This is a genomic window from Pedobacter frigidisoli, from assembly GCF_004331675.1.
Taxonomy (GTDB): domain Bacteria; phylum Bacteroidota; class Bacteroidia; order Sphingobacteriales; family Sphingobacteriaceae; genus Pedobacter; species Pedobacter frigidisoli.
In genome coordinates this window covers 1-57,671 of the sequence record NZ_SJSN01000009.1, presented here as the reverse complement: position 1 = coordinate 57,671, position 57,671 = coordinate 1, and the positions used below count along the sequence as shown (strand labels likewise).

The 57,671-nt window shown below is 35.1% G+C and carries 55 protein-coding genes (1 of these 55 running past the window's edge); 22 read left to right on the top strand and 33 right to left on the bottom strand.

What is annotated here, in order from left to right; all coding sequences use genetic code 11:
• Together EZ449_RS12570 and EZ449_RS12565 are read right to left on the bottom strand one after the other, a co-directional pair.
• On the bottom strand, window positions 1-1,266 hold the 5' portion of the coding sequence (locus EZ449_RS12570; protein ID WP_131559266.1) for a DUF5723 family protein. It extends 144 nt beyond the left edge of the window; 1,266 of the gene's 1,410 nt are visible here — the first part of the coding sequence; it begins with the start codon at window positions 1,264-1,266; the stop codon falls past the left edge of the window.
• A 30-nt stretch (window positions 1,267-1,296) separates the two neighbouring features.
• Window positions 1,297-2,865 (bottom strand): hypothetical protein, encoded by a 1,569-nt coding sequence (locus EZ449_RS12565; RefSeq protein WP_131559264.1) that lies wholly within the window; start codon window positions 2,863-2,865, stop codon window positions 1,297-1,299.
• Between the two features lie 89 nt (window positions 2,866-2,954).
• On the opposite strand from EZ449_RS12565, the gene EZ449_RS12560 reads away from it, so the two are divergent.
• The 3 genes from EZ449_RS12560 (at window position 2,955) to EZ449_RS12550 (ending at window position 6,571) form a co-directional block, all read left to right on the top strand.
• Window positions 2,955-3,341 (top strand): DUF423 domain-containing protein, encoded by a 387-nt coding sequence (locus tag EZ449_RS12560; RefSeq protein WP_131559262.1) that lies wholly within the window; start codon window positions 2,955-2,957, stop codon window positions 3,339-3,341.
• Window positions 3,341-5,821, top strand: coding sequence for a replication restart helicase PriA (gene priA / locus EZ449_RS12555; RefSeq protein WP_131559260.1), 2,481 nt, complete (start codon window positions 3,341-3,343; stop codon window positions 5,819-5,821). Before EZ449_RS12560 ends, priA begins: the two co-directional genes overlap by 1 nt.
• 93 nt (window positions 5,822-5,914) lie before the next feature.
• Window positions 5,915-6,571: a protein-L-isoaspartate(D-aspartate) O-methyltransferase gene (locus EZ449_RS12550; RefSeq protein ID WP_131559258.1), complete on the top strand. Its 657-nt coding sequence runs from the start codon at window positions 5,915-5,917 to the stop codon at window positions 6,569-6,571.
• A 68-nt stretch (window positions 6,572-6,639) separates the two neighbouring features.
• On the opposite strand, the gene smpB is transcribed toward EZ449_RS12550, so the two are convergent.
• Entirely contained in the window at window positions 6,640-7,089 is a 450-nt protein-coding gene (gene smpB / locus EZ449_RS12545; protein WP_131559256.1) for an SsrA-binding protein, read from the bottom strand.
• A 219-nt stretch (window positions 7,090-7,308) separates the two neighbouring features.
• Between smpB and EZ449_RS12540 the strand changes: the two genes are divergently transcribed.
• On the top strand, window positions 7,309-7,788 hold the full coding sequence (locus EZ449_RS12540) for a TlpA family protein disulfide reductase (protein ID WP_131559254.1): 480 nt from the start codon (window positions 7,309-7,311) through the stop codon (window positions 7,786-7,788).
• Between the two features lie 3 nt (window positions 7,789-7,791).
• On the opposite strand, the gene EZ449_RS12535 is transcribed toward EZ449_RS12540, so the two are convergent.
• Window positions 7,792-9,654 carry an Nramp family divalent metal transporter gene (locus EZ449_RS12535; RefSeq protein WP_131559252.1) on the bottom strand — a complete coding sequence of 621 codons (1,863 nt, stop codon included), beginning with the start codon at window positions 9,652-9,654 and terminating at the stop codon, window positions 7,792-7,794.
• Window positions 9,641-10,303, bottom strand: a complete 663-nt coding sequence (locus tag EZ449_RS12530) for a metal-dependent transcriptional regulator (RefSeq protein ID WP_131559250.1) — start codon at window positions 10,301-10,303, stop codon at window positions 9,641-9,643. Before EZ449_RS12530 ends, EZ449_RS12535 begins: the two co-directional genes overlap by 14 nt.
• A 126-nt stretch (window positions 10,304-10,429) precedes the next feature.
• Between EZ449_RS12530 and EZ449_RS12525 the strand changes: the two genes are divergently transcribed.
• A complete protein-coding gene (locus tag EZ449_RS12525) occupies window positions 10,430-10,900 on the top strand; it encodes an Lrp/AsnC family transcriptional regulator (protein WP_056850310.1) in 471 nt (156 codons plus the stop codon).
• A 34-nt stretch (window positions 10,901-10,934) separates the two neighbouring features.
• Here the strand turns inward: EZ449_RS12525 and EZ449_RS12520 are convergent, their stop codons facing one another.
• From EZ449_RS12520 to EZ449_RS12510, 3 genes are all read right to left on the bottom strand, one after another.
• On the bottom strand, window positions 10,935-11,627 hold the full coding sequence (locus tag EZ449_RS12520) for an alpha/beta fold hydrolase (protein WP_131559248.1): 693 nt from the start codon (window positions 11,625-11,627) through the stop codon (window positions 10,935-10,937).
• Window positions 11,627-12,307 carry a uracil-DNA glycosylase gene (gene ung / locus EZ449_RS12515; protein WP_131559245.1) on the bottom strand — a complete coding sequence of 227 codons (681 nt, stop codon included), beginning with the start codon at window positions 12,305-12,307 and terminating at the stop codon, window positions 11,627-11,629. The genes EZ449_RS12520 and ung overlap by 1 nt, the downstream gene beginning before the upstream one ends.
• Window positions 12,308-12,380: 73 nt before the next feature.
• Window positions 12,381-12,896, bottom strand: a complete 516-nt coding sequence (locus tag EZ449_RS12510; RefSeq protein WP_131559243.1) for a thioredoxin family protein — start codon at window positions 12,894-12,896, stop codon at window positions 12,381-12,383.
• Between the two features lie 115 nt (window positions 12,897-13,011).
• Here EZ449_RS12510 and EZ449_RS12505 point away from each other — a divergent pair, with 115 nt between their 5' ends.
• Entirely contained in the window at window positions 13,012-13,551 is a 540-nt protein-coding gene (locus EZ449_RS12505; RefSeq protein WP_131559580.1) for a YgaP family membrane protein, read from the top strand.
• A 143-nt stretch (window positions 13,552-13,694) separates the two neighbouring features.
• On the top strand, window positions 13,695-14,249 hold the full coding sequence (locus EZ449_RS12500) for a pyridoxamine 5'-phosphate oxidase family protein (RefSeq protein WP_131559241.1): 555 nt from the start codon (window positions 13,695-13,697) through the stop codon (window positions 14,247-14,249).
• Window positions 14,250-14,278: 29 nt separating this feature from the next.
• Here the strand turns inward: EZ449_RS12500 and EZ449_RS12495 are convergent, their stop codons facing one another.
• The 8 genes from EZ449_RS12495 to EZ449_RS12460 all read right to left on the bottom strand — a co-directional run bounded on the left by EZ449_RS12495 (window position 14,279) and on the right by EZ449_RS12460 (window position 21,463).
• Entirely contained in the window at window positions 14,279-14,491 is a 213-nt protein-coding gene (locus EZ449_RS12495; protein WP_131559239.1) for a hypothetical protein, read from the bottom strand.
• A gap of 127 nt (window positions 14,492-14,618) precedes the next feature.
• Window positions 14,619-16,328 (bottom strand): lysine--tRNA ligase, encoded by a 1,710-nt coding sequence (gene lysS / locus EZ449_RS12490; RefSeq protein WP_131559237.1) that lies wholly within the window; start codon window positions 16,326-16,328, stop codon window positions 14,619-14,621.
• A gap of 63 nt (window positions 16,329-16,391) precedes the next feature.
• Window positions 16,392-16,748, bottom strand: coding sequence for a helix-turn-helix domain-containing protein (locus tag EZ449_RS12485; RefSeq protein ID WP_131559234.1), 357 nt, complete (start codon window positions 16,746-16,748; stop codon window positions 16,392-16,394).
• 4 nt (window positions 16,749-16,752) lie between these two features.
• The gene (locus tag EZ449_RS12480) at window positions 16,753-17,046 is read right to left on the bottom strand and encodes a type II toxin-antitoxin system HigB family toxin (RefSeq protein WP_131559232.1); all 294 of its coding nucleotides are present in this window, start codon (window positions 17,044-17,046) and stop codon (window positions 16,753-16,755) included.
• Window positions 17,047-17,107: 61 nt separating this feature from the next.
• Window positions 17,108-19,024 (bottom strand): AMP-dependent synthetase/ligase, encoded by a 1,917-nt coding sequence (locus tag EZ449_RS12475; RefSeq protein WP_131559230.1) that lies wholly within the window; start codon window positions 19,022-19,024, stop codon window positions 17,108-17,110.
• 303 nt (window positions 19,025-19,327) lie between these two features.
• Complete coding sequence (locus EZ449_RS12470; RefSeq protein WP_131559228.1) at window positions 19,328-19,654, bottom strand: HesB/IscA family protein; 327 nt, start codon at window positions 19,652-19,654, stop codon at window positions 19,328-19,330.
• 87 nt (window positions 19,655-19,741) lie between these two features.
• Window positions 19,742-20,155, bottom strand: a complete 414-nt coding sequence (gene iscU / locus EZ449_RS12465) for a Fe-S cluster assembly scaffold IscU (protein ID WP_131559226.1) — start codon at window positions 20,153-20,155, stop codon at window positions 19,742-19,744.
• 96 nt (window positions 20,156-20,251) lie between these two features.
• A complete protein-coding gene (locus tag EZ449_RS12460; RefSeq protein ID WP_131559224.1) occupies window positions 20,252-21,463 on the bottom strand; it encodes an IscS subfamily cysteine desulfurase in 1,212 nt (403 codons plus the stop codon).
• Between the two features lie 117 nt (window positions 21,464-21,580).
• On the opposite strand from EZ449_RS12460, the gene mce reads away from it, so the two are divergent.
• The 11 genes from mce to EZ449_RS12405 all read left to right on the top strand — a co-directional run bounded on the left by mce (window position 21,581) and on the right by EZ449_RS12405 (window position 31,117).
• On the top strand, window positions 21,581-21,988 hold the full coding sequence (gene mce / locus EZ449_RS12455; RefSeq protein WP_131559222.1) for a methylmalonyl-CoA epimerase: 408 nt from the start codon (window positions 21,581-21,583) through the stop codon (window positions 21,986-21,988).
• Between the two features lie 266 nt (window positions 21,989-22,254).
• The gene (locus EZ449_RS12450) at window positions 22,255-22,533 is read left to right on the top strand and encodes a hypothetical protein (protein ID WP_131559220.1); all 279 of its coding nucleotides are present in this window, start codon (window positions 22,255-22,257) and stop codon (window positions 22,531-22,533) included.
• Window positions 22,534-22,589: 56 nt separating this feature from the next.
• Window positions 22,590-24,341: a tetratricopeptide repeat-containing sensor histidine kinase gene (locus tag EZ449_RS12445; RefSeq protein WP_131559218.1), complete on the top strand. Its 1,752-nt coding sequence runs from the start codon at window positions 22,590-22,592 to the stop codon at window positions 24,339-24,341.
• Between the two features lie 55 nt (window positions 24,342-24,396).
• Entirely contained in the window at window positions 24,397-25,044 is a 648-nt protein-coding gene (locus EZ449_RS12440) for a response regulator transcription factor (protein ID WP_131559216.1), read from the top strand.
• A 167-nt stretch (window positions 25,045-25,211) separates the two neighbouring features.
• On the top strand, window positions 25,212-25,916 hold the full coding sequence (locus tag EZ449_RS12435; protein ID WP_131559214.1) for a hypothetical protein: 705 nt from the start codon (window positions 25,212-25,214) through the stop codon (window positions 25,914-25,916).
• A 247-nt stretch (window positions 25,917-26,163) separates the two neighbouring features.
• Window positions 26,164-26,412, top strand: coding sequence for a type B 50S ribosomal protein L31 (locus EZ449_RS12430; protein ID WP_025142617.1), 249 nt, complete (start codon window positions 26,164-26,166; stop codon window positions 26,410-26,412).
• A 72-nt stretch (window positions 26,413-26,484) separates the two neighbouring features.
• Window positions 26,485-27,651, top strand: a complete 1,167-nt coding sequence (locus EZ449_RS12425) for a putative sugar nucleotidyl transferase (protein WP_131559212.1) — start codon at window positions 26,485-26,487, stop codon at window positions 27,649-27,651.
• 66 nt (window positions 27,652-27,717) lie between these two features.
• Window positions 27,718-28,479, top strand: a complete 762-nt coding sequence (gene tpiA / locus EZ449_RS12420) for a triose-phosphate isomerase (RefSeq protein ID WP_131559210.1) — start codon at window positions 27,718-27,720, stop codon at window positions 28,477-28,479.
• On the top strand, window positions 28,479-29,318 hold the full coding sequence (gene prmA / locus EZ449_RS12415; RefSeq protein ID WP_131559208.1) for a 50S ribosomal protein L11 methyltransferase: 840 nt from the start codon (window positions 28,479-28,481) through the stop codon (window positions 29,316-29,318). The genes tpiA and prmA overlap by 1 nt, the downstream gene beginning before the upstream one ends.
• Before the next feature lie 86 nt (window positions 29,319-29,404).
• Entirely contained in the window at window positions 29,405-30,757 is a 1,353-nt protein-coding gene (locus EZ449_RS12410; RefSeq protein WP_131559206.1) for a UDP-N-acetylmuramate--L-alanine ligase, read from the top strand.
• Window positions 30,758-30,796: 39 nt separating this feature from the next.
• Window positions 30,797-31,117, top strand: coding sequence for a helix-turn-helix domain-containing protein (locus EZ449_RS12405; RefSeq protein ID WP_131559204.1), 321 nt, complete (start codon window positions 30,797-30,799; stop codon window positions 31,115-31,117).
• Window positions 31,118-31,211: 94 nt separating this feature from the next.
• On the opposite strand, the gene EZ449_RS12400 is transcribed toward EZ449_RS12405, so the two are convergent.
• From EZ449_RS12400 to EZ449_RS12380, 5 genes are all read right to left on the bottom strand, one after another.
• Complete coding sequence (locus EZ449_RS12400; RefSeq protein WP_131559202.1) at window positions 31,212-32,339, bottom strand: GNAT family N-acetyltransferase; 1,128 nt, start codon at window positions 32,337-32,339, stop codon at window positions 31,212-31,214.
• Window positions 32,340-32,414: 75 nt separating this feature from the next.
• Window positions 32,415-32,609, bottom strand: coding sequence for a hypothetical protein (locus tag EZ449_RS12395; RefSeq protein ID WP_131559200.1), 195 nt, complete (start codon window positions 32,607-32,609; stop codon window positions 32,415-32,417).
• A gap of 88 nt (window positions 32,610-32,697) precedes the next feature.
• Window positions 32,698-33,264 (bottom strand): SMC-Scp complex subunit ScpB, encoded by a 567-nt coding sequence (gene scpB / locus EZ449_RS12390; RefSeq protein ID WP_131559198.1) that lies wholly within the window; start codon window positions 33,262-33,264, stop codon window positions 32,698-32,700.
• A gap of 251 nt (window positions 33,265-33,515) precedes the next feature.
• Window positions 33,516-36,458, bottom strand: coding sequence for a ligand-binding sensor domain-containing protein (locus EZ449_RS12385; RefSeq protein ID WP_225872305.1), 2,943 nt, complete (start codon window positions 36,456-36,458; stop codon window positions 33,516-33,518).
• A 52-nt stretch (window positions 36,459-36,510) separates the two neighbouring features.
• A complete protein-coding gene (locus EZ449_RS12380) occupies window positions 36,511-37,296 on the bottom strand; it encodes a LytR/AlgR family response regulator transcription factor (protein ID WP_131559194.1) in 786 nt (261 codons plus the stop codon).
• 126 nt (window positions 37,297-37,422) lie between these two features.
• On the opposite strand from EZ449_RS12380, the gene EZ449_RS12375 reads away from it, so the two are divergent.
• The gene (locus tag EZ449_RS12375; RefSeq protein ID WP_131559192.1) at window positions 37,423-38,148 is read left to right on the top strand and encodes a ferritin-like domain-containing protein; all 726 of its coding nucleotides are present in this window, start codon (window positions 37,423-37,425) and stop codon (window positions 38,146-38,148) included.
• An 18-nt stretch (window positions 38,149-38,166) separates the two neighbouring features.
• Window positions 38,167-39,018 carry a ferritin-like domain-containing protein gene (locus EZ449_RS12370; RefSeq protein ID WP_131559190.1) on the top strand — a complete coding sequence of 284 codons (852 nt, stop codon included), beginning with the start codon at window positions 38,167-38,169 and terminating at the stop codon, window positions 39,016-39,018.
• A 525-nt stretch (window positions 39,019-39,543) separates the two neighbouring features.
• On the opposite strand, the gene asnS is transcribed toward EZ449_RS12370, so the two are convergent.
• The 10 genes from asnS to lpdA all read right to left on the bottom strand — a co-directional run bounded on the left by asnS (window position 39,544) and on the right by lpdA (window position 50,977).
• Window positions 39,544-40,992, bottom strand: coding sequence for an asparagine--tRNA ligase (asnS, locus tag EZ449_RS12365; RefSeq protein ID WP_131559187.1), 1,449 nt, complete (start codon window positions 40,990-40,992; stop codon window positions 39,544-39,546).
• 168 nt (window positions 40,993-41,160) lie between these two features.
• Window positions 41,161-42,810 carry a M28 family metallopeptidase gene (locus tag EZ449_RS12360; RefSeq protein ID WP_225872304.1) on the bottom strand — a complete coding sequence of 550 codons (1,650 nt, stop codon included), beginning with the start codon at window positions 42,808-42,810 and terminating at the stop codon, window positions 41,161-41,163.
• Window positions 42,811-42,933: 123 nt separating this feature from the next.
• Window positions 42,934-43,926: a transglutaminase family protein gene (locus tag EZ449_RS12355; RefSeq protein ID WP_131559185.1), complete on the bottom strand. Its 993-nt coding sequence runs from the start codon at window positions 43,924-43,926 to the stop codon at window positions 42,934-42,936.
• 47 nt (window positions 43,927-43,973) lie between these two features.
• Window positions 43,974-44,909 carry an alpha-E domain-containing protein gene (locus EZ449_RS12350; RefSeq protein ID WP_131559183.1) on the bottom strand — a complete coding sequence of 312 codons (936 nt, stop codon included), beginning with the start codon at window positions 44,907-44,909 and terminating at the stop codon, window positions 43,974-43,976.
• A gap of 9 nt (window positions 44,910-44,918) precedes the next feature.
• A complete protein-coding gene (locus EZ449_RS12345; RefSeq protein WP_131559181.1) occupies window positions 44,919-46,367 on the bottom strand; it encodes a circularly permuted type 2 ATP-grasp protein in 1,449 nt (482 codons plus the stop codon).
• 453 nt (window positions 46,368-46,820) lie between these two features.
• Window positions 46,821-47,348: a ferritin gene (locus EZ449_RS12340; RefSeq protein WP_131559179.1), complete on the bottom strand. Its 528-nt coding sequence runs from the start codon at window positions 47,346-47,348 to the stop codon at window positions 46,821-46,823.
• A 273-nt stretch (window positions 47,349-47,621) separates the two neighbouring features.
• Window positions 47,622-47,981, bottom strand: coding sequence for a hypothetical protein (locus tag EZ449_RS12335; RefSeq protein ID WP_131559177.1), 360 nt, complete (start codon window positions 47,979-47,981; stop codon window positions 47,622-47,624).
• 78 nt (window positions 47,982-48,059) lie between these two features.
• On the bottom strand, window positions 48,060-48,614 hold the full coding sequence (locus EZ449_RS12330; RefSeq protein WP_131559175.1) for a GNAT family N-acetyltransferase: 555 nt from the start codon (window positions 48,612-48,614) through the stop codon (window positions 48,060-48,062).
• Window positions 48,614-49,453 carry an MBL fold metallo-hydrolase gene (locus tag EZ449_RS12325; protein WP_131559173.1) on the bottom strand — a complete coding sequence of 280 codons (840 nt, stop codon included), beginning with the start codon at window positions 49,451-49,453 and terminating at the stop codon, window positions 48,614-48,616. Before EZ449_RS12325 ends, EZ449_RS12330 begins: the two co-directional genes overlap by 1 nt.
• A gap of 135 nt (window positions 49,454-49,588) precedes the next feature.
• Window positions 49,589-50,977, bottom strand: coding sequence for a dihydrolipoyl dehydrogenase (gene lpdA, locus EZ449_RS12320; RefSeq protein ID WP_131559171.1), 1,389 nt, complete (start codon window positions 50,975-50,977; stop codon window positions 49,589-49,591).
• Window positions 50,978-51,598: 621 nt separating this feature from the next.
• Between lpdA and EZ449_RS12315 the strand changes: the two genes are divergently transcribed.
• A complete protein-coding gene (locus tag EZ449_RS12315) occupies window positions 51,599-54,955 on the top strand; it encodes a TonB-dependent receptor (protein ID WP_131559169.1) in 3,357 nt (1,118 codons plus the stop codon).
• A gap of 26 nt (window positions 54,956-54,981) precedes the next feature.
• Window positions 54,982-55,569 (top strand): hypothetical protein, encoded by a 588-nt coding sequence (locus EZ449_RS12310; protein ID WP_131559166.1) that lies wholly within the window; start codon window positions 54,982-54,984, stop codon window positions 55,567-55,569.
• A gap of 432 nt (window positions 55,570-56,001) precedes the next feature.
• On the opposite strand, the gene EZ449_RS12305 is transcribed toward EZ449_RS12310, so the two are convergent.
• Together EZ449_RS12305 and EZ449_RS12300 are read right to left on the bottom strand one after the other, a co-directional pair.
• Window positions 56,002-57,183 carry an AIR synthase related protein gene (locus EZ449_RS12305; protein ID WP_131559164.1) on the bottom strand — a complete coding sequence of 394 codons (1,182 nt, stop codon included), beginning with the start codon at window positions 57,181-57,183 and terminating at the stop codon, window positions 56,002-56,004.
• 306 nt (window positions 57,184-57,489) lie between these two features.
• Window positions 57,490-57,671, bottom strand: a 182-nt coding sequence (locus EZ449_RS12300; RefSeq protein WP_165499751.1) for an ATP-binding protein, incomplete at its 5' end; no start/stop codon positions are given.

Here is a 57,671-nt window from a genome sequence, read left to right as displayed (position 1 = left end):
ATTTGGACCAGAACCTACTGCGGCATCATTATTAAGAATCCCCAAACCTTGGAAACTGGTTGCTACCAAATTATCAGTTCCCATAAAAATCTCGAAATTAGGACTTTGATATTTGCCTTGCAAGCCAACCATAAAAACATCATTAAAATTATAGGATGGCGTTACAGCAGCTGAAAGGCCATTGAGAATAAACTCATTTACAACAGCAACATCACCACCTTTGTAAAAAAGACTTTTGGAAATCGCTAATGCAGGTTTATAAAACCCGTACCGTCTTGATGCATAAACATCAATTTTAGCATTGGTTGGAGCTAAGAACTTTTTGCTTTGCTCATTTAACCTAAAAATGTCCTTTATCTGCTCGTTTGTGTTACTTTGATTAAAAGCTAAATCGTCAATTTGTGTTAGTTGATTAACTGTAGTTCTATGCGTATTGCTGCGCCACCAAATGAAACCCAAATCTTTTACATTGGCCATCAAAAACAAACCTTTCTTTGTTGTGTAATTTGTGCCGAAACTTAAAGATAGCCCAGGGTTTTTAAAGGTTGGGATGAGCGTTTTCTTTCTAAGCTCATTTGTACGTGAAAAACTTCCTGAGTAAACACCAGCAAGTCCAATCTGTAAGGCATCAGATTCAGGGTCGAGGTATAAATAAGAATCTGAAACATCTAATTTATTGTAGGCTATTCCACTTAGTAAACTCGCTTTAACGCCGAAAGCTAGGCGTTTATCCCAATTCTCCCTATAAGTGACGCTAAACTGATGATAGGTTTGCTGATAACCCTTAGTATTGAAGATATCATTATATTCTACTCCAGGATTAAACCGTTCATAAGAATCGAAAATAGCCAACGTTTCATTCGTGTAATCGATATGAGAATCTGATCTGATCTGCCAGGCCAAACCAAGTTCTTTTTGGTATTTGTAGGAGATAAACATTCTAAATGTTGCCACATAAATATTGCTATTCTCGTAGAAATGATTAAGCTCTCCATTTCCAATTGGAAGGGATTTAGTATCGTACACTCCTTCTTGAGTTAGTTTTCTAATGGCATATTTTGATGTTCCTTTATTCAAGGAATTAACGCCAAAGTATGGCAAAAAGAAATTTGATGAAAACTTCCTCGAAGAATCTAGTGTAAATGATTTCTGGGATGGATTTTCGAATGCATCAAACATAGTTTTGCTACCAAATAGGGCATATTGTTGTGCATTAACAGATAGGAAGCTGGCCATTGCCAGTAACGCAAGTAAAAGTTTCTTCATGTAAAATAGTTTTCTAGGCTCGTTTTCTTATTAACGGTTGCTTAATGAATCTGGTATTTCTGGCTTTAAATATTTGTTTAAAAGCAAGTTAGTAATGAACTTGTTTTTATCGGTACTCATTTGATAGTAAAAGGTGTCGAAGCTTTTTAAACCACTATCGGCACTTAAATGTTTATAAAATGATGATTGGATAGTACTTCTAAAAATAGAGAAAGAATTTTTGATATTGATGTAATAGCTTACATTAGATTTTGCAGAAAGTTGGTTCATTGCATCCAAATACTGTGGGGTTTGAATTAATAATCTATTGTTTTTATAATTGTTTAAAAATGATTGAATTGTACTCGCATTGTTGGCAACGATCAAGTTATTGTCGATGATGGTGTAATAAGGCCTGCCGAATTTTTTAAATGGCTCCCCGAAGTAAGCGTACAATATATCCGATGATTTAAAAAGTTTGATATCCTCGTTATAATCGGCGCTAACATCAAGCAAAAGCTGCTTCACCTTTTCTCCATTGTTTAATAATATTGCACCAAGTTTTTCTGTAGTACTTAATTGAAATAATATGAACTGATTTTTGGTGTAAACTGGAAATATGGTGTTCAAATCCGTTCGATATTCATTTTTAATATTTTTAACTACTGCACTTATCTTGTTGGTTTCATTCTTTTGTTCTTGCCAGCTTGCCAGTTTTTTGATCCAATTTCTATAATCATCATAAACATACAAGGCATAATTAGCAGTATTATCAGGTAATATATTTTGAATTGAAGTACTTTGTGGTTGCAGATCCTCAAACAACTTTAAATAATTATCTGCCGATTTTAACTCCGTACTGCCGTTAAACAGAATTTTTTCTTTACTGAAATTGTAGTTTAAGGTCGCGAAACTATTTTGCTTGTTCAAAAAAGTGATCTCACCATTTAAATTTCCTGCAACAATATTTTTCAATAGTAATGGCGATTGATTAAAGTTGATGTAGGCATGTAATAAAATACTCTTCGTTAATCTGTTACTTTCTTTAATGTAGGCGGTAAAAGGATTTTCAGTTAGCCGAATGCCAGCATCTTTAATCAATTTTAGGGAGGTAGAAAGGGTTACAACTTGATTTTGGATTCCGATAAAAACAGTTGAGCTATCATTTAAGTTGGTAGTATATAGATTATCCTCAATTTTCCTAATTTGCTTTTTACCTTTTATTTGCTCGTAAAACTGATTGATATTTTTATCAGGTTGAATTTGAACCGTTAATAGGAAATTAAGTGTTTTATTCGAATCAGGCAGAACGCTGATATAGATTTGCTGATCTTGAATGTAGTTGTTTAGAACGTTATCATTAATAAAGCTTTCTTTCAGCTGCTTTAGCAAAACGGTTTTATCTTCACCGAGTACCTGTTGAATAAGATTCTGTCCTGAAATAATCTGGTAAAAACTTTTATCGTTTTGAAATGCAAACACGATTGCCGCATTATTGGTTGCTGATTGCAAAGCCAAATCTTTCGCCTCATTTTCCGTTCCTAACTTAGAAAAATAGTAGTATGCCATAAAGGCAACACTCAAAAATAATACGCTTACTAAAATGATGATCTTTTTCATTTGCTGTGCAACAAATTTAATTTATTACATTGATTAGTGAGAAGTTCTTTACCAATTTATTAATTTAGCGATTGCTTTAAGCGAAAATTATGAATAAACGAATAATTCTTACCGCCTCGTTTTTTGGTGTTGTTGCTGTTTTATTTGGTGCGTTTGGCGCTCATGGCTTAAAGGCCTCAATCGATAGTGCCTCACTAGAAATTTGGCAAAAAGGGGTTGATTATCAGTTCTATCATACATTTGCATTGCTGTACCTTTCTACTTTTGCAAGGTATAGAAACAAGCTCATTAATATTGCTTATTTCTGCTTTACTTTCGGAATTATTCTGTTCTCAGGCTCGTTATATTTACTAGCAACTCGGAGCATTTTAAAATTAGATTTTGTAAATATAATCGGTCCGTTAACCCCAATTGGCGGGCTTCTATTTGTTTTAGGTTGGATAATGCTATTTTTTGCGGCATTTAAGGATAAATAATGGATACTTTCGAAAACGATATTTTTTCAGAAAGAGAAACACTTTTTGTGGAAGTTATTTTGCCTTTATCTTTGGCGAAAAACTATACTTATCGTGTGCCTTTTGATTTGAATGATCAAATTGAAATCGGAAAGCGTGTAGTTGTTCAATTTGGTAAACATAAAATTTATACGGCCTTAATTAGTGGGATTTCTACAGTTCCGCCAACCATTTATGAAGCTAAATATATTATCGATGTAATCGATTCTGAGCCCGTAATTACACCAACACAATTAAAGTTTTGGGCTTGGATGACCAATTACTACATGTGTAATGAGGGCGATGTAATGTCTGCCGCCTTACCTGCTAGTTTAAAATTGGCAAGTGAAACCATTCTAATTCTACGAGATGATTTTAGCGATGAAATTGTACTCACGGAAAAAGAAGAAATCATTATTAGCGCATTAAAAAAACAAGAAAAATTAACTGTTAACGATGTTTCCAAACTCTTAGGACAAAAAACGGTTTATCCCATTATCAATAATTTATTGGAGAAAGAACTGGTTTTAGTGGCTGAGGAGGTTGTGCAGAAATATAAGCCCTTATTAAAATCGTTTATATTATTGAATGATTTTTATACAGACCAAGAACACTTAAAACAACTTTTTTCGGTTTTAGAACGGGCGCCAAAACAGTTAGATGCCTTGCTCGGCTACCTGAAATTGCAAAAATCTAATCTCCCTATTTCCAAAGAACAGCTTTTAGAAGAGAGTAATTGTGGCGCTGGAGCTTTAAAAGCACTTACTGATAAAGATATTTTCGTAGTGATGAAACGTCCTGTGAGCCGTTTGGCTGCACATGATGAAGAGTTTAGCGTAAATTTTAAACTTAACGATGGTCAACAAAAGGCCTTATCGCAAATCAATCAATATTTCGAAGAGAAAGATGTTGTGCTACTTCATGGTGTTACGGCATCTGGTAAAACTCAGGTTTATATTAAATTAATTGAAGAAATCATCCAAAATACCGATGGCCAGGTGCTTTTTCTCTTGCCCGAAATTGCTTTAACAACACAGATTGTAGAACGGATTAAACGTTATTTTGGCAATGCCATTGGTGTTTATCACTCTAAATTTAACAATAGCGAGCGTGTAGAAATTTGGAATAAAGTAAGAACAGGAGCTTATAAAGTAATTCTTGGTGCTCGATCTGCAGTATTTCTTCCTTTTCAACATTTAAAATTAATCGTGGTTGATGAAGAGCATGAGCCATCATATAAGCAGTATGATCCTGCGCCACGTTATCAAGCCAGAGATGCATCCATTTACCTTGCGCATTTGCATCAGGCAAAGGTTATTTTGGGTTCTGCCACCCCTTCTTTAGAAAGTTATTACAATGCTTTGCAAGGAAAATATGGTCTTGTAGAAATGAAAGAACGCTATGGCGGTGTGCAGCTACCTAACCAACAAGTGGTAAGCATATCAGAAGAAACCAAGAAAAAAACAATGGTTTCTTATTTTTCCAGTGTTTTAATTAAGGATATCGATATGGCCCTTTCAAAAAAGGAGCAGATTGTTCTTTTTCAAAATAGAAGAGGCTATGCTACCATTTTAATTTGTGCAACCTGCGGATACACGCCCAAATGCGTAAACTGCGATGTAAGCTTAACCTACCACAAAAGTAGCGGTAAGTTGCATTGTCATTATTGCGGTTATCAACAAAGTAGCGTAAATATCTGTCCAGCTTGTGGTTCTGTACATGTAGAGCAAAAAGGTTTCGGAACGGAAAGGATTGAAGAAGAACTGAAGCTTCTATATCCAGATGTTACGGTTGCTCGTTTGGATATGGATAGCACACGGACTAAAAATGGTTTGCAACAAATCCTGAATGATTTTCAAGATAAGAAAACCGATATTTTAATTGGTACGCAAATGGTTGCCAAGGGTTTGGACTTTGATAATTTAAATCTGATTGGTGTTATCAACGCCGATACACTTCTAGGTTACCCAGATTTTAGGGCTTACGAACGTAGCTATCAATTATTGGCGCAAGTTGCAGGTAGGGCCGGAAGACGGGCCGATCAAGGCAATGTTTGCATCCAAACTTACGACGCCAATAATCGAATCATAAAACAGGTGGTAAATAATGATTATGAGGGGATGTACAATGATGAAATTGCAGAAAGGGAAAAGTTTCTTTATCCTCCGTTTTCAAGGATGATTTTTCTGTACGTCAAACATAAAGATGCTCATGTATTGGATCACGCAGCATTTACTTTGGCGAATATTCTTAAGGCTAAATTTGGAAAACGGGTTTTAGGTCCGGAGCAACCTTTGGTTAGTCGCGTTCGAAATCTGTACATCAAACAAATAATTATTAAGGCCGATAAGCACACTGCTATTCAAAAAGTTAAGGATGCCTTAAAAGAAACCTTAACTGATTTTAATGCAACAAAAGAGTTTAAGGGCGTTTTTATGCAGATAGATGTGGATCCATACTAATATTTTAATTTTAGTTTTGATTTACTGCAACTTAGGGTAATGTTGATTTCTTTATCTTGCATCACCATTAAAAAAAACTAATTTTGAGACTTCATGGCCTATAAATTTGTTGATAATTACCGAGAACGTGGTGCGAGAAAGAAGCTGGTTGAATTACTAAAATCTCGCGGAATTGGAGATGAAAATGTATTAACTGCAATCGGAAAAGTACCTCGACATTTTTTCTTTGATGAAACTTTTTGGAATCAATCTTACAAAGATATTGCCTTTCCAATTGGCGATGGACAAACTATTTCTCAACCTTATACCGTAGCTTACCAAAGTGAATTGTTGCACATTAAAAAAGGCGATAAAGTATTGGAAATTGGCACCGGTTCTGGATACCAAACCTGTATTTTAATGGAGCTTGGGGCACAAGTTTTTACCATCGAAAGGCAAGAAAATATTTACAACAGAACTATTCAGGTTTTACCTGGGATGGGATATAAGCCAACCTTTTACTGTGGAGATGGATCGAAAGGGATTGCCAAACATGCTCCTTACGATAAAATCATTGTAACCGCTGGAGCGCCTCTTGTACCTGAAATCCTGCTTAAACAGTTAAAAATTGGTGGCATTTTGGTTATCCCGGTAGGTGATGAGAAAACCCAAAAAATGGTTACGGTAATCCGTGTGAGCGAAACTGACTATGATAAAATTGTATTAGATACTTTTAGGTTTGTGCCATTGGTTGGCGATCAGGCGTGGTAAACAAGCTGGGAGTGATAGGTTGAGAGTTGGGATTACTCAAAACTCTAAACCCTCAACTCCAAACTCAGTTATCTTTTCATCGCTCTATCCATTTCACGTTTTACGTCCTTATCTTTCAAGCTATCACGTTTATCGAATTCTTTTTTACCTTGGGCCAATGCAATTTCCATTTTGGCAAAACCTCTTTCGTTAATGAAAATTCTTAGCGGAACAATTGTATAGCCTTTTTCCTCGCCTTTAAGCTTCAGTTTTCTTATTTCTTTCTTTTGAAGCAGTAAAGCTCTATCTCTTTTAATATCGTGGTGATAAAATGAGCTATGGCTGTATTCAGAAACATGTAGGTTTCTAACGTATAAATTTCCGCCAATAAACATGCAGAAAGCATCGGTCATGTTTGCTTTACCTTGTCTAATTGCTTTTATTTCAGTTCCTAAAAGCGCAATTCCTGCTACGTATTTATCAAGTAAATTGTAATCAAAATATGCTCTTTTATTTTTTATATTGATGTCGTTTTTCAAAACTTGTATTGTGTTACGGGTAGATGGTTAATCTACAATTAAAAGCAGCAAAAAATGCTGGGTTGCAAATATCTTAAAATTTGATGTTATAATTGTGTTTTTATTATAATTCATCTTAGGCTAAAATTAACAAATAGAATGTTCATCTGTTTGTAAAAGCTAACGATATATTATTACGTTCGTATTTATTCAATTAAGTTTGAATCTTAAACATTGAAAATGAAATTCAGAAACCTACTCTTAATTCTCTTATTTGCCTTTACTTATCAAGCAAATGCGCAACAGCCAACCCTTTTACCTCAATTTACATTTTTTAAATTGGATGGTAAGGTATTCTCAAATAAGGATTTAGCTCAAGGTAAAAAAAATCTTTTCATACTTTTTGATTGTACTTGCGAGCATTGCCAAAGGGAAACAAAATTGCTGAACACGAATTATGCGCAGTTTAAAAATATAAACATTTACATGATTACATTGGATGAAGCCTACATTATTCCCAAATTTTTTAATTCTTACGCCAAAGGATTAAATGCCAAGCCAAATGTGACCGTATTGCAAGATAAGAATCATATGTTTATCCCTGCCTTTTTACCCAAAATGTACCCAGCAATGTATCTTTACTCACCTGCGGGGAAACTTTTGGTTTACAATGCTGGTGATGGAGGAATAAAAAAAATAATGAAAGTTCTTGCTAAATAATCACTACCTGATAATTAAAACTGGGATATTTACTTTATGTCTTACAGCATCCACAGTTGTTCCGAAAATTAAGTCTTTCAACCCTTTATGTCCGTGGGCACCCATTACTAAAAGATCCAGCCCATTTTTATTGCTAATATCTGCAATAGCCTTTGATGTGCTCCCAAAACCAATGAATGGTGTAGAGTCATAGCCTAAATCTTCTAAGTTGACTTTGTATTTTTCAAGGTTTTCTGCATCACTCTGTGTTTCGTGATCCATTACAATTTCTCCATGATACCTAGCTGCTGCGGTTTCAACTACGTGGATTAAGTAATAGTGCGCATCTTTTCCTCCCTGAATCAAGGCATGCCTAATCGTATTTCTATCATTTTTGGAGAAATCAACGGCAATGCCAATACGCTGGTAATTAATCTTTTCAATTTTACCAATTTCAAGCGCATTACCATGAGGAACCATTTGTCTTTCTCTATTCTTTTTCTCCAACAATGGGTGAAAAAATACGTAAAGAAGCAACAATACTATTGCAATTAAGGCGGGTATTACAAAAACGTAGATCCACCAGTTATTTCCTTCCTTGGCCCATCCACTTATTTCTTCGATAACTAATTTTACATTTAATGCAATAATTGCAAAAGCACTTGTCCACGCTAAAACCTTTACCCAGGTTTTGATGGCGAAATCTTTCATCAATTTTTTATCTGAGTTAAAATGAATCAACGGAATAACCGCAAAACCCAACTGTAAACTCAAAACCACCTGACTCAAAACCAATAAGCCGCCAAGCGCATTCTCTCCATAATGAAGAATGGTGAAAAATGCAGGAATAATGGCTAATAAACGGGTAATTAAACGACGAAGCCAAGGTTGAATTCTTAAATTGATATGACCTTCCATAATAATCTGACCAGCAAGCGTTCCCGTAACGGTAGAACTTTGGCCAGCAGCTATTAATGCTATTGCAAATAGGGCAGGAGCAACATCACCAAAAATATTGGACAATAACTTGTGTGCATCTTGGATTTCAGCAACCTCATGATGTCCGTTTGTATAAAATGCAGCAGCAGCCAGAATTAGAATTGCCGCGTTTACAAAAAACGCAAGGTTTAAGGCAACTGTAGTATCAATTAAATTGAATTTTAGCGCTTCTTTAATGCCTTTATTGGTTCGTTCTATCTTTCTGGTTTGAACTAAGGAAGAGTGCAAATATAGGTTGTGTGGCATCACCGTGGCACCAATAATGCCGATGGCGATATACAAAGCATCTCCACTTAATATTGATGGTTCAAAACCTCGAACAACATCTTTTAAGGATGGCTCTACAATAAACATTTCCACTAAAAATGAAATACCAACGATGAAAACCATGGAAACAATAAATCCCTCCATTGCCCTCATTCCCTTATTTAAAAGGAATAACAATAAAATGGTATCGAAAATTGTGATTGAAATGCCCCAGATTAATGGTAAACCAAACAGCAATTGCAAACCGATGGCCATACCAATAATTTCAGCCAAATCGCATGCAATGATCGCAGTTTGTGCTAATCCAAATAAAGGAATATTTGCCCATCGCGGATAAGCGTGTTTTGAAGCCTGTGCTAAATCTAATCCTCTTACAATACCCAAACGAGCACTTAAAGACTGTAATAACAAAGCAATTAAGTTGGACATTAGTAAAACCCAGATGAGTTGATAGCCGAATTTACTTCCACCTGCCAAGTCGGTAGCCCAGTTTCCTGGATCCATGTAACCCACACTGATTAGATACGCCGGGCCGATAAAGGATAAAATTCTTCTCCAACCCTTCCTTTTATCTGTACTTACGCTTTGATGTACCTCACTTAACGATTCAGTTTTTGCCATTATTGCTGATTAAAATATGTTTCGCAACTTCTCTACTAATATTAATTTGTTTATCGGCTACCAGAATTTCTACTGAACCATCGAAATCCGTAACATCATTTATTTGAATTTGTTTGCCCAGCGTTAAACCTAATTTTTCCAAATGTTTTAAAAAGGCAGAACTATGCTGACTAACACCTGTAATTGTTCCAGAATCGCCTATTTTCAGCTCAATTAGCTTGGTAAAATGGTTTTTTGCAAATCTTCCGTTTTTATCCGGAATTGGATCACCGTGTGGATCAGATTTTGGAAATCCCAAAAATTCATCCAACCTTTCAATTAAATCAACCGATTTTATGTGCTCTAATTCTTCAGCAACGTCGTGTACTTCATCCCATTTAAAATTTAGCTTATTTACGAGAAATACTTCCCATAAACGATGTTTACGAACAATATCAATCGCTGCATTTCTCCCTTTTTCAGTCAAAGTAACGCCTTGATATTTAATGTAATCAACAAAGCCCTTATCAGCCAGTTTCTTAATCATATCGGTTACCGATGCTGGTTTGGTTTGCATTTTTTCGGCAATTGAATTGGTTTGAACGTTGTTTGTTAGCTCTGCGAGGTGGTAAATAATTTTAAGATAATTCTCTTCGGTAAAACTTTGCATTTATATTTATCTAATTTTATTTTTAGGTAAATCTAAAAATTATTTATTAAAATATATTAGATAAATTATGTTAAAATTTAGAATATAATTTGGTTATGTTTGTGTTCTCAATACCTTTGAATTTATATGGCATCAGAATTAGATAAAATTGATTTTAAAATTTTAAGAATCTTACAAGAGAATGGTAGAATTACCAACCTACTTTTATCGCAAGAAATTGGCTTATCTCCAGCTCCAACACTAGAACGTGTTCGTAAATTGGAAATGGCTGGTTTTATTAAAAGTTACCATGCTTTAGTTGATGAAGAAAAACTAGGATTAGGCATTAAAACTTTTATCCAAATTCAATTAGATTTCCATAAAAACAATACAATCCAAATCTTTTTGGATGAAGTAAACCAAATAAAGGAAATTACCGAATGTCACCATGTTACTGGCCAAGCAGATTTTCTGTTAAAAGTTTATGTTAAAGACATCAAATCTTATGAACGTTTAATTATGGAGAAAATTAGCAAGATTTCGGTGGTTAAAACTTTCCAAACGATGATGATTATGTCAACGACAAAGAAAGAGCCTATCGTTCCTTTGGAGTATTAACCCCAAACCCCTAAAGGGGCTTTCCCTGCTATCGTCATTGCGAATTCCGATTTTTCAACGGAATGTGGCAATCTCTTTCGCTCAAAACTACATTGTCAATAATTTTTGATATTTCATCAGCTTGCTGATAAACCATAAAGTGAGTTCCGTTTTTAATCATTAAATCTGGTTGAGCGCTTTTAGAATACAATATTCTATCTGCATTTCCGTGGATGTGAATCAGGTTTTTAGCTTTGATTTCGTTGCGCCAGCTGAGAATACTTCCAATTGCCCATTTCAAAAAAGTGGGATCGGTGTCGCTAATAATTCTGCCCAAAAGCATTTTTTCACTTTTACCTTTAGTACCAAAAAAAAAGTTTTGTGTAAGTTTATTTGATGATTTTAATAACCAAGTAGGAATAAATTTAACTAGATTGAGTTTACCAGCTAGGCGATAAAGAAAAGGTAAATCACTACTAAAAACAGCACTAGAAATAATAATGGTCGAAACTGGGTTTAGAATTTTTGAAATTTCTACAACAATCATTCCTCCAAAAGATACGCCAACTAATGCAAAAGGTAAATTCACGTCAATAACCTTGCTTAATCTTTCAGCGTAATCCATAAGAGATTCATTCTTAAATGGAGTTATCCAATCGATGTGAATAATATTGATACTTTCATTAAGCCTTAATCTCGAAAATATCCTTTTATCGGCACCTAAACCGCTAATAAAATAAGCGTTCATTATGCTGGTAAATTCCAGTCGATTGGTGTAAGGTTATTTTGCACCAGCAATTGATTGGTTTTAGAGAAATGTTTTGAATCGAAAAATCCATTAAATGCGGAGAAAGGCGATGGGTGTGCTGCAGTTAAAACGTAGTGTTTTTTTTGATCTATCAATTCGGCTTTTTGTTGTGCATATTTTCCCCAAAGCAAAAAAACGATATGTTCGCGTTTTTCAGAAAGGGCTTTGATTATCTCATCAGTAAAAATTTCCCAACCGCGTTTTTGGTGCGAGCCAGCCTCTGAAGCACGAACGGTTAAAGTGGCATTTAAAAGCAATACACCTTGCTCTGCCCAATGGGTTAAATTGCCATGTTGCGGTGTTTTAAAACCCTCGATATCAGTTTCCAACTCCTTGTAAATGTTTTTTAAAGATGGCGGAATTGTTACCCCACGTTGAACAGAAAATGATAATCCATGTGCTTGTCCGGCACCATGGTAAGGATCCTGACCTAAAATAACCACTTTAACTGCATCAAATGGAGTAGTGTTTAAAGCATTGAAAATATCAGCACCTTTGGGATAAACCGTAGCGCCATTTTGTTTTTCCTCCTGTAAAAAAGATTTCAGATTTTTCATGTAATCTTTTTCAAATTCGTTATCTAAAACAGCTAACCAACCAGGTTCTAATGATGCAGGCATATATTTTATAAGTGTTTTGTGAGAATAGTTATGGCTATTTACTATAAAAGCATATTCTATCGGCAAAAGTTTATTATTTCTTTTTATAAATGGCCAATAAATCGCCCTCAAGTGTCGTTTTTGGGTGTTCAATAATTCTTCCTAGCTCTTTTCCTTTTTTATCATAAACAATAAATGTTGGTACTCTTTGTATATCTAAACCATCAATTATACCGTTTTCAGCTTTTTTGCTTCCATCAACTGCAATAATATTCACATTTTTTTCCTTAAAGTGCAAAGCATCTAAAACCTTAAAAAAATTGGGAACGTTAACTTTACTATCTCCGCACCAAGTACCAAAAACAATCTTAATCCTTTCCTTTTTAACCAATTTTTTCAATTCGATCATAGTTGCTGCATCAGGAACATACGCTGCATAAATAGGATCGTACATTTCCTTAAACTCTGGAAAGGTGGTAATTCCCTCACGTGTGCAGGTGTTAATGAGTATGTCTTTGTTTTTAGCTTGATCGTGAATTTTTTTATTTAAATCTTGTGCAGAAACGTTCATTGCAAGTGCGATTAGAGTTATAGATAAGAGTATTTTCATAATAGTTATTGAGGTTTTTTTGTCCTGGAAATTTTTAATGAAATTATTGTTTTAAAATCTAATTTCTGCCATTTAAACACGATATTTGCAAAAAAAAATAATTAGAATAAATTTTATGCCAAATATTATCAGATTAATTGCGGGGTTTGCTTTACTGGGTGGCGCAGTAGCTTTATTTATTTTCGGTTTTTGGCCTTGGGGCATTGTTGCTATCTTGATAGGATTAATCGTTCTAGTAACTTACTTCTTCAACGAAAATATGCTTTTAGCACAATGGTTTCTTAGAAAAGACAACATGCCGAAAGCTAAAATGTTTTTAAATCGAATTACGGATTACGAATCACAACTCATAAAGGTTCAGCATGGATATTACAATCTTTTAATTGGATTAATCGAAAGTAGAACGGCTCCAATGCAAAGTGAAAAATATTTTAAAAAATCTCTTGCTTTAGGGATGCAAATGGATCATAATATTGCTTTAGCGAAATTAAGTCTAGCTGGTATTGCCATGGCAAAACGCAACAAGCGTGAAGCGACTATGTATTTAGCTGAAGCGAAAAAAGCAGATAAAGGTAAATTGCTTGCTGATCAAATTAAACAGATGAAAGAGCAAATGGGCATGATGGACAAACAACAACAAGTTCGTTACCGATAATTAAATGCTATTGTCTACAATATTGAAAGTCATTTTCTTAATTGAAATGGCTTTTTTTGTTTTTATATGATTGATGATATTCCTTTTCAAAATGTTAAAACCAAATCGATTTAAAGATTGTAGTCTATAGAAAATCTACACCTATGGCAACATCACAAGAAGGAAGTACTAATAATACTCAAGAAGAAGACAATATTAAGGATTTAGGCGGTAAAGCTGCAGTCGAAAAATTAAAAGATTTGGCCGAGAAAGCAGAAAGCTGTTTTTTTTGTACCAGCATTAAAACAGGTTTACCTTTGTCTGTTAGGCCTATGGCTATTCAACAAGTTGACGATGAAGGAAATATCTGGTTTATGAGCATGAAAGATAGCCATAAGAATGATGAGATTGCGGCTGATCCATTTACGCATTTGTTATTTCAAGCTGGTGCACATTCTGGTTTCGTAAATATTTACGGTATCTCGGAAATATTAAGAGACCAAGCTAAAATTGATGAACTTTGGAGTCCATTTATAAAAACATGGTTTCAAGGAGGTAAGGATGATCCAAATATTACCTTGATAAAGGTAATTCCATCAGAAGGATATTATTGGGATACAAAACATGGAACAGCAGTGGCATTCTTAAAAATGGCTGCATCTGTTGTTACGGGTAAAACGATGGATGATTCAGTAGAGGGAACTTTGGAAATTGATTAATATTCGGATGTAGGTAACTTGGTTGATGTTTATTTATCATCCAAGTTATCATAACCTTCTAATTCTTCTCTTTGAGACCTTTTGCTTAAGATATCATCTTCCTCCACTTGATTTCTAGAGAAGAACATTGCCTCTGCTTGGATTCTTTTAATTAATTGACGAACGAGGGTTAAGTCGAAAGTATCTTTGCTTAATTTGATGCAGTATTCTCTTTCGTTTATTTCTAGGCTTGAAGTATTCATGGGGTAATCATTTTAATTATCGATTTCCGTAAATATAGAAAAGGCTTGCTAAACAATTGTTAGCAAGCCTTTTAAGTTTATGTTATGTTTTTGTTAAGTGATTTCTTTTTTTATCAATAGGTTCTAATTACTTATGCGATAAAAACAAACCATCTTCCGTTTTTGAAACTTTCAAGATTCCTTTTCCGGTTAAACCTTTCAAGGTTGTATCCCACTTTTTGTTGCTCCAATCTTCTAGCTTAGCTTTCACATCAGCTAAAAGAAACTGTTCACCTTCAGAAATTAATGAATACAATTCTGATTCTTCTGGTGTAAGCTCAATTTTCTTTTTCTCCGGACGCATTTGTGGGAAGAATAAAACTTCTTGAATGGTGCTTTGATTGGTCATTAACATAACAATACGATCAATACCGAAACCTAAACCAGAGGTTGGCGGCATTCCGTACTCTAAAGCACGGACAAAGTCATCGTCCATCGCCATAGCTTCAGCATCACCACGAGCAGCTAATTTCAATTGATCTTCAAAACGTTCTTTTTGATCAATTGGATCATTAAGCTCTGAGTAAGCATTTCCAATCTCTTTACCATTAACAAAGATTTCGAAACGTTCTACCAATCCTTCTGCCGAACGGTGTTTTTTAGCAAGAGGTGTCATTTCAATTGGATAATCTGTAATGAAAGTTGGCTGAATCAAATTGGCTTCCACTTTATCGCTAAAAATTTCATCAACCAATTTACCGCGACCCATGGTAGAATCGATTTCAATACCCAAATCTTTACAGGTTTGTGCCAATTCATCTTCGGTCATTGCCGAAACATCAATACCTGTATATTTTTGGATCGATTCATACATCGTCAGTTTCTCGTATGGTCCTTCGAAGTTGATGTCGTTTTCGCCAACTTTAACTATTGCAGAACCATTCGTTGCGATGGCAACTTTCTCCAAACATTCTTCAACCATAGCCATCATCCAGATATAATCCTTATAGGCTACATAAATTTCCATTGAGGTATATTCAGGGTTATGGGTGCGGTCCATTCCTTCGTTACGGAACATTTTACCGAACTCATAAACACCATCAAAACCGGCAACAATTAATCTTTTTAAATACAATTCATTTGCAATACGCAAATAAAGAGGCATATCTAACGTATTATGGTGTGTTGCAAACGGACGAGCAGCTGCGCCGCCATGAATGGGCTGAAGAATTGGTGTTTCAACTTCCATCCAACCTTGCTCATCAAAATAATTACGCATAGAATTAATAACCTTGCTGCGTTTGATGAAGATTTGTTTAAAATCGGGATTTACGGTTAAATCAACATAACGCATTCTATAACGCAATTCTGGATTAGTAAATCCATCATAAACATTCCCTTCATCATCACGTTTTACAACGGGTAAAGGGCGTAAAGATTTAGAAAGTATTTTAAATTCAGTAACATGTACAGATATTTCCCCTGTTTGTGTAGTGAAGACATAGCCTTTAACTCCAATGAAATCGCCAATATCAAGCAATTTCTTAAATACGGTATTGTATAGTGTTTTATCTTCACCAGGACAAAGTTCATCACGCTTCAAGTAAATTTGAATTCTGCCTGTAGAATCTTGCAATTCTGTAAAAGAAGCAGCGCCCATAATATTGCGGCTCATAATTCTACCGGCTAATATTACTGTTTTGTATGCTGTTTTATCTTTCTCGTAGTTTGCTAATATATCTGCTGCATAAGCATTTACTTCGTATGATTCGGCAGGGTAGGGCTCAATGCCTAATTCACGCAATTGTTTTAACGACTCACGTCGTAATATTTCTTGTTCTGATAATCCTATACTCATTGTGGGTATTTTTTGCAAAAGTAATGATTTTGCAGGGTTTTATTTTGGTGTTAATGTATAATTTTAATAGGCTTGGATAAGCACATCGGTTGGTATTTTGAAACTCTCGTGTAATTGCCTAATCATATCAAGAGATAATTTTCGCTTTCGATTAAGAATTTCACTTGCCCGACTTTTTAAACCCACAACTTTGGCTAAGTCACTTTGCTTGTAACCCATCTGTTCCATTCTAAATTTTATAGCTTCAATAGGATCTGGAAAGCCAATTGGAAAATGCTGATTTTCGTAATTTTCAATCAATATTGCCAAAATTTCTAACTCATCTCCTTCAATTGAACCTTTTTTTGTATCAAAAATAACCTCAAGCCTTTCTAGTGCCTGATCATAATCCTTTAAGTTTTTTATCGGTTTGATGTTCATTTTCTTAGATTTTGGTAGCGTCTATTTTGTCGTATTCTGCATGAGTACCAATAAATCGAATCCAAACCATTTGATATTCGTAGTTTATTTTAATGATCAAACGATAATTATTGCCTTTAATGTTGAATACAATTCTATTTTCAGTTAAAATGCTAGCACTCGGGTAATCACTTTTAATATCATTAGGTTTATTCCATTCGATATTACTAGTTTCCTGAAACCAAGATTTTAACTGTTCTTCACAATTAGGATGTTTCTCCCAAAAATCACGGAGTATTTTTTTTGCTATTATCCTCAACTGAAATAAAAAATATAACAAAGATAAGAAAAGTTCCCTAAATGGGAAATTTTAAATTTGATTATGATTCTGCCTCGACACCCTCTTCATACATTTCATTTATAGCATCATCGTACTTCTTCTCTACAATTCTACGCTTGATCTTCATGGTAGGTGTAATCTCACCCTCATCAATACTAAAAGGATTTCTTTTAATTTTGAAGTTTTTAATGCGTTCGAACTTTGCTAGCTCATTTGAAATCTTTTTGATATCCTGCTCAATCCAGTCGATAATTTCTTGATCACGAATGAAAGAATCACTATCTTCGAAAAAAGATGGCTTAAGTTTAAAAGTTTCCTCAAGCGTTTCTCTGTTAGGAATAATGATGGCTGTAATAAATTCGCGTTTATCTCCGATTAAGAACAACTGATCAATCTTTGGACTTTTAAGATAAATATTTTCTACTGGCGTAGGATAAACATTTTTGCCGTAAGCATTAACGATCATGTTTTTTAAACGATCAGTAATTTGAAGATTTCCTTTATAGAAACGACCAATATCACCAGTGTGAAACCACATTTCCTTATCAATTGCTTCAGCAGTTTCTGCAGGTTTATTAAAATAACCTTTCATTACGCAGTGACCACGAACAATAACTTCTCCTTCTGCGCATTCAAATTCTTCATCAAAGGTATGGTGTGTTTGGATGTTAAGAATCTTTTTCGATTCCACATCCTGTATGCCAACTTCAATACCAGGAATTACACGACCAACCGTTCCATAAACCTGTCTGTGATATTCCGTAACAGACATTACTGGAGAGGTTTCTGTTAAACCAAAACCCTCTAATATCTTGATGCCTAAATCACCAAAAAATTCGCCAACATTTTTAGGCAATGCTGCACCACCGGAGATCATAAATTTTAATCGGCCTCCAGTCTTTTCTTTAATTTTGCTAAAAACCAATTTTTCTGCAATCCCTTTTTTCGCTGATAAAATCAGGCCTGGATTTTTACCAGCCTCTTTAGCTACTCGATATTTATTTCCAGTTTCTAAAGCCCAAGTAAAGATTTTTGCTTTTGCGCCGCCACCAGATGTTCCAGATTTAATCGCTTTATCATGAATGCGTTCCAATAATCTAGGTACGCAACTCATTACCGTCGGACGAACTTCGCCCATATTTTTTGCTAATAATTCTAAACTTTGGGCAAAAGCTATTTTACAACCTTGTGCGCAACATACATGATAAGTTGCCGTACGCTCGAATACATGCGATAAAGGTAAAAATGATAAGAAAGTCTCAGTTTGATCGATTACTGGAATCTGTTGCAAGCAAACTTCTACATTTTTAACAAAGTTAGAATGCGTTAACATTACGCCCTTTGGAGTACCAGTTGTTCCAGATGTGTAAATAAGTGAAGAAACATCACCCGGCAAAACTAAACTTCTACATTGTTCTATATCTGCTTTTTCGGCTGCTGTAATTTGGTGTTTAAGTGCCAAAATATCAGAAAATGCAATTACCTCTACATTTACATCAACTGGTACAGTTACTTTTTCAAAATCCTTAAAAGCTGGAATAATATATTTTAACTCTTTACAGTTTGAGGCAACTTTTAATACTTTACGATAAAGGAAGTTATTCCCAACAAGAATTCCTTTTATGCCAGAATCGTTAATGATGTAAGCAACTTCCTGCTCCGATAGTGTAGGGTAAATAGATACATTGATAACGCCAATCTGTTGAATTCCTTGGTCGTAATAAACATATTCAGGACAATTTTCGATCATCAATCCCAATCTATCACCTTTTTTAATTCCCTTTTCTAAAAAGAATGCAGAAACTGCATCAGCCCTTTTCAAGGTATCTTCATAAGAAATTTCAGCCCATTCAGCTCCTTGTTTATGAATTAAAAAAGTATCTTCTGGTTTGTGAATGTTTTTTACAACATTTCGCAACAGTGTAGGGACAGTTGAAAATTCGTTAATTAATGGCATTGCTTATAATTTGATTTACTCGTTATAATTAACAATAATAATGCTTTTTGGTTTAAAAATGCAAATTGAGTTTGCCCCAGCACTCAGCAGGATTTTGTTATTGGTATAGATTAGGAAATTATTTAGACTTTCCTGCATATTTAAGTGGAAAAGGAACGCAGATATAAACAGATCTAAAGTGTATTCTTCATGAAAAAAAATCCTTTTAGCACTGCGGTTCAAATTTGCGATTATCTGCATGAAAAAACCTATAACACAAAAAAGACCCCACAAATGGAGTCTTTTGTTATAATTTATGGAAATTTATACTGAGAAACTTTCGCCACAACCGCAAGTGCGGCTAGCATTTGGATTTACAAAGTTGAAACCCTTTCCGTTTAATCCATCTGTAAAATCTAATTCAGTACCCGCTAGGTAAAGAAAAGATTTCATATCCAAAGCGATTTTAATTCCTCTATCCTCAAAAAACTGATCTCCAGTTTTAGATTCGTTATCAAAATCCAAGTTATAAGATAAACCTGAGCAGCCACCACCTTTTACAGAAACACGTAAAAAGTAATCAGAACCCATTTCAGAATCCTGCATTAAGTGATCAATTTTATCTTTTGCTTTATCGGTTATCGTTATCATAGTATCAAGTATTTAGTATCGAGTATCAAGACAGAATATCGAATATCAAAACTTGATACTTGATACTTGCATCTTGCTACTTTTCTTCTAGTGGTGCGATTTCTCTAAAACAATTGCATCTAAACCATTTTTAACGCGATAATCGTTAATTGCAGATTTAATTGCATCTTCTGCTAACACCGAGCAGTGAATTTTTACTGGAGGTAAAGCCAATTCTTCAACAATATCCATATTGTCGATAGTTAATGCTTCATCAATCGTTTTTCCTTTTAACCATTCTGTAGCTAAAGAAGAAGACGCAATTGCCGAACCGCAACCAAATGTTTTAAATTTAGCATCAGTAATTACGTTATCTGCTCCAACTTCAATTTGCAAACGCATTACGTCGCCACACTCAGGTGCACCAACTAATCCTGTTCCTACAAATTTGCTGTCTTTATTTAGTGTACCCACGTTACGCGGGTTATTGTAATGGTCAATTACTTTTTCTGAATATGCCATGTTTTTATTTTTTTAGAATTCTGCGAAGGTGATTATTAATTAGTTATCAATTTTCAATTCGAATAGTGCAAGCTGAAAACTGTTAATTGCAAACTGCTAGTGTTCTGCCCACTCAATTTTACTCAAGTCAATTCCTTCTTTAAACATTTCCCAAAGTGGAGAAAGCTCTCTTAAGTGATTAACAGCTTTTTGAGTAACTGCAATGGCTTGATCAATTTCTTCTTCGGTAGTAAATCTTCCTAAACCGTAACGGATAGAAGAGTGTGCTAAATCATCAGATAAACCTAAGCTTTTCAAAACGTAAGATGGTTCTAAAGATGCTGAAGTACAGGCCGAACCTGAAGATACCGCTAAATCACTCATTGCCATCATTAAACCCTCGCCCTCAACATATTTGAAAGAAATATTAGCGACGTGTGGTAAACGATGTTGTGTATTACCATTAACGTAACTTTCTTCCATTTTGCTTAAAGTCGATTCTAACTTATCGCGTAAAGCAGATAAACGAATAGTTTCGCTTTCCATTTCTAAACGACAAAGTTCACAAGCTTTACCTAAACCAACAATACCAGGAACATTCAAAGTACCAGAGCGCATTCCACGTTCGTGGCCACCACCATCCATTTGTGAAGTAACCTTAACTCTTGGGTTTTTTCTACGAACGTAAAGTGCACCAACGCCTTTCGGACCATACATTTTATGTGCTGTAAAAGCCATTAAGTCGATTCCATCAGCAATTACATTAACAGGTATTTTACCAACTGCTTGCGTAGCATCAGTCATAAATAAAGCACCAAATTTATGCGCAATTGCAGCAATTTCTTTTACCGGTTGGATAACGCCGATTTCGTTGTTGCCATACATAATAGAAACCAAAATAGTTTCCTCAGTCATTGCAGCTTCTAATTCAGCTAAATCAATTAAACCATCTTCTTTTACGCCTAAATAAGTTACTCTAGCACCATTTTTTTCTAGGTGTTTACAAGTATCTAATACCGCTTTATGTTCAGTAACCGCAGTAATAATGTGATTACCTTTTTCTTTATACATCTCAAAAACGCCTTTTATGCCAAGGTTATCGGCTTCAGTTGCGCCAGATGTAAATATAATTTCTTTTTCAGTACAGCCGATTAATTTGGCTACTTGCTCACGAGCATAATCCACTCCCTCTTCAGCCACCCAACCAAAAGCGTGATTACGGCTTGCGGCGTTTCCAAATTTCTCGGTAAAGTATGGTAGCATTGCCTCTAACACTCTTGGATCAAGTGGTGTAGTTGCATTATTATCTAAATATATCGGCTGTTTCATTTCAGTTCTCTTATTTGTAGTACAAAGATACGAAAAAACTTATTTAACAATTATAATTAATAGCTATGAGGTTATAGTTAAAACCTGCATTTTTACATTCACATAACCTTATAATCTATGAATAAGATAGAACACATCGGCATCGCCGTAAAAGAGCTCAATGCATCGATAGATCTTTACCAAAAACTGCTCAATACCGATTGCTATAAAACAGAGCAGGTTACATCTGAATTTGTAAATACTGCGTTTTTCAAAACTGGTGATAATAAGGTAGAATTATTAGAGGCAACTTCTGCTGATAGTGCAATTGCCAAATTTATCGAGAAAAAAGGGGAGGGCATTCATCACGTTGCTTTTCTGGTCGATGATATTTTAGCGGAAATGGAACGTTTACATAGCGAGGGCTTTGTACTCCTAAGCGATTCACCAAAAAAAGGAGCTGATAATAAAATGGTTTGTTTTGTGCATCCAAAAGATACAAATGGCGTTCTAATAGAAATTTGCCAAGAAATTAAGTGGATTTAGTGAATCTCTGGGTTTTATTCCCCTCTTTTAGAGGGGTGCCTGCAAGGCGGGGTGTTTCTTTAAGTGTATAAAATTGATTTGGAAACGAACGGTTCTGTCTTCCATTGTTTCTGTAGTCCTGCTAACCGCTATAGTCCCGATGAAAAATCGGGAGCTGCCGCTATTATCAGGTTTATTTAAATCGGCTTATGGTTCTTGGGGAAACCGAACCGCTTAAATTACCAGAATGTTATTATGTTTATCTTATAATCCCTTAATCCTAGTCAGTGTCACTAATTAAAATCATCAGCAAAGATTTCGATATCGAAGAAAACCTTTCAGAAGAACGTTTAAGGGAAACCATGGTTAACGCATTTGCTTATTTGGTAGATAATGATTTTCCTAAATTAATCCAGATTCTGTATAAAGCAGATGTTGATCAGTATAAATTAAAAGAACTACTAGAAACCACAGAGGGGCGAAGTTCAGCAGAAATAATTGCCGATACTTACATTGCTAGGCAATTGGCGAAAATAGAAACTTGGAAGAAATATAGTAAGTTATAAATCAGATTGATAGTGATTTAGGTCGCTTAATCTTGATAATTTTATATCTTTATTTAATGAATTACCGCTTTCTCTTCTTGTTATTTTTTCCAGCTATTGTATTCGCTCAAAGAAATTCATCTTCAGAAATAATAAAGAGCGATCACGATTTTATTTTAGAGGCGTTTAACAATGCCGATAACTACATGAATACCGATCATTATGATTCAGCACAATTATGGCTGAATAAAATTTATCTCAAAGTCAGTTATCGTAAACCATCATTATTTTCTTATTTCTTAACCTCTCGCCAAGCAGAGGTTTACTATTACAATAATTTGCACGAATTAGGGTTGCAAGAGGCTTTTAAGGGAGAAAATATTGCTGTTGTTTTAAATGACAGTCTGTTAATTGCTGATGCTTGTAATTTCATAGGATTGTTCTATATGAACAATAATAAGCTTGAAGATGCTGTGAAATATTTCAAGAAAGGGTTGAGGTTTACACATCAGCCACCATATAGAAAGCAATATATAGAGCTATCAAAACCGCACCACATTTACGGAAATCTTGCGGAAGCTTATGAAAAGCTTCACCTATCTGACAGCGCAATCTTTTACAGCAGGGCATCATTAATTAAGGCAAGCGAAATAGATTCTAAAAGAGGGATGGCAACAGCAAACCTAAATCTTGGAAGTGCGTTTTTGCAGAAACTTCAAATAGACAGCGCAAAGAAGTATTTCGAATCCACAAGAATTACATCAATCGCCAGTACCGACTTCGATGTAGAGTTAAACAGTTATAGTGGTTTAGCAGATTGTGAATCGAGAATAAAAAATCAAAAAGAAGCATTTAAGCAACTTGAAAATGGCTTTAAATTGCTTGATAAATATCCTCAACTGAATGATTTTTATAGTTTAATGTTCTTAGAGACAGCGCTAAAAATCTATAGAAAGTATAATGATCAGCCTGCCTTAATTAGAACATTAGAGCTTAAAACCCAAATTCAAACTGCAACCTATTCTAGAAACAATATTCAGATACAAACCATTTTATTAACTGGATTAAAAAATGAAAAACTTATCTTCAATTTGGAGCTAGCAGAATCGAAGAATAAGCAGAGTTTAGCAAATACACTTTTATATATATTGCTGCTTGTTTTATTATCATTTGTAATTGCCTTTATTGCCTATCGCTACTATACCCTGCAAAAATTGAGATTGGCAAATTTAAGAAGCAAAATTAGTCAAGATTTACACGACGAGGTAGGTGCTACGCTAAGTGGAATAGCAATGTACAGCTACATTACAAAGGAACAGATTAAAAATAATGAACACACTAAGGTTAATCATTCACTCGATATTATAAAAGATAATGCTGGAGAAATGGTAGCTAAATTAAATGATATTGTTTGGGCGGTTAATCCACTCGAAGATAACTTACTGGCACTTTTAGAGAGATTGAAAGATTTTGCCTTACAGCTCACTGCTGTTAAGGGTATTGTATTGATATTCGAAATTCCCAACTCATTATCAACAATAAAACTATCAATGGAGCAAAGAAAAAACATTTACCTCATATGCAAAGAAGCAATAAATAATGCAGTAAAGTATAGTGATTGTAAGGTAATAAAAGTAGAAATAGAAAATCAACAAAAAAACATCAAAATAATCTTAAATGATGATGGTAAGGGATTTCGGTTAGAAGAAGTAAGAAAGGGTAATGGATTAACCAATATGGAAAGTAGAGCAAAAGAAATAGCTGCAATGTTGAACATCGATAGCTCTGGCTTTGGAACATCTATTATTTTAAATTGTAAAATCACCTAATGGGGTATAGATTTTAATTTTAATATGTTAGATATTTAACGCAACATTATAAGGGATGGAAATCAAGGTTGCCATATTTGAAGATAACAAGCTCATTCGGGAGGCATTGCAAACCATCATTAATGGTACGCAAGGCTTTATTTGTTCTGGTATCTTTCCAAATGTAAATCAGGTGGAGGCCGATATTCAGTTTAGTAAGCCGGATGTGGTTTTAATGGATATAGAAATGCCTGGAAGAACCGGTATAGAAGCCACAAAAATAATTAAGGATCGCTTTCCTGAGGTAAAAGTGCTAATCCAAACGGTGTTTAATGATAGCGATAAAATTTTTAATGCGCTTTGTGCTGGCGCTTCTGGTTACATTCTGAAAACAGATTCACCTTTAAAGCAATTACAGGCATTAGAGGAAGTTTACAATGGTGGGGCATCCATGTCATCGGTAATAGCGCATAAAGTGCTACAATTTTTTGTTCGTCAGAATATCATGTTGGTACAGCCAGAGGAAACAGATTTTAATCTAAGTGTTAGGGAAAAGGAAATTCTTTCCTTAATGATAGAAGGTAATAATTATAAAAGTATAGCTGATAAAGCTTTTATAAGTTATGAAACTGTACGTACTCATGTTAAACATATTTATAAAAAACTTCACGTAGCCTGTAGGTCTGAAGCTATATTAAAGGCAAGGCAGCAAGGTTTTTTTTGAGACCATTCTATTTTGGACGACCAATTTCAAAATAATTTAACAGCATCATAAAATATACCCCAAATTAACTCCTCACCGCCCTAATAATCCCACATTGTGGTATTGCTAGGGCTTTTTTTATGTAGCAACTTTGGTTAATAAATCGAAAATTAACTAAAATCAAAAACATGAAAACAATTACAAAAAACATTAAATGGTTATTCATCATTGTTGTGGGCTTCAGTTTTACATCCTGTAAAAAAGACAGTAGCGTAGTAGATGAAATTAATAAGATAGAAATTCAAAAAAAACAAATCCAAGATGTTATTCCTGGAAAGTATTTAGACTCGCTAAAAAAGCTTGGGTTGGTGGTAAATACGGGTGTAAATCCAATAAATGTTGAGGGCTATTACGCTATCAATCCATTAATTTTGCAATCTACCAACATCCCTAAAGACTTTGCTATTGGTTATCGCTTCAGCGATGCAAGATTGAGTTTATCTAATCAGGATGCAAATTTTGGGATAAGACTATTAGGTAGGGGCTTTCTAGCTACAAGCGATACAAGCATTGTAACGGCTATTTCTGGATCTGGAAATGATTTTACCATATATGGCAAGGTTAAATCTCAAAGAAATACTAAAGTTGCAGAGTTCGCAATTATTATTTCAGGAACATTAGAGAATAAGATTATTAAGAACTTTAAGTACGGCTTAATTTGTATCTCCAATAAAAATCCAGAAACGGATTCGAATTTTATAAGAGAGGGGCAAGGGAGAGTTGTTTTAGAAAGTGATGCAATATCTGGAACAATTACAGAGAAAGATTTTGTTTCACTTACACGTGAAAACCAACTTTTGCAGCTGGCTAATCCAGGTTCTCTTCGATATTAGGATTAAAAATAATGAACTTTAAAATATTTCTTTTAGTCTCTTGTAAATCAAAAATAAAATTAGGATATTTGCATCCTCTAAAATAGAGGTTGAAAAGACTAATAGAAAATGTCATAAGCATTCTTGCCAGCAAATTGCAAGAATGTTCTTGGTGCTTTCACACAAATACACTAAATAATATTTAAATGAAACCATCGAAGCATTAGCGAGATAGCTTCATCACAATTAAAAGAAAATAAAAAACACGATGAAAAAAGATTTGCACCCTACTAGCTACAGACCAGTTGTTTTCAAAGACATGTCTAACGAATATGCTTTCTTAACAAAATCTTGCGTAGATACTAAAGAAACAATTAAATGGGAAGATGGTAATGAGTATCCTCTTTATAAATTAGAGATCTCTCATACTTCACACCCTTTTTATACTGGTAAAATGAAATTGGTTGATACTGCAGGACGTATCGATAAATTCAAAAACCGTTACGCTAAGAAATAATTTAGCAATAAAAAAGCATTTTTTAAAGTCCCTTTGCCAAAAGCATCGGGACTTTTTTTATTTTTGCTGCTTATGACAATCAATCTATTTGATGATTCCAGTTGGGCGTCTCTCCGTCCACTTACTTTTACTAGGCCTGTTGCCGATTTACGCACTGGTATTTTAACCATCGCCGAAAAGTGGGCGAAATATTTAAAAGCAGATTTCGGCTTTCAAACCCAAGATTACCTTTCCATTAAGTTTGCACCAAAAAAAAATGCTAATCTTTTTATTAATGGTGCTATCTGTCCTGATGGGCCACTACTTGAAGCTGTAAATGGTTTAAGAGCAGGAGAGGTGCTTCTAAAGGCTGATTTAATTATCGCTTATGCTGCAAGTGAATACAATCGTGATGTAGCTATATCATTCAAGCCAATTCAATTTGAAGGAGATTTCATTAGAATTGTTTATCCTAATGATATTTTTACGAACAATGGAATCGAATTAAAAAAAGATTTCGAACTTTTAACTAAGGGCAGAACATCTTCAACTTTAAGCAACACCAATACTTTTTTAGGGGATAATATCTTTGTAGAAGAAGGTGCAAAAGCCGAGTGTTCTGTTTTTAATAGTTTACAAGGGCCAATATATCTAGGTAAAAATTCCGAAGTTTGGGAAAGTAGTAATATTCGAGGGTCTTTTGCCTTATGTGATGATTCTTCGGTAAAAATGGGTGCTAAGATTTATCCAAACACCACCATTGGACCGCATTGCAGGGTTGGAGGCGAAATAAATAATGCCGTAATTTGGGGTTATTCTTCCAAAGGTCATGAGGGTTATTTAGGTAATGCCGTAATGGGCCAATGGTGTAATATTGGTGCAGATAGTAATAATTCGAACCTCAAAAATAATTATGCAGAGGTAAGGCTTTGGGATTATGAGCAAGAAAGTTTCCGTAAGACAGGTTTGCAATTTTGCGGTTTAATTATGGCGGATCACTCAAAATGTGGTATTAATACTATGTTTAATACCGGAACAGTAGCTGGTGTAAGTGCCAATGTTTTTGGGGCGGGCTTTCCCCGTAATTTTATTCCAGATTTTGCATGGGGTGGAGCACAAGGATTTGAAGCCTATAGCCTTGTAAAGATGTTTGAAACCGCCGAAAAGGTTTATGCCAGGAGAGATTTGCCTTTTGATGACATAGAAAAAGAAATTTTAAACAAGGTTTTTGAATTAACAAAAGAATATAGAAGATTTTAAATCGATTGAAAAAATGCAGTATTGGAACTTTCTAACATTGCAGCTTTTCAACCTTAAACAATAAAAATGAGAAAGAAAATAGTAGCAGGAAACTGGAAAATGAATTTGGACTATAACGAAGGTGTTTCGTTATTCAGTGAAATTGTAAATATGGTTAAAGATGAGCGTAAAGGCGAGCAGATAGCTATTATTTGCGCTCCATTTATTCATCTAAACAGCTTAGCGAAATTGGGTGGTAACGATGTTAAGATCGGTGCCCAAAATATTCACGATAAAGAAAACGGAGCTTACACTGGCGATATTTCTGCAAAGATGATTAAGTCTGTAGGTACAGAGTACGTAATTTTAGGTCACTCAGAACGTAGACAATATCAAGCTGAAAGCGATGAATTATTGGCTGCGAAAACCAAAATTGCATTAGCAAATGACTTGAAACCAATTTTCTGTATTGGCGAAACTTTAGATGAGCGTAACAACGGAAGTTATTACGAAGTATTAAAAAAACAATTGGTAAATGGCGTTTTCAGCCTAACTGAAGAAAATTTTAAGAAAATTGTAATTGCTTACGAACCAGTTTGGGCTATTGGAACAGGATTGACAGCATCTCCAGAGCAGGCACAAGATATTCATGCATTCATCCGTAGCGAAATTGAGGCTAATTATGGTTTCAATGTTGCTGATGATACCACAATTTTATACGGTGGAAGTTGTAACCCTGGTAACGCAGCAAGTTTATTCGCTCAAAAAGATATTGATGGCGGATTAATTGGCGGTGCATCATTAAAATCTCGTGATTTTACAGATATTATCAAAGCTTTAAACAGCTAATGCAATACATAAAAGCAGTATTTAAGTTCGAAAGCATCGAAAACTTTCAACAAGATTTGCTCATCAGCGATCTTGCAGATTTAGGATTCGATACTTTCGAAGATTCTGAAAGTGGTTTTACGGCTTTCGTAATTAAGGAGAATTTTTCTGAGCAAGCCTTGAAAGATTTATTGGCGATTCATGCTGAAGATTTTACAACGGATTATAATTTAGAGGATGTTGCCGATGAAAATTGGAATGCCGAATGGGAGAAAAACTTTAGTCCTTTGATTATTGATGATGTTTGTTACGTTCGGGCAACTTTTCACGAACCTCAACCATCATATCCTTATGAAATTGTAATCGATCCAAAAATGGCTTTCGGCACAGGCCACCATCAAACTACAACGATGGTGATGCAGTATATTTTAGCTGCCGATTTGAAAGATAAAAACATTTTGGATATGGGCTGCGGTACTGGAATTTTGGCAATTCTAGCGGCCAAACTCGGCGCTAAAAATTTAATGGCCATCGATTACGATGATATCTGTTATGAAAGCGCTTTAGAAAATGCGGCATTAAATAAGGTGACTAATCTTAAAGCGCTTTGCGGAAGTAAAGAAGTGATTCCTAACGAAGAATACGATGTGATTTTTGCGAATATTAATCGTAATATTCTGTTAGATCAGATCGGTCGTTATGCTGAGGTTTTAAAATCTGAAGGGAAAATTTTCTTCAGTGGTTTCTATTTGGATCCAGATTTAAGTATGATTACTGCCGAATGTGCAAAACACGAGATCCATTATATCGACCACAAACAGAATGGAGATTGGGTAGCTGCTCAATTTGAAAAATATTAGTAAGTAAGTTTTGAATGAGTGAATGATTCATTTTTGCAATCAACCATTCACTCATTTTATCAATCAAAATTCAATCATTTTAAAGCATGCGCATACATTTTATAGCAATTGGCGGAAGTGCAATGCACAATCTAGCCATCGCTTTACATAAAAAAGGTTATCAAATTACAGGATCTGACGATGTAATTTTTGAGCCGGCAAAATCTCGTTTAGATAAATATGGTTTGCTGCCTGCGGAAATGGGCTGGAATGAAAATCGTATTTCTACAGATCTTGATGCAGTTATTTTAGGCATGCATGCCAGAATTGATAATCCAGAATTGCTGAAAGCCCAAGAATTAGGCATTAAAATATATTCATACCCTGAATATATTTACGAGCAAAGTAAAGATAAATTACGTGTTGTAATTGGTGGTAGTCACGGAAAGACGACAATAACCAGTATGATTCTGCATGTCTTGAATTACTACAATCGCGATTTCGATTATTTGGTTGGTGCACAATTGGCCGGTTTCGAAACCATGGTAAAGGTAACTGAAGAAGCTCCAATAATGATTATTGAGGGCGATGAGTATTTATCATCACCAATTGATAGAAGACCAAAATTTCATCTATACAAAGCAAATGTTGCCGTTATTAGCGGTATAGCTTGGGATCATATCAATGTGTTTCCTACCTACGCAGATTATACATCACAGTTTGACAAGTTTATAGATACCATTACGGAAAATGGAACATTGATTTATTGCCAAGTTGATGCAGATTTAAATGAAATCGCTCAAAACTCTACAGTAAAGATTAGAAAAATTGGTTACGGAATCCCGGCGCATGAAATTATAAACGGCATTACCTATTTGCTTCCCGAAAAAACTGCTTTAGGTGTTTTTGGAGATCATAATTTAATGAACTTGAATGCTGCGAAATTAGTTTGCGAAGAATCAAAAATTAGTGCAGCTGAATTTGATACTGCCATTGCCTCATTTACAGGTGCGGCGAAACGTTTAGAGGTAATATCTGCTGACGAATTTACCAATGTTTATAAGGATTTTGCTCATTCTCCATCTAAGTTAAAAGCTACAATTGAGGCCGTAAAAGCACAATTTACTGATAGAAAACTTATTGCTTGCATTGAGTTGCATACTTTTAGCAGCTTGAATAAAGATTTCTTAAAGGAATATGCTGGAGCGATGGACAAAGCGGATGAAGCAATTGTTTTTATCGATTTAAAATCATTTGAGCAAAAGCGCATGGAGCCATTTTCTGAAAATGATGTTCAAGAGGCATTTGCCAATCCAAAATTAAAATTCTTTAATGATGCGGATAAGTTAAAGGCTTATCTACTGAGTTTAAATTATAAAAATGCTAATCTGCTAATGATGAGTTCTGGTAATTACGCAGGTTTCGATTTGCCAGAATTGGCGGCTGAATTACCAAGGTAAGTAAGCCACAGATTCGCAGATTTTTAAGTATTATTATTAATGAAAAGCATTGGAGAGAATATTAAAAAAAGTAGGGTAGCGCTTGGTTTAAGTCAGGCAGCTGCCGCTAAAAAGCTTAATATTTCTACGCCAGCATTTTGCAAAATAGAAACCGGACAAACAGATTTGAATATTTCTCGTTTGTTGCAAATATCTAAAACCTTTAAAATTCCCGTAATGCAATTGATTTTAGGAGATGCAGATCAATCATCATCTTCTGAAGAACTTTTAGCTTTGAAAAAAGAATTGCTAGAAAAAGATGAAGCGATCAATAAACTTCGTAAAAAGGTTATTGATTTATATGATAAATTAGGGATGTAGTTTTTTCCTGCAAATTATGGGGTTTAAACCCGCAGATTTAAGAAGATATTTACTCAAGCCTTAAAAATCCCCTTAAATCTGCACTCCTTTCTCCTTAAATCTGCGGAAAGACCCTACGCATAGTTAAATGCTTTTTTCCAAATGTTGCACCTGTAGCTTTATGAATAGCAATCATTTGTTCATTAAAATCGCCCACCCAACTTAATTCCAATTCCTTATATTGATTTTTAGGAAGTACATATTCTCCTAGGCTGATAAAAAGAACGGATTCCAGTCCATGCTTTTGGAATTTTGGTTTTGTGCCCATCACAATAGCCCGCATTCGGGTAACACCGACCCAACGGCGATATGCAAATTTCAGTTTTTCTATCAAACCTAATTTCCCATCAAAGCCCTTAATCATTTGGTTAGCATCGGGAATAAGCACTACAAATGATGCTGGCTCGCCGTTAAAGTAAGCAAATTGAATTAAATGCTCATCCATAATGGGTTCCATACTTTTGAAACTTTCTTCGAGTGTTTCCTTTTTTATAGGTACGAAGTTTTCAAAATCCTGCCAGCCATCGTTATAAATTTCCATCAAATCCTTAATATACTTTTCTGAGTTTTTCTTGTCGAAATATTCAAAAGTATAGCCAGGTTTATTTCTTACCCAGTTTGCAATTTTGGTAAAGCGCTCAGGAAAAGGAATGGTAAGGTTGATATGATTGGTTAATTGTTCGTATTCGGTAACGAAACCATAATCATCAAAAAACTTTTTATAGTAAGGGAAATTATAATTCATACCGAAAGATGGTGGCGTAAAACCCTCAACCAATAGCCCCCAGAAAGAATCGTTCTCTCCGAAATTAATTGGTCCATCCATAGCTTTCATTCCATTTTCTGCCAACCAATCTTTTGCCGTATCAAACAATAGATAAGCTGCCTTTTCATCATCAATACACTCAAAGAAACCCATTCCGCCAGTTGGTTGTTCGTAGTTTGTTGCTTTTTTATCATTAATGAAAGCAGCTACACGTCCGATAAGCTTACCAGAATCATCTTTTAAAACCCAACGGGTGCATTTTCCATGACTAAAGAAATTATTTTTCTTTGGATCGAAAACATTTTCCACTTCACTATCCAATGGACAGATCCAGTTTTTATCGTTTTTATAAAGAATTTTAGGCGTATCTAGAAAGTCTTTTTTTAAAGATGAATTGCTTACTGAAATAATTTGCATGGGCAGATTTTAAAATTAAAAAGCATCCTACCAAACGGAGGGATGCTTTTTCAAATATATAGTTTTTTTTAATGATTAATAATCTTCGTCGTCATCATCAAAATTATCGAAATTATCTAGATCATCTAACGGTAAATCAAAATCGTCGTCATCATCATCATCTTGCGATTTCGTTTTCGTTGTTTGAACGTCGTCATCTTCAAGATCATCATCTTCATCTACCTGTTTTTTGGTAGTCGGCTTTGTAGGGAGTTTCTTTGGCGCTTTCATATCACAAAAATAAAAATTGCTTTTATAGTTTAAAAATACATAAAAACTTTTTTTAATAACAACCTGAAGCCAAATAAATTAAATTATTCTACTCAACACTTTCTCCAATTGAATTTTCTTCTTTGGCTATATCTTTCAGCTGCGGAAGCTGGTTTAAGTTGTTCAAGCCAAAATAATCCATAAAAAGTGAGCTTGTGCTGTATAGGATGGGACGGCCAGGTGTTTCGGCTTTTCCGTCGATACTAATTAATTCCTTTTCCAATAAACGCTGAACCGAATAATCGGAATTTACTCCCCGAATTTGTTCTATCTCGAGCTTGGTAATGGGTTGGCGGTAAGCAATAATGGCTAATGTTTCCATCGCTGCCTGACTTAATTTTTTCTTCGAGCGATGTAGTTGAAGCTGATTTACAGTTTCATGGTATTCTTTTTTGGTTAAAAACTGATATCCTTTGTTGAGGTTAACCAATTCTATTGCAGAATCATCACGGTTGTATTTTTCTTTTATCAAATCTAGACTCTCGAATATTTGACTTTCTATGTGTTCTTCCTCAAACACGGCGTTTAAGGCAAGTATAATTTCTTGAACATTAATACTTTGAACTGATGAGAAAATGAGGGCTTCAATGTGCCTTGTGAGGTTCTTTTTGGGCATATACAAAAATATAATTTTTGGGCACAAAAAAGCGGTCTCGCTTTTTAAAAACAAGACCGCTTCTTAACACACAAATGAAACCTGAATTAAGATATAGTTTTAGGTTAGGTTATTAAATATCTATATCAATTCTATAAGAACGTTTTGATAAACACTATCGTTTATTTCTAACACAAGTTTAAGGCTAAACACAACGTAGTGTAAGTTCTATTTAGTAAGTGGTATCAATAATTGAGTAAACGGTAAAATCTTTATTTTAACGGTATAGAAATGGATACAGTTGTGCCATTTGTCGTGTTTTGTGTTACATTCAAGTGTATTGGTTTTGCTCCAATCTGTCCTAAAAGGTTTAAGCGCTCTTTGGTAAGTTGCATTCCTTTGCTAATGTGTGTTTCTTTTTTATCCCTTAATGAATTCTCAATTCCGATTCCATTATCAATAATTTCAATATTCAAATAATGTTCATCTAATAATTTAAAATTGATATGAATTTCTCCGCCAGTTTCCTTTGGCATAATGCCATGCCAGATTGCATTTTCTACATAAGGCTGTAAAAGCATCGATGGAATAAAGGTTTCTTCTTTATCAATCTCCTCATCAATAGAGAAAACGTATTTTAATTTATCGCCAAAGCGGTTTTTCTCTAGCTTGAGGTAGAGATTTAGATATTCCAATTCCTCCTCCAAAGAAATATAACTCTTGGTACAAATTTCCAGGTTTTTCCTAATCAATTTGGCAAAGCCTGTTAATACTTTATTTGCCGAAGCTGTATTTTGAGTATTAATATAATGTTGAATAGAGTTCATCACATTGAATACAAAATGAGGATTCATCATGGCTTGCAATGCTTGTTGCTCGAGCATTAAAACCTTGTTTTTAACCAATAATTGCTCTTGTTCCTTATCTTTTTGTTTTCTGGTGATGTACACTGCAACTTTATAGAAAATGTAAGCCACGAGTAAAATCAAAATAGAGAGGAACCATAAGCTTTGCCAAAAGTGCTTTTTAATAGTAAAGGAAATTTTAGCCGATGGACCCCAATTCGCATTTTGGCTTTTCGCACTTACTTCGAAAACATAATCGCCCGATTGTAACGATGAAAAATCCAACCTCCTTGTTCTGGTTTCCACCCAGGCAGAGTTTTCATTTAAACGGTATCTGTAAGTGATGTCGCTGGTGGTAAAATCTACTGCACTAAAAGTGAACAGTATTGTATTATTTCCGGTTTCGAAAGTAAAATTGCTTTGGTTAATGGGCAATCGCTCACTATCTTTCATGATGGAGGTAACATAAACTTTCGGCAGATTTCTACTGATGTTTTTATTATTGTATTTAAATAAAATCAGACCTTTATTTGTGGCAAAATACGCTGTACTATCATCAATAAATAAACTGTTGATATCATCACTTAAAAGATCTTTTCCGTAATCGAAGTTGGCAACACTCGGCTTAGTTGGGTAGTTAGTAATTTTATTTACGCCTTTATTGGTTAATACCCAAATTTCACCGTTCTTGATAAATAGCTTAGTGCAGATATTATTTGTTAAGCCGTCTTTTTGGGTAATTTGTTTTGTAATCTGATTGTTTTTGTAAAAGATCAATCCATAACCATCGGTAGCTAAAATTAAAGTACCATCTTCTAATTGCTGGATATCGTTTATCCTTTTGGTTAATAATGGATGCTTTTCAAAATGTTTAATCAATTTTCCATCACTGAATTGAGATAATCCATTGATGTTAGAAAACCATAAGTTATCATCACGATCATAAAAAACATGATAGGATCGATCCTTAAAAAAGTCTTCTTTTTCCTTGTATTTTAACGAGTTAAAATTGAGGTTATTAGTTCTGTCGGCTAAAAAAACCACTCCTGAAGATAATGCCAATGCTAGGTGATCGTTATTTCTGCCCAAGCTAAAATGCTTAATTACGAACATGGAATTGTTCGCTTCTTTCAGGTAATTTACATCGCCTGTACTTTTGTAGATGTTCTTAAAAACGCCCATTCCATAATCAGAGGAGAAATAAATGGATTGATTTTTCGAATCGAAAGTAAGTTGTTTTATCGTCTTGTATTTTTTGAAATCATCCAAGCCAATTTCAGAAACCTGATAATTATTAATCGTCAAAACATCAATTACGGCATCATCCGTACCTAGCCAAAGTCTGTTTTTGCCATCTTTTGTAATGCTTTTAATAACGTTGCTACTTAGGCCAGATTCTGCATCAATTATCGACAACCTATTGTTTAAGTTCGGCAACATATAAATGCCCACATTGGTAGCAAACCACATATTTTGGTTGCTATCTTTTATCACCTGATTTACAGAAATGTCTTGAAGGTATTGAATTGTTTTCCCACTTTTATCCAAAGCGAATGCCCCATTTGCATTAGCTATCCAAACTTCTTTTGTTTTATTGTCGTAGTAAAAATACCCCGACATATTTTTTATCAAATTCTGTGGAATTGAGATGAGGTTATTGATTTTTCCTCTTGAAAACTCTTTCAATCCACTTTTATCTAAATATAGAAGCGATTTGTTGGCTGTGTTAATGGCCGTCATGTAAGACAGCGGTTGTACCTGAGATTTGATTAATGAAAATGTTTTGCCATCAAACTTTTGAACGCTTTGATCGCTGTAGGCAAAAATATTTCCTTGCTCATCCTCATGAATAAAAGCATTAATGAATTTATCATTTGTATTTGGAGAAACATATTTTTTAATTGTTTTTCCATCGTAACAAACAATAATATTGGAGTTTGTTCCTAACCAAATTCTTCCTGATTTATCCATTAAAAAGGAAACAATTACGGTGTTTAAACTTAATTTTCTCAACAAGTCATCATTATCCTTATTGTAGAACTTTCCATCCTTTAAATAGCTTAACTGTCCGTTTAATGCGAAGAACCAAATTCTGCCTTGGTTATCTTCTTTCATCTGTAGGATTTGGGTATCGGGCAAACCATCTTCAATGGTAAAATTTTGAAAATTGGTTCCGTCAAAACGACTCAATCCGTTATCGGTAGCAATCCAGATAAAGCCTTTCTTATCCTGTAAAATGAAATAACAGTTATTGCTGGCCAACCCGTTTTTGGAAGTGTAGTGGGGGAGGTAAGTAGTTTGGGCAGCAGCTTGTTGAGCAGTATAAAAAATCGAAGTCGAAAATAAAAAGGCAATAAAAGTGTACTTCAAGCTTTGCTTAAATGTAGCTTTAATGCTTAATTTCCTTTCTGTTTTTATCAGATTAATGATCACTGCCTGCTTTGGTAAATAATTTTATTTTCTCAAAAAAATCACTTGCTCTTCTCCTAGAAATGTTGATGCTTTCCCCATTCTTTAAAAAAACCTGCAAGCCATTTTTAGAATTGTATTCCTTTAAATGATTAAGATTTATGATGCTCGATTTATGTATCCTAACAAATTGTTCTGTCGGTAGCAACTCTTCAAACTCCCTTAATACCTTAGAAACGGTAATTTTATCCTCATTACTTAAATGCACAACAGAATAATTGCTGTCGGCCTCGATATAGATAATGTCATCAACATCAATCATCTTAAATCCTTGTCCGTACGGCAAAGTAAGTTTTCTTATTTCTGCTCTCGAATTAAGGCTTGAAGCCAAGTTGCTTATCCGTTCATCATTTCCACTTTGGTTCTTAAATAACTTAATGTGTTGAGAAACTTTTTCAACCGCAATCTTCAGCTCATCGATATCAATGGGTTTTAAGAGGTAATCGAGTGCATTTGCCTTGATGGCTTTAAGCGCATATTGATCGTAAGCGGTGGTGAAAATTACGGCAGCATTTTGCTTTTGGGCGTCGGGTATCAGTTCGAAACCATTTCCGCCAGGCATAGCTATATCCAAGAAAATTAAATCGATGGTATGATGGTCTAAAATATCCTTAGCCTCGGCCACAGATCTGGCTATTCCAGTAATTTCTACCTCCGGACAGTTTTGTTGCAATAAAAAAAACAACGATGATCGTGCAAACTCCTCATCATCAACAATTATGGCTTTAAGTGTGGTCATATTTACAGGTTTGTGAATGTATTAAAATCGCTTTATAAAAAAAAATGTAAAAAGAAAAATCCAGCCTTAGAATTGTCACGTATGTATCACCAAACGGAATCAAAAAACCTTAAAACATAGATGACTATGAAAAACAATGAACTAGAAACAAAAAGTGAACTTCAAGATGAACGTTTATTTAACAGCACCGTAGGAAGAAGATCATTTCTTCAGTACGCTGGTGCTAGTGCTGCAGGTATTGCATTAGTTGCAGCAGGTTGCAGAAAAGATCGCAACTTCCCAGCAGTTCCATCTACAGGTGCAACGCTAGATTTTAAAGATGATTTTGGTGTATTAAACTATGCTTATGCATTAGAACAATTAGAGGCAGCATTTTATGTAAGAGTTGCATCTGCACCACCATCATCATTCTCAACAGCTCAAAAAGCTTACTTTCAGGATATTCAATTCCATGAAGTTGCACACAGAGAATTTTTCAAAAATGCTTTAGGTACAGCAGCAATTGGAAGTTTAGAGGTTGATTTTTCTACAATTGATTTTACTAGTGCAACTAGTGTTTTAGGAGCAGCAATGGCTTTCGAAGATTTAGGTGTAGCTGCTTACAATGGAGCTGGTGTTAGAATTAAAACTGATGCTTATTTAGTTTTAGCAGGTAAAATCGTATCGGTAGAAGCTCGTCATGCGGCTTATATCAGAGACATTATCTCTAACGGAACATTCGCAGATTTAAATTCATTAACATCATTAGGTGCAAGTGTAGCTGGCGGATTAGACGCAGCTTTAACACCAGATAAAGTTTTAGCAATTGCTGGTAAATATGTTAAAACCAAAATCAACGTAATCAATTTATAATCTTAAACTAGAGAAAACATGAATATCGTAAATATATTAGAAGAAATAGAAAAAGTTGATGGCGAAATCTATGAGAGATTAAGCCCAAGAAGATCAGCAATGAAAGATTTTTACTCAATGGGTAAAAAGATTGCTTTAGCTGCTGCTCCATTAGCTTTAGGTTCGATGTTTAATAAAGCATACGGACAAACTTTACCACCTGCTGTTGTTAATACTTTAAATTTCGCCCTTTCATTAGAGTATTTAGAGTATCACTTTTACAATCATGCATTAGTAGCAGCACCAACATTAACTATCCCTGCTGGCGCTCCATTGGCAGCAATTACAACAATTCGCGATCATGAATTGGCCCACGTTAACCTACTAAAAGGTGCATTGGGTGCAGCTGCAAGAACTGAAATTACTTATGCAATGACAGATTTTACCGCTGGTGGTACTTTCCCAACTGTATACTCTGATTATGTAACTTTCTTAAAAGTAGCATGTGGTTTCGAAGATACAGGTGTAAGAGCATACAAAGGTCAAGCAACTGTATTGAAAGGCTTATCAGTTTTAACAACGGCATTACAAATTCACTCAGTAGAAGCTCGTCACGCATCACACATTCGTCAAATGTTAGCTGCAAACGGTGCAACAATTAAACCTTGGATTACAGGTTCAGCAACACAATCAAATGATACAGGTGTATCAGCAGTTGATGCTGTATATGCAGGTGAAAACCTTGATGTTCAAGCTGGTATCACTATTACTGGCATCAATGGTACTGCTGTAACAAGAGCTGCAGCTGTTGAATGTTTCGATGAGCCTTTAGCAACTGCTGATGTAGTTACTATTGCAAATCTATTCATAAAACCAGGTTTCAAATTATAAAAACCAAAATATTCACATTATTGATTAGGTAATGTTTAGTTTAAGGTAGGGAGGTAGAACTTAGTTCTGCTTCCCTTTTTTGTGATCAGGATTTAAGGATTTTTTGATTTTCAAGATCAAATTGATTTGGAAGTTGAGGATCTTTTTCTTGCGAATGAAAATATGAGGTAATGATTAGTTTAAGGTAAGAAATTAGAATTTTCTGCTTCCTTTCTTTATGATCAGGATTTAAGGATTTTGTGATTTTCAAGATTAATTTGGAAATCAGGGTTCGGCATTTTGATGAGTGTTAGTCCTGTTTTCCGCTAAATCTTTTTGGCTCTTTTCTATAGTTTTAAAGGTAAGCCAAAAAGGATACCGCTGCAACCAGTTTTAAAGCAATCAGTTTGTGCTACTATCAAAGTTTTGCTAGCAAATTTTATAACAGGATTTTCATCAAACCAAAAAGCCATTCAAATTTGAAACTGAATGGCCTTTTTTTTGCTATTTACCTTTGGTCTTTAAACTTTATCCTTTCAGCTTACATTAAAATTCAGCATTTTTAGGAAAACGGGGGAAAGCAATTACGTCACGAATGTTGGTCATGCCGGTAACGAATAACACCAAACGTTCGAAGCCTAAACCAAAACCAGCGTGTGGTGCCGAACCAAAACGACGAGTATCTAAATACCACCAAAGTTCATCTTGTGGAATATTCATTTGTTCCATACGTTTGGTCAAACGGTCTAACCGTTCCTCACGTTGTGAACCACCAATCATTTCACCAATGCCTGGGAATAAAATATCCATCGCTGCAACAGTTTGTCTGCCCTCAGCATCCGGTTCATTTTGGCGCATGTAAAAAGATTTAATATCAGCAGGATAATCGGTTAAGATTACTGGTTTTTTAAAATGTTTCTCTACTAAATAACGTTCGTGTTCACTTTGTAAATCTGCTCCCCATTCATCAATTAGATATTTAAATTGTTTCTTTTGGTTGGGTTTCGAAGATTTTAAAATTCTAATCGCTTCGGTATATGTTAAACGCTCAAACTCGTTAGTTAAACAGAAATCTAGTTTCTCTAACAAACTAAATTCGCTGCGTTCGTTTTGTGGTTTTTGTTTGTCTTCTTCCGCTAAACGAGTGTTTAAGAATTCCAATTCATCTTTGCAGTTATCCAAAGCATATTTAATTACATACTTCATCATGTCTTCTGCAAGCTGCATGTTATCTTCTAAATCTGCAAAGGCAACTTCAGGTTCAATCATCCAAAACTCAGCCAAGTGACGGGTCGTGTTTGAATTCTCAGCTCTGAATGTTGGTCCGAAAGTATAAATCTGTCCGAAAGCCATTGCCGCTAGCTCACCTTCCAGCTGACCAGAAACGGTTAAGTTTGTTGCACGAGCGAAGAAATCTTGAGAGAAATCTACTTTACCATCTTCAGTGCGTGGTGTATTATCAAAATCCAAAGTGGTAACCTTAAACATTTCACCAGCACCTTCTGCATCACTTGCGGTAATTACAGGCGTGTGCATGTAAACAAAACCACGATCATTGTAAAATTGGTGTATTGCAAAAGCTAAAGCATGGCGAACCTTAAAAACTGCATTGAAAGTGTTGGTGCGGAAACGCAAGTGCGCAATCTCACGTAAGAATTCCAGACTGTGTTTCTTTGGTTGCAAAGGAAATTTTTCTGGATCACTATCGCCTAAAATTTCTACAGTTGTCGCTTTAATTTCAACAGATTGACCTTTTCCTAAAGATTCTATTAATTTTCCTGTCGCAGAAATAGCCGCACCAGTAGTTATTCTCTTCAACAGCTCTTCTGGTAAATTATTAAAATCAACTACAACTTGGATATTGCCCATGCAAGAACCATCGTTTAAAGCAATAAACTGATTATTACGGAAAGTTCTAACCCATCCCATAACCGTTACTTCTGTGTCGAATGCTGTCGATTTTAATAAATCTTTAATTTGCTGTCTCTTAATCATATTGTTATTTGTAAAGGGCGCAAATTTAGGAAAAAAAACTATATCAGTTAGCAGTTTTCAATTTGTAGTTTTCGGTTTTAATTTAAAAAAAAAGTTACTAACGCTAATAAGCAAACTGCATATTAGCGTTAGTAACTTTACATTGCCAACTGATAACTGCCAACTGAATTATTTTCCCATCGATTTATCTCTTGCTTCCTTAAACTCTGATCCTTGCTTCCAGTTTGGAAAAGTAGATTCATTACTTAATTTTAGGCCAACATTGAATAGGATATTAGCAATTTGTGTAATTCCATCTGCATTCATTTGTGCTGAATAATTATCTGATGGTTGGTGATATTGCTTTTCGTTATAATCTTGTTTCTGCTGTTTTCCCCACTCAGCTCCGTGTTCCTTGCTGGTAATACCATTAACGATATCAATAGCGGGTACGCCAAGTTTTGCAAAATTGAAATGATCTGATCGGTAATAACTTCCTGCACTTGGTCGGGTATCGCCAACAGCATCCAGATTGTTTTTGTTTAAGATGTCAAGAATATAATCTTCCACTTCATTTTGCCCCTTGCCTTTAATGGAGATATCTTTTGTTTCACCATAAAAACCTAAAGCATCCATATTTAAATTGGCAACCGTTTTGTTTAGTGGATAAATTGGATTTAACGAATAATATTCAGAACCTAATAAACCTTGTTCTTCAGCGGTTACTGCCAAAAATATAATTGATCGTTCTGGCTTTTCCTTTGAATCTTTAAAAGCTTTGGCAATGGCCAGCATAGAAGCTACTCCACTTGCATTATCTACAGCGCCGTTATAAACAGAATCTCCGTTAATGGCCTTGCCAATACCAAGGTGATCCCAATGGGCTGTATAAATTATGGTTTCATCTGGACGTTTGCTACCCGTTATTTTCCCGATGATGTTTTGAGAAGTTGAATATTTGTATTTATTACTTAAGCCAACGGTAACGGATTGGTTTAATGCTACTGCTTTGAAATCTTTTTTGCGGGAATAGGCACGAATATCGCCTGTTATGCCATTACTAGTTAACAATTTAGTTGCCGCTTCCTCGGTCATCCAGCCTTCCAATTTGCACCTCGATTTGTGTTTGTCTGCAGCTTGCAAATACAGCCTAGAACCTGTATTGCTGCTAGTGATTACTTGCCAGCCATAACTTGCGGGCTCCGTTTGATGGATAATGATAATGCCAGCCGCACCTTGTCTGGCGGCTTCTTCAAATTTGTAAGTCCAGCGACCGTAATAAGTCATCGTGTCTCCACGAAAAACGGTTTTATCATTTGCCTTAAAACCAGGGTCGCTAATTAAAACGACAACGGTTTTTCCTTTTACATCTAGATTTTTATAGTCGTTCCATTTAAATTCTGGCGCTACAATCCCATAACCTGCGAATACCAAAGGGGAATTTTTCAATTGGATAGTATCTTGCTCCCTACGCGTAAATGCCACGAAATCCTTTACAGCCTTAAAGGTTAAATTTCCCTTAGTACCCGTAATTTCCATATTTTCTGATGGGGTAGAGGTAACTTCCACCATTGGCACTTTTTGAATGTAGCTATCTCCATTGCTTGGCTCAATGCCCAACTTTTTAAATTCAGTAGAAATGTAATTTACAGTCTTGGTTTCGCCAATAGTGAACGGTTTTCTGCCTTGTAAAGAGTCATCAGCTAATACAGCGATGTGAGATTTTATAGCTTGTGGCTCGATAGGACCAAGGCTTGCCGATTTTTTGTTTTCTTCCTTGCAGCTAGAAAAAGCAACGATACTTAGCGTTACAAAAAATCCTATTTTAATTTTATTCATGTTTTGATTTTGTTATTAAACTAAAAGTCATCGGATGAATATGAGCAAAATGCAACAATTCACCAGATGACTTTGTGATAAAGCAATTGATCCTGCCTTATCCTTAAATCTTGTAAATCCTGGTTATTGTTGTTGCTGCTGTTGTTGTTGCATGGCCTCCATGTATTGCTGATAGCTATTTTGTTTTCGCACACTGGTAGTTAAACCCGATGGTTTAGGATAATTTACCTCTTTTGGTTGAAAATAACTTTCGTTATCATTAAAATCCTCATCATTGTATCCAACGGAAACATTAACTTCCATAATATGCTCGAAACCACCTTTATACACACCTTTTACAGGCGAACAATCGGTAAAGTTTCTTCCTACGGCCAAACGAACATGTTTATCATTGGCAATGCAGTTGTTTGTAGGATCCAAGCCTAACCAACCGTATTCTGGTAGATAAGCTTCTGCCCAAGCATGGGTTGCGCCTTCGCCACGCATTCCATCTCTGTTGGGGCAAATATACCCACTAACATAACGAGCAGGAATTCCTGTTAAACGTAACATGGCCGTTAAAACATGTGCAAAATCCTGACAAACGCCAGCTTTTAATTTAAGGATTTCATCGATTGTGGTATCGACAGCTGTAATTCCCTTAATGTATTCGTAATTGTTGAATACATGTTCGCAATATTTGATTGCGGTTTGGTAGGGTGTATCGTCAGTTGTTTTTATGCTAAGTGCTGTTTCTTTAAGCTGAATAATTCCATCGAAAGATTCTTGTCTCAAATAATCGATGTAAGGCACTTCATATTTTATCGCATCTAAACTATTCCATTGTTCACTGCTAAACATATCATCCTGCGGAAGCGGTTTTGGGAAAGTTTCTACGCTCACCTTTGAAAAAATCTTGAGTTGCGTATGCGGTTCATTCTGCGTAAAAGTTCCAACCTCATTTCCATAATAATCAATGAAAATTTCTATTTCTGGGCTACCAGAGATGTTTAAGTCGTGTTTAACAACCTTTTGGAAATCATCTTTTATCGGAAATAAAATAATCTGGTTTGCGCTATCCCGAACTGGCAATTCATATTTGTAATTGGTAATATGTTTGATTTTAAAAATTGGCATATTGTTATTTCTATTTAATTTATTAATCGGGATGATTATTTAAATGTTTATGAATTTGCGAAATAATATTCATTTAACAAGTTTCCGATGCCAAAAAGTTCGGCTCTTATTTCTGTTAAATAGGTGTGAAGCTGCTCTTCTTCCATGGTATTTACCGAACTATAAGTAATCATACTTTTCAATCTTCCGATTTTAAAGGATAAATTGTTGTAGTGTTCGATGTTACTTTCACTTTTTAAACGGCTAAAGTACCTTTCGATATTGTGCATCGAATAAAGGGCCGATCTTGGAAAGTCGTTGTTTAACATCACTAATTCTATGATATTCTTTGCATCAAAGCCCTGGCGATAGGTTTTCAGGTAAAGTTCATACCCACCCAGCGATAAAAGTAAATGTTTCCAATAAGCAATATCGGTTAATAAATCTGGATTATCACTGATGGAACTAAACTTAATATCCAGAATATCAATCGACTGAATACTTCGCTCCAGGTGTTTGCCAATTTTCATAAAACTTCTGCTTTCGCCACGTTCCATAGCGCTATCTGCCGTTCCGTGATAAAGCATTACTTGTTTAATCAGGATATCTAGTGCGGTAATAGGATCATCTTTTTGTACGTACCATAAGAGTTTTTCATCCTTTACGGTGTGGTAATATTCGTTTAAACATTGCCATAAATCTTTTGGTATGTGCTCTTGAACACTTCTTGCATTTTCCCTGGCTAACGTTACTATATTTAAAATCGAATTCGGATTTTCTCTATTCAATAATAAATATTCAATTACCGCCCTGCTATCGTGTTGAATATTCAGCAGTTCATTTTCATCATCAGCAGAAAAAATTCTGATCACTGGCTTCCAGGTAAATTCCTGAATAGTATCTTGAGAGGATGCGTAATTTATCTTCAACATGCGCAACATTCCATCACTGCGCTCCACATATCTACTTAACCAATATAAGCTTGATGCTACTCTACTTAACATATTATTATTCTAAGAAGTTAAAACCCATGTATCTTTACTGCCGCCGCCTTGCGAACTATTTACCACCAATGAGCCTTCTTTCAAGGCAACTCTGGTCAGCCCGCCAGGAACTATCGAAATTCCATCAGGACCGTTTAATGCAAATGGTCGCAAATCTATTCTCCGCGGCGCTAATTTTCCATTAATAAAACATGGGGCGGAGGAGAGGCTAATGGTTGGCTGTGCAATGAAGTTACGTGGATCTTTTAAAATTTCTAGTTTATAATCTTCTGTTTCTTTTTCGGTTGCCGCATAACCCATTAACATGCCATAGCCGCCACTTCCATTGGTTTTCTTAATCACCATGGTGTTGATGTTCTTGAAAACGTAGTCCAATTCATCGCGGTTACTTAATTGGTAGGTTGGAACATTTTTTAGTATGGGCTCTTCGTTCAAATAATACTTAATCATGTCTGGCACATAAGTATATACTGCCTTATCATCCGCAACACCATTACCAACAGCATTAACAATGGCTACATTCCCTTTACGATAAGCGCCCATTAAACCTGCAACGCCTAATACGCTGTTTGGATTAAATACCAGTGGATCAAGATAATCATCATCTACACGGCGGTAAATTACATCTACCTGCTGTAAACCTGTAGTCGTTTTCATAAAGACTTTTTGGTTCTTAACCACCAAATCTCTTCCTTCAACCAATTCTACGCCCATTAAGCGAGCAAGTGTGGTATGCTCGTAATAAGCAGAATTATACATGCCCGGACTTAAAAGTACGATTGTTGGGTTAGAAACTGCTCTTGGCGAAAGCGCCATTAAGTTTTTATAAAGGATTGCAGGATATTCCGTGACACTCCTAACGCCGCATTGTGGAATCAGATCAGGAAATAATCTTTTGGTGATTTCCCTGTTCTCGAGCATATAACTTACGCCTGATGGGGTTCGAAGATTATCTTCCAGCACATAAAACGTTCCATCATGATCTCTAATCAAATCAATTCCTGCGATGTGGATGTAAATATCATGTAACACATTTACATTATGCATCTCCCTTAAAAAGTGAGGACAAGAATAAATTACGTTTATTGGCACAATTTGATCCTTAATGATAAACTGATTGCTGTAAACATCTTTTAAGAAAAGATTTAATGCCTTTAAGCGTTGTTTAATTCCTTTTTCGATAAACGACCATTCGGTTGAAGTAATGATGCGTGGGATAATATCAAAAGGGAAAATCTTCTCAATTCCTTCTCCACTATCATAAACAGTAAAGGTAATGCCTTGACTCATGAAGAGTTTTTTTGCTAATTCTTCCTTTTTGTTTAGGTTGTCGAGAGATTCTTTAGAAAAGTTATCGATGAAATTTGAATAGTGATTTCTATAGTTATCACTATTTAGGAACATTTCATCATAAGTATTTGGATGATTTAAGTAATTTTTTATAAAATTTTCTATCATAAGACTTAAATATTTGTTTAAAGTATGATTTTGAAAGTGAAAAATGATAATTATTGTATAATAAATTGATCAAAAATCATTTTTATATTTATTTATGGATTATTTTTTATCTCATTTATAGAGTTTTAAGTGGTTTTTGTAAATTATTTTAAATTATTTGCTAATAAATCTTGCAGTTATGAATAAAGTTTGTACTTTTGTGATGCTCGTTAATTATTATTATATATTTGGTTTAAAAAAAGCGCTGGTAACGGCGCTTTTTTTATAAAACTCTTAAGACTTATTCATAATCAACATAAACCAAACAACCTAAACTACAAAAGCTTCCAAGGGTAACCAAGGAAGCTTTTATTATTTAAGGGTTTTCTGTTTACGAAATTGTTATCCCACAAAAAAAGCTATCTCAATTTTAATCAAGATAGCCTTTTAATATATGTTTTGTTACCTGTTGTTCTAATCTTCTGAATAGGTGATTTTGTTAACGTGCTTGTCAATTTCCCATCTTCCAGTACCTTCTTCGCCAATTACCTCGAACAACTCTAGTGCTCTACGGGCTTTGTATTCTTCTTCGCGTTGCTCTTTTAAGAACCAGTTTAAGAATTCCATGGTAACGAAATCCATTTCCTTGTGGCATCTTGAAGCAAGATTTTTAAAGCTTTGCGTAATGGCGATCTCCGCTTCCAAGGCATCTTCGAAAACTTCTCTAAATCCGGCGAAGTCTGTTTTAATGCCTGTAACTTCTGGAGAAATTGCATTTCCACCCATATCTAAAACGTATTTAAACAATTTTAGCTGGTGCATTCTTTCTTCCTCAGATTGTTTCGTGAAATAATCTGCAGAAAAGTCGTAGCCATTTTGGTTACACCAAGATGCCATTGATAAGTATAGTGATGAAGAGTGAGCTTCTTTTTTTATTTGCTGATTTAACAATGTTTCAATATCCTGAGATATTAAACATTTGATACGCATTAGATCTTTCATTTTTCGTGCTTTAATATTAATACAAATGTAAAACGAATTTGTTCATTTGCAGCATCTATTTGCTATATGAAATTAGTCTAAATTGCTGATAATAAGTTATTTATAATGAGTTTAAATAACAATTGAGATAAGTTTAGTAATGGCAGATAACGCCATACGATACTGGTTGGAAGTCAATAAGATAGTGGAGAAAAAAAGTTTAAAACTACTAATTTGGCAATTGATAATTAAACAATCAAGCAGGAAAATTAATAATTGAAATGGTTCATCGGGCTAGTACACCAATCTAAAAAGACAATCATTAATTAGGTGATTTAATTTAAACATGGTAAAAGCACCTTGTAATAAATCTTTAAGCGCAACAATTTCTAAGGCATTTAATAGGTAGATATGTTCGCAACCATTAAAGCTTACCAATTCGAAATCGGCTCTTTTTGTGTTTAGAAGAAGCGCTTCAATATCGATTTGTTCTACAACTTTTTTTATCTTTTGAAGAGAAATGCAGTTGAAGCGGGCAAATTTACCGCCAAAATCTACATAGAAGCAGTTTAATTTATCTGATTGATAAACAGAACCATGGGTATTTGAGAATACGTTAACCAGTTCATTAATATCGATACATGCTTTTTCCATCTGATGCAAAAATTGGCATTATTTAGATTAAATACAAATAAAAATAGAAAAAAATTTTTGATCTGACATTGAGCTGTCTTATTTGTAGATCATGTGATAATATAACCCGCCAATAAATTTTTTCTCCTTCTGTATTTCAAAACCTTTTGTCTGGTAAAGTTTTAACGCCTTTTCATTGTCGATTTCTACCAATAACCCAACTTTATTGTGACCAAGTTCTTTAGCCCAATTAATTCCAGCATCAATTAATTGTTTGCCAATTCCTTTTCCTTGAGCATTTGGGTTAACACTAATCGTATCCAAATAAAACTCACCACTTTGGGTTTCATTCTCTGGATTAAAATTTGTCAAACCGTTATGGTGTGCCAAATGATCTAGAAAATTTTTTCGAAGCTCGAGTAGTTTTCCTCTATCATAAGCATTTATTGATCCCAAAATTTGACTATTCTCTTCGTAAACCAAAGTGTTTTCATAACTATATTGGTTATCCGTTTGGCTAAAGAAATATTTAAAGAGGGAAAGTGTTGCGATAGTATCATCGGTATTACTGAATTTATTGGCCAAATTTCCCATCGCCTGAATAATTAATTGCGCAACTTCTTCTGCATCTGCTGGTTTAGCTTTACGAATCATTAAATGTCGGTTAACTTAAAAGTTTCCGCAACCCTAATTCCCTTTTCAGTGCGCTGAAGTGTGCAACACTCATTTATTGGATCGTGTTCTAGGTATAATATGTAATTGTTATTTACAGCTTCTTCTAAAAATAGCTGTTTTTCAGTCAACGTTTTTAGTGGGAACATATCATAAGCCATTACGTAGGGTAGAGGTAAATGCCCTACCGATGGAAGCAAATCGGCCATGTAAACAATGGTTCTTCCCTTATAATTTATTTTAGGGAGCATCATTGCATCTGTATGGCCATAAGCAAAGCTGATATTAGTGTCTTTTCGCCATGCCACGTTTTCTTTCTCTTCAATAAACTTTAGCTGCCCACTTTCTTGGATCGGCAAAATATTTTCCTTTAAGAATGAAGCCTTTTCTCGAGCATTTGGTTCAATAGCCCATTGCCAATGTTTTTCGTTACTCCAATAAATAGCATTTTTAAAAGCTGGAACTAGTTTTTCATTTTCCCGGACTATTGCTCCCCCAACATGATCAAAATGTAAATGGGTTAAAAGTACATCGGTAATGTCTGCAGTGTTAAAACCTAAGTTTGCAAGTGAGCTTTCCAGAGAATCATCACCATGTAAATAATAGTGGCTAAAAAACTTTTCGTCCTGTTTGTCGCCAATTCCTGTATCTACTAATGTTAAAGTATTGCCATTCTCAATTAAAAGGCAACGCATGGCCCAAGTACAAAGGTTATTTGCATCGGCAGGATTGCTTTTTTGCCAGATTGCTTTCGGTACAACGCCAAACATAGCACCGCCATCTAGTTTAAATAAGCCTGTATTTATGGTATGAAGTTTCATATTGATGTAAAACGGAATAGGTAAGATGTAAATTGTAATGTAAACTTGGCTAAAAATAGAAAAAACCTGTTAAACTTAATTAACAGGTTTTCAGTTTAGGTTGATTTCCATTTTCCATCAACCATCTTACATATTTTATAAATGTATCACTTCTCCGTAGGCATCAGCGGCAGCTTCCATAATTGCTTCGCTCATGGTTGGGTGTGGGTGAACAGATTTTATCATTTCATGACCAGTAGTTTCCAATTTACGGGCAACTACAATTTCGGCGATCATTTCGGTAACGTTAGTTCCTATCATGTGAGCACCTAATAATTCTCCGTATTTAGCATCGAAAATTAGTTTCACAAAACCATCTTTGGCGCCAGCAGCAGCAGCTTTACCAGAAGCTGAGAATGGGAACTTGCCAATTTTCAATTCATAACCAGCGGCTTTTGCAGCTTTTTCGGTATAACCTACAGATGCAATTTCTGGTGTGCAATAAGTACATCCTGGAATGTTATTGTAATCCAATGGTTCTACATGTTGACCAGCGATTTTCTCTACACAAATAATTCCTTCTGCAGATGCAACGTGGGCAAGTGCTTGTCCGCCAACAACATCACCAATTGCGTAGTAACCTTTTACCGAAGTATTATAGAATTCATCTGTTACAATTTTTCCTTTTTCAGTTTTGATTCCAGTTTCCTCTAAACCAATGTTCTCGATATTCGCAACAATACCTGCTGCAGAAAGTACGATATCCGCTTCGATAGTTTGCATGCCAGAAGCTGTTTTTACTGAAACTTTGCAACCTGCACCGCTTGTATCTACTGCTTCAACAGAAGCTGAAGTCATTATATCGATACCTACTTTTTTAAGACTACGCAAAAGCTGTTTAGAAACGTCTTCATCCTCAACCGGAACAACGTTATCCATAAATTCTACAATGGTAACTTTCGTGCCCATTGTGGCATAGAAATAAGCAAATTCGACACCAATTGCTCCAGAACCTACAACAACCATGCTTTTAGGCATTTCTGGTAAAACCATTGCCTGGCGATAACCAATAATTTTTTTACCGTCTTGCTTTAAATTTGGTAATTCTCTAGAACGGGCACCAGTAGCAATAATGATATTTTTAGCTGTTAGTTCTTGTTGAGAACCATCTGCACCTTTTACTTCTAATTTGTTTCCTGGTTTAACCTTACCAGTTCCCATCACAACGTCAATCTTATTTTTCTTCATTAAGAATTGAACGCCCTTACTCATGCCATCGGCAACGCCACGACTACGTTTTACAACTGCAGCAAAATCGGCAGTTGCGCCCGCTGTAGTGATGCCGTAATCAGCAGCATGATTAATATATTCGAAAACCTGAGCACTTTTTAATAATGCTTTAGTAGGGATACAACCCCAATTTAAACAAATGCCACCTAAAGATTCACGCTCAACAATTGCAACTTTTAGTCCCAATTGAGAAGCTCTGATCGCAGCTACATAACCACCTGGGCCGCTGCCTAAAACAATAACGTCGTAATTCATACTTTATAAAGAGATTTCCTTTTTAATTGTTCTGTTATAATGTAATCTTCTAGGGAAGAAGTCTCCACATGGGTGGATTTATCTCGGATTGACAGTTGCCCATCAATACACATTACTATTGTTAAATAACCGTTACTCAACAATTGCCAAAACTAAAAAAAAAATGTCAATAGATGAGGTGATTATCGATATAGTGTATAAAATTTACAATGATTGAATACTTCTATATTTTGATGTTTTCAAATGAGATCATATAAAAAGTGAAAACTACAGTTTATCTGTTTTTATTTCTCTCAAATAGACGACAATAGAGGTTTTTTTTGGTTATGAATATTAGTTTTATGTAATTATTAAGAAAATGCTAGTATTCTTTTAAGTTCTATGCCTAAATAATAAATAACATGCTCATTTGTTTAGGAATATTTAGTTGATTAATCAATGCATTGATAAACTGAAAGTTATAAGGCAATAAAACAATGTTAAATGTTGAAAAGTTTTGCCCGAGTTAATAATAATTTAACATTGGATGTTAAAATGTGTTAAATATTATTAAGTACATTTGCGCCAATAAAATCATCCCCGATTATTATTCAACAACAAAAAACAATTAAAAAACAAAGTATGAAAAAATCTTTACTTTTAAGATTAGTACTCGTTATTGTTGCATTTGTAGGTATTACTATTGGTGCAAATGCACAAGTAACCACATCATCAATGACAGGAACAATTAAGGATGCCAAAGGCGCCTTACCTGGTGCAAGTGTTAAAGCAACACATACACCAACTGGAACTGTTTACTCAGTATCAACCAACAACGATGGCCGCTTTACCATTGGTGGTATGCGTGTTGGTGGTCCTTACACCGTCGAAGTTAGCTTTGTAGGTTACAGACCAGAGAAACAAACTGAGCTTTATTTAAAGTTAGGTGAGCCATATTTATTAAATTTAACTTTGGTAGATAATAGTTCAACCTTAGCAGAAGTTAAGATTGTTGGTCAAAGTAGCAATGCTATTATGAATTCTAATAAGACAGGTGCAAACACTGTGATTACTAGACAACAAATCCAAACTTTGCCTACTATTAACCGTAGTGTAAACGATTTAACACGTTTAACTCCTCAAGCTAATGGAACTTCAATTGGTGGTGGTAACTATCGTTCGAACAACTTTACTGTAGATGGTGCTAACTTCAACAATCAATTTGGTATTGGTCAAAACATCCCTGCTGGTGGTTCTCCAATTTCAATTGATGCATTGGAGCAAATCTCTATCAATGTAACTCCATATGATGTTCGTCAATCTGGTTTTACAGGTGGTTCTGTAACTGCCGTTACACGTTCTGGTACAAATGATTTTTCTGGAAATGCATTTTATACCATGCGTGGTGAAGAACAACAAGGAAAGAGAATTGGCGAAACATATAGGATAAGTGCTCTTCAAAAGCTAGATGAGAAAAATTACGGATTCAGTTTAGGTGGACCAATTATTAAGGATAAATTATTCTTTTTTGTAAACTACGAAAAGAAACATACAATTGAACCAGGAAACACTAGAATCGCTGCGACTGCTGCATTACCATATAACAGTGGAGTATCAACAGTGGCACCAGCTACAGCAAATGATCTGGACAATTTAAAATCATACCTAATTTCTAAATATGGTTACGATCCAGGTGTGTATCAAGGATATTCAAATATTAGCGATAACGAGAAAATGTTTGCTCGTTTAGATTGGAATATTACTAAAAACCACCGTTTCAGTGTTCGTTACAACCAAGTAGAAAGTAAATCTCCAAGTTCAGCAAGTACATCTGTGACTGGTTCTGGTGTAACTGGTAACTTAGGTTATGGTAATGTAAGATCTGGAACAGCTACCAATGCTGGTTTAAACTTTTCTAACTCTAACTATTATCAAGCAGCTAACTTATATTCAGCTGTAGCGGAATTGAACTCAAACTTCGGAAGTAAAATTACAAACGTTTTGAGAGCAACTTACTCACACCAAAATGATCCTAGAACCTCAGATAGTTCACCGTTTCCAATGGTTGATATCTTGAACAATACTCAATCTGGAACATCAGCAGGTAGTGTATTAACTACGTTTGGTTACGAAGCATTTACTTACGGAAATTTAAGAGATGTAAAAGGTTATACTTATAGTGATGATTTAAGTTTAGCTTTAGGTAAACATAACATTACATTGGGTTTACAGGCTGAGTTTAGCACTACTAAAAATGGTTTCCAACGTTTTGGAACCGGTTTTTATACTTTTGCTTCTTATGCTGATTTTTATAATAACGCTAGACCTTTACAATACTCGGTTACTTATCCATTAACTCCAGATGGTTCACAAGCTTATCCAAGCTTTAAATTTGCTCAGTATTCAGCTTATTTGCAAGATGAATTTACAATTTCTGATCGTTTAAAAGTGACAGCGGGCATTCGTTTTGAGCAAGCAACTTACCCAGATGTAAGCGAAATTAAAACACATCCTTTAGTTGCAGCACAAACTTTTGCTAACGGACAGAAAGTTGATACCGGCGTTTTACCTGATGCAAAATTAACTTATTCTCCTCGTTTCGGATTTAACTGGGATGTGTTGGGAGATCGTTCATTACAAGTTAGAGGTGGTTCAGGGATATTTACAGGTCGTGTTCCATTTGTATGGATTGTTGCTCAATCTGGTGATGCTGGTTTGTTGCAATACACTCAAGTTTATTCTGGAGTTAATACTCCATTATTTAATCCAAGCATAGCGCCGAACTTAACCACAGCTGCACCAGCAGCAGGTACAAGTATTCCAGGTACTATTAGCGCAATGTCTCCAAATCTTAAATTCCCACAAACGTGGAAATCAAGTTTAGCAGTAGATTTTAAATTACCAGGTGGCGTAGTTGCTACATTAGAAGGTATCTACGGTAAAGATCTTAACGTAGCAGTTGCTAAAAACGTAAACTTACAAGAACCAACAGCTTTGACTATTACTGGCTATCCTGATAACAGGCCTTTTTATGGAAGTACAGTGACTTCAAGACAAGTTGTGAATATGACAAGTGCTGGTATTCCAAGCGCAACAGGTACATCAGCATTGAACGTTGTAGAAATGACAAATGCTAAAGGTGGATATAATTGGCAAGCAACTGCGCAATTAACAAAGCAATTTAGCAGTGGATTATCTGCAATGGTAGCTTATACGCGTTCAGATCAACGTAACTATGGTGATGGAAGTGGTGACCAATTATTAAACTTATGGTCTATCCCATATACTTCATCAAACCCTAATAGCCCAACTTTAAGTTATTCAAGTAACTTAAATCCTGATCGTGTTATTGCTAATATTTCTTACAGAAAGGAATACTTTAAAAACTTAGCTACATCATTCTCATTATTCTATTCAGGATCACAACAAGGAAGATTCTCATATACTTATAGTGCAGATTTTAACCGCGATGGACAAACTAACGATTTGATTTACATCCCTCGTGATGCATCTGAAATTACTTTTGTGAATATTCCTACTGGTGGTGGTAATACGGGTTATGCTAAACCATATACTGCGCAAGAACAAAGTGATATTTTCTTCGCTTACATTGAGCAAGATAAATATTTAAGAGAGCACAAAGGCCAATATGCTGAACGTAATGCTGCTACATCACCTTGGAGAAATCAGTTTGATTTTAGGTTAACCCAAGAGGTTTTCAGAAATTATGGCAAATCTAAAAATTCTTTCCAATTTACTGTTGATATCTTTAACGTTGGTAACTTATTGAACCGCAAGTGGGGTAATATGAATTTTGTTAACGCAAGTAATGGTGCAATTTTGGTACCTCAAAACGTTTCTTCTATTAACGGTGTCACTAAGCCAACATTTAAAATGGCAGCTACACAGGGCGATATTATCAGAGAAACATTTGGAACTTCGCAAACCATTTCTTCTACTTACTACATGCAATTTGGAGTACGTTATAATTTCAACTAAGGATTGTTAACCACAAAAAGAAAAAAATGAAAAATATTATATCAAAAATTTCGGTTATAGCAAGTGTTATTGTTCTATCAATGAGCGCATGTAAAAAAGACCCTAATGCGGAAAAGGAATTATCGGGACCTGGTGCAACAACTATCGAGTTAACTAAAGGCACAGCCATATCAGCAACAGGAACAATAGCAACAAGTGTTGTTACACTTAACTATATTGTTGGAGAAAAACTTTTTCCTAATAAGGTAATCCCTAAGTTAACGGTTTATTATTTAACTAATACTCAATTAACCGCAAGTACAGTGAGTAGTTCAGTTAGAACACAACTTTACACTGCAAATAATGTATCTCTTACAGCAACAGCAGCTCCAGCTACCGGTGCACCTGCGGTAACCTCAATTGGTGCTTATGGTAATGCAAGTAATATTGTTTGGGGTCTTACTTATACATTTAACTTAAGTCAAATAGGTAAAGGTCTTTTTACAGTAAATAATAATGTTGCATCTCAATCTAGAGGTACAAGTATTATCATTGTAGCTCAAGATGCTGCTAATGTTACACTTGCTGAATATACTTTCCCACTTTCTGAATTTGGATTAAGAACCGCTCTATAGTGGTTCCTAGATCGTAAAAAATCAAGCCTCGACTTCTCAGTCGGGGCTTTTTTGTTATAGTTACAGTTTCACAAAAGATTTATTAGCATATCATCTGGAAAATAATTACATATAAGCGAGATAGATTAAACCTAAAATAAAAGCTTTAAAGAAGATTAGATTGTTTGACATATAGCTTCTTACAATGTGCTAAAGCAACAGGGTAGGAAAGTAAGGTTTGAATTAAGCTTGGGAAAGTGTTAAAAGAAGTATTGATTTTAAAGAAACGGATTAGTCGATTTCTTTTTGACTTTTTAAGCAAATCAAGATAATGGTTAATTTAAAATATTAAAGCTAAAAGAAGGTAACTATTTAAAGCAGATTTGCTGACAGAAACAAAAAAAGCTTCCCGATGGTGTATCGAAAAGCTTTTCTGTTTATTGAATTAGAATCTTAATTATAAATGAAAGTTCCAAACTCACTTTCGATAGTAACCTGTTTTTGTTCACCTTTTTCTACTCGGCCAATAATCTGTGCATCGATATTAAAGCTTTTAGAAATCTCCAAAATACTTTCTGCAATTTCTTGAGGAACGTATAATTCCATTCGGTGCCCCATATTGAATACCTTATACATTTCTTTCCAATCTGTTCCAGATTGCTCTTGGATCAACTTAAATAGAGGAGGAATAGGGAATAGGTTATCTTTAATGACGTGGATATTATCATTGATGAAATGCAATACTTTTGTTTGTGCACCGCCACTGCAATGTACAATTCCATTAATTTGGCTGCGGTGATTTTTTAATATTTTCTTGATAACCGGAGCATAAGTTCTAGTAGGTGACAATACCAATTTACCTGCAGTTATAGGTCCAAAACCATCGATTTCTACTTCATCAGTCAACTGCTTTTTGCCCGAGAAAACTAAATTGAACTGAACAGCTGGGTCAAAACTTTCGGGATAGCTTTTGGCTACAGATTTATCAAATACATCATGACGGGCAGAGGTAAGTCCATTGGAGCCCATGCCGCCGTTATATTCTGTTTCATAGCTTGCTTGTCCGAATGAAGCTAGTGCTACGATCACATCACCTGGTTTAATGTTATCATTACTGATTACATCTTCACGTTTCATCCGGCAGGTTACGGTAGAATCGACAATAATTGTTCTAACCAAATCGCCAACATCTGCAGTTTCGCCTCCTGTAGAATAAATAGAAATTCCTTGTTCGCGTAGATCGGAAAGAATTTCTTCGGTACCATTAATTATGGCAGCAATCACTTCTCCAGGAATTAAATTTTTGTTTCGGCCAATTGTTGAGGATAACAAGATGTTATCGGTAGCGCCAACGCAGATTAGATCATCGAGATTCATGATGATGGCATCCTGAGCAATTCCTTTCCAAACGGAAACATCGCCGGTTTCTTTCCAATAAACGTAAGCTAATGATGATTTTGTTCCTGCGCCATCGGCATGCATGATGTTGCAATATTTATCATCGCCACCTAAAATATCAGGGATGATTTTGCAAAAAGCTTTTGGGAAAATTCCTTTGTCGATATTTTTGATGGCATTATGCACATCTTCTTTTGAGGCAGAAACGCCACGCTGATTGTACCTGTTATCACTCATGTTGGCGCAAAGATAAGGGAAAAAGTCCGGAGTCAGAAGACTGAAGTCAGAAGTTTTAGTTGGTGGAAATAAGGATGTAATTATGAAGATTGCTTCGTGCCTCAGAAATGACAATTTCATAAAAATCATAATCAAAAAATGAGCATAAGGGATTTTTACCACCTTAGAAACTTAAGATATCTTGTTGAGCTGATTATTCCGAACAAAGTACACCACATTCCGAGGCATAGTGCACCAGTTTGGTTCTGGCTTTAGCACTAACTTTTTAACCATATCACTTTTTGGACAAAGCGATATTCTGTAAACTTAATGATTTTTTTTATTTCTCATGGATTTGCCCGTAAGTGCAATTCTGTGAGCAGATGCTGACAGCCTGTCCATAATTGCATCTGCAAGTGTGGGTTCATCTATAAAGTTATACCAGTTATCCACTGGCAGCTGCGAGGTTATTATTGTCGCACCGTTGCCGTATCTATCCTCCAGAATAT

What these genes read in the sequence shown, in the direction of transcription:
- EZ449_RS12565 (WP_131559264.1), bottom strand. Translation starts at nt 2,865, where the DNA reads ATGAAAAAGATCATCATTTTAGTAAGCGTATTATTTTTGAGTGTTGCC.
- EZ449_RS12560 (WP_131559262.1), top strand. Translation starts at nt 2,955, where the DNA reads ATGAATAAACGAATAATTCTTACCGCCTCGTTTTTTGGTGTTGTTGCT.
- priA (WP_131559260.1), top strand. Translation starts at nt 3,341, where the DNA reads ATGGATACTTTCGAAAACGATATTTTTTCAGAAAGAGAAACACTTTTT.
- EZ449_RS12550 (WP_131559258.1), top strand. Translation starts at nt 5,915, where the DNA reads ATGGCCTATAAATTTGTTGATAATTACCGAGAACGTGGTGCGAGAAAG.
- EZ449_RS12540 (WP_131559254.1), top strand. Translation starts at nt 7,309, where the DNA reads ATGAAATTCAGAAACCTACTCTTAATTCTCTTATTTGCCTTTACTTAT.
- EZ449_RS12535 (WP_131559252.1), bottom strand. Translation starts at nt 9,654, where the DNA reads ATGGCAAAAACTGAATCGTTAAGTGAGGTACATCAAAGCGTAAGTACA.
- EZ449_RS12530 (WP_131559250.1), bottom strand. Translation starts at nt 10,303, where the DNA reads ATGCAAAGTTTTACCGAAGAGAATTATCTTAAAATTATTTACCACCTC.
- EZ449_RS12525 (WP_056850310.1), top strand. Translation starts at nt 10,430, where the DNA reads ATGGCATCAGAATTAGATAAAATTGATTTTAAAATTTTAAGAATCTTA.
- EZ449_RS12520 (WP_131559248.1), bottom strand. Translation starts at nt 11,627, where the DNA reads ATGAACGCTTATTTTATTAGCGGTTTAGGTGCCGATAAAAGGATATTT.
- ung (WP_131559245.1), bottom strand. Translation starts at nt 12,307, where the DNA reads ATGCCTGCATCATTAGAACCTGGTTGGTTAGCTGTTTTAGATAACGAA.
- EZ449_RS12510 (WP_131559243.1), bottom strand. Translation starts at nt 12,896, where the DNA reads ATGAAAATACTCTTATCTATAACTCTAATCGCACTTGCAATGAACGTT.
- EZ449_RS12505 (WP_131559580.1), top strand. Translation starts at nt 13,012, where the DNA reads ATGCCAAATATTATCAGATTAATTGCGGGGTTTGCTTTACTGGGTGGC.
- EZ449_RS12500 (WP_131559241.1), top strand. Translation starts at nt 13,695, where the DNA reads ATGGCAACATCACAAGAAGGAAGTACTAATAATACTCAAGAAGAAGAC.
- EZ449_RS12495 (WP_131559239.1), bottom strand. Translation starts at nt 14,491, where the DNA reads ATGAATACTTCAAGCCTAGAAATAAACGAAAGAGAATACTGCATCAAA.
- lysS (WP_131559237.1), bottom strand. Translation starts at nt 16,328, where the DNA reads ATGAGTATAGGATTATCAGAACAAGAAATATTACGACGTGAGTCGTTA.
- EZ449_RS12485 (WP_131559234.1), bottom strand. Translation starts at nt 16,748, where the DNA reads ATGAACATCAAACCGATAAAAAACTTAAAGGATTATGATCAGGCACTA.
- EZ449_RS12475 (WP_131559230.1), bottom strand. Translation starts at nt 19,024, where the DNA reads ATGCCATTAATTAACGAATTTTCAACTGTCCCTACACTGTTGCGAAAT.
- EZ449_RS12470 (WP_131559228.1), bottom strand. Translation starts at nt 19,654, where the DNA reads ATGATAACGATAACCGATAAAGCAAAAGATAAAATTGATCACTTAATG.
- iscU (WP_131559226.1), bottom strand. Translation starts at nt 20,155, where the DNA reads ATGGCATATTCAGAAAAAGTAATTGACCATTACAATAACCCGCGTAAC.
- EZ449_RS12460 (WP_131559224.1), bottom strand. Translation starts at nt 21,463, where the DNA reads ATGAAACAGCCGATATATTTAGATAATAATGCAACTACACCACTTGAT.
- mce (WP_131559222.1), top strand. Translation starts at nt 21,581, where the DNA reads ATGAATAAGATAGAACACATCGGCATCGCCGTAAAAGAGCTCAATGCA.
- EZ449_RS12445 (WP_131559218.1), top strand. Translation starts at nt 22,590, where the DNA reads ATGAATTACCGCTTTCTCTTCTTGTTATTTTTTCCAGCTATTGTATTC.
- EZ449_RS12440 (WP_131559216.1), top strand. Translation starts at nt 24,397, where the DNA reads ATGGAAATCAAGGTTGCCATATTTGAAGATAACAAGCTCATTCGGGAG.
- EZ449_RS12435 (WP_131559214.1), top strand. Translation starts at nt 25,212, where the DNA reads ATGAAAACAATTACAAAAAACATTAAATGGTTATTCATCATTGTTGTG.
- EZ449_RS12430 (WP_025142617.1), top strand. Translation starts at nt 26,164, where the DNA reads ATGAAAAAAGATTTGCACCCTACTAGCTACAGACCAGTTGTTTTCAAA.
- EZ449_RS12425 (WP_131559212.1), top strand. Translation starts at nt 26,485, where the DNA reads ATGACAATCAATCTATTTGATGATTCCAGTTGGGCGTCTCTCCGTCCA.
- tpiA (WP_131559210.1), top strand. Translation starts at nt 27,718, where the DNA reads ATGAGAAAGAAAATAGTAGCAGGAAACTGGAAAATGAATTTGGACTAT.
- prmA (WP_131559208.1), top strand. Translation starts at nt 28,479, where the DNA reads ATGCAATACATAAAAGCAGTATTTAAGTTCGAAAGCATCGAAAACTTT.
- EZ449_RS12410 (WP_131559206.1), top strand. Translation starts at nt 29,405, where the DNA reads ATGCGCATACATTTTATAGCAATTGGCGGAAGTGCAATGCACAATCTA.
- EZ449_RS12405 (WP_131559204.1), top strand. Translation starts at nt 30,797, where the DNA reads ATGAAAAGCATTGGAGAGAATATTAAAAAAAGTAGGGTAGCGCTTGGT.
- EZ449_RS12400 (WP_131559202.1), bottom strand. Translation starts at nt 32,339, where the DNA reads ATGCAAATTATTTCAGTAAGCAATTCATCTTTAAAAAAAGACTTTCTA.
- EZ449_RS12395 (WP_131559200.1), bottom strand. Translation starts at nt 32,609, where the DNA reads ATGAAAGCGCCAAAGAAACTCCCTACAAAGCCGACTACCAAAAAACAG.
- scpB (WP_131559198.1), bottom strand. Translation starts at nt 33,264, where the DNA reads ATGCCCAAAAAGAACCTCACAAGGCACATTGAAGCCCTCATTTTCTCA.
- EZ449_RS12380 (WP_131559194.1), bottom strand. Translation starts at nt 37,296, where the DNA reads ATGACCACACTTAAAGCCATAATTGTTGATGATGAGGAGTTTGCACGA.
- EZ449_RS12375 (WP_131559192.1), top strand. Translation starts at nt 37,423, where the DNA reads ATGAAAAACAATGAACTAGAAACAAAAAGTGAACTTCAAGATGAACGT.
- EZ449_RS12370 (WP_131559190.1), top strand. Translation starts at nt 38,167, where the DNA reads ATGAATATCGTAAATATATTAGAAGAAATAGAAAAAGTTGATGGCGAA.
- asnS (WP_131559187.1), bottom strand. Translation starts at nt 40,992, where the DNA reads ATGATTAAGAGACAGCAAATTAAAGATTTATTAAAATCGACAGCATTC.
- EZ449_RS12360 (WP_225872304.1), bottom strand. Translation starts at nt 42,810, where the DNA reads ATGAATAAAATTAAAATAGGATTTTTTGTAACGCTAAGTATCGTTGCT.
- EZ449_RS12355 (WP_131559185.1), bottom strand. Translation starts at nt 43,926, where the DNA reads ATGCCAATTTTTAAAATCAAACATATTACCAATTACAAATATGAATTG.
- EZ449_RS12350 (WP_131559183.1), bottom strand. Translation starts at nt 44,909, where the DNA reads ATGTTAAGTAGAGTAGCATCAAGCTTATATTGGTTAAGTAGATATGTG.
- EZ449_RS12345 (WP_131559181.1), bottom strand. Translation starts at nt 46,367, where the DNA reads ATGATAGAAAATTTTATAAAAAATTACTTAAATCATCCAAATACTTAT.
- EZ449_RS12340 (WP_131559179.1), bottom strand. Translation starts at nt 47,348, where the DNA reads ATGAAAGATCTAATGCGTATCAAATGTTTAATATCTCAGGATATTGAA.
- EZ449_RS12335 (WP_131559177.1), bottom strand. Translation starts at nt 47,981, where the DNA reads ATGGAAAAAGCATGTATCGATATTAATGAACTGGTTAACGTATTCTCA.
- EZ449_RS12330 (WP_131559175.1), bottom strand. Translation starts at nt 48,614, where the DNA reads ATGATTCGTAAAGCTAAACCAGCAGATGCAGAAGAAGTTGCGCAATTA.
- EZ449_RS12325 (WP_131559173.1), bottom strand. Translation starts at nt 49,453, where the DNA reads ATGAAACTTCATACCATAAATACAGGCTTATTTAAACTAGATGGCGGT.
- lpdA (WP_131559171.1), bottom strand. Translation starts at nt 50,977, where the DNA reads ATGAATTACGACGTTATTGTTTTAGGCAGCGGCCCAGGTGGTTATGTA.
- EZ449_RS12315 (WP_131559169.1), top strand. Translation starts at nt 51,599, where the DNA reads ATGAAAAAATCTTTACTTTTAAGATTAGTACTCGTTATTGTTGCATTT.
- EZ449_RS12310 (WP_131559166.1), top strand. Translation starts at nt 54,982, where the DNA reads ATGAAAAATATTATATCAAAAATTTCGGTTATAGCAAGTGTTATTGTT.
- EZ449_RS12305 (WP_131559164.1), bottom strand. Translation starts at nt 57,183, where the DNA reads ATGAGTGATAACAGGTACAATCAGCGTGGCGTTTCTGCCTCAAAAGAA.